Origin of the sequence: Micromonospora costi (assembly GCF_003626655.1) — a bacterium.
GTDB lineage: Bacteria > Actinomycetota > Actinomycetes > Mycobacteriales > Micromonosporaceae > Micromonospora > Micromonospora costi.
In genome coordinates this window covers 56,401-114,071 of the sequence record NZ_RBAN01000007.1, presented here as the reverse complement: position 1 = coordinate 114,071, position 57,671 = coordinate 56,401, and the positions used below count along the sequence as shown (strand labels likewise).

General features: G+C 72.1%; 53 protein-coding genes (2 of these 53 only partly in view). 28 read left to right on the top strand and 25 right to left on the bottom strand.

Annotation, left to right across the window (positions count from 1 at the left end):
* The 4 genes from D7193_RS29310 to D7193_RS29295 form a co-directional block, all read left to right on the top strand.
* On the top strand, positions 1 to 565 hold the 3' portion of the coding sequence (locus tag D7193_RS29310) for a glycosyltransferase family 87 protein (RefSeq protein ID WP_120782888.1). 779 nt of this gene lie to the left of the window's left edge; the window shows 565 of its 1,344 coding nt (coding positions 780-1,344); its start codon lies off the left edge, out of view; the stop codon is at positions 563 to 565.
* 9 nt (positions 566 to 574) lie between these two features.
* Entirely contained in the window at positions 575 to 1,207 is a 633-nt protein-coding gene (locus D7193_RS29305; RefSeq protein ID WP_120782887.1) for a phosphoribosyltransferase, read from the top strand.
* 19 nt (positions 1,208 to 1,226) lie between these two features.
* The gene (locus tag D7193_RS29300; protein WP_120782886.1) at positions 1,227 to 1,622 is read left to right on the top strand and encodes a TFIIB-type zinc ribbon-containing protein; all 396 of its coding nucleotides are present in this window, start codon (positions 1,227 to 1,229) and stop codon (positions 1,620 to 1,622) included.
* Positions 1,623 to 1,877: 255 nt separating this feature from the next.
* Entirely contained in the window at positions 1,878 to 2,558 is a 681-nt protein-coding gene (locus D7193_RS29295) for a maleylpyruvate isomerase N-terminal domain-containing protein (RefSeq protein ID WP_120782885.1), read from the top strand.
* 37 nt (positions 2,559 to 2,595) lie between these two features.
* On the opposite strand, the gene dnaB is transcribed toward D7193_RS29295, so the two are convergent.
* The gene (dnaB, locus tag D7193_RS29290; RefSeq protein ID WP_120782884.1) at positions 2,596 to 4,002 is read right to left on the bottom strand and encodes a replicative DNA helicase; all 1,407 of its coding nucleotides are present in this window, start codon (positions 4,000 to 4,002) and stop codon (positions 2,596 to 2,598) included.
* 400 nt (positions 4,003 to 4,402) lie between these two features.
* On the opposite strand from dnaB, the gene D7193_RS29285 reads away from it, so the two are divergent.
* Positions 4,403 to 6,094, top strand: coding sequence for a hypothetical protein (locus D7193_RS29285; RefSeq protein WP_120782883.1), 1,692 nt, complete (start codon positions 4,403 to 4,405; stop codon positions 6,092 to 6,094).
* Positions 6,095 to 6,283: 189 nt separating this feature from the next.
* Here D7193_RS29285 and rplI read toward each other — a convergent pair whose 3' ends face one another.
* The 4 genes from rplI to rpsF all read right to left on the bottom strand — a co-directional run bounded on the left by rplI (position 6,284) and on the right by rpsF (position 7,928).
* Positions 6,284 to 6,730 (bottom strand): 50S ribosomal protein L9, encoded by a 447-nt coding sequence (gene rplI, locus D7193_RS29280; protein ID WP_120782882.1) that lies wholly within the window; start codon positions 6,728 to 6,730, stop codon positions 6,284 to 6,286.
* A gap of 14 nt (positions 6,731 to 6,744) precedes the next feature.
* Entirely contained in the window at positions 6,745 to 6,984 is a 240-nt protein-coding gene (gene rpsR / locus D7193_RS29275; protein WP_013289355.1) for a 30S ribosomal protein S18, read from the bottom strand.
* A 41-nt stretch (positions 6,985 to 7,025) separates the two neighbouring features.
* Positions 7,026 to 7,559: a single-stranded DNA-binding protein gene (locus D7193_RS29270; protein WP_174242768.1), complete on the bottom strand. Its 534-nt coding sequence runs from the start codon at positions 7,557 to 7,559 to the stop codon at positions 7,026 to 7,028.
* A gap of 78 nt (positions 7,560 to 7,637) precedes the next feature.
* Positions 7,638 to 7,928 (bottom strand): 30S ribosomal protein S6, encoded by a 291-nt coding sequence (rpsF, locus tag D7193_RS29265; protein ID WP_076468436.1) that lies wholly within the window; start codon positions 7,926 to 7,928, stop codon positions 7,638 to 7,640.
* Positions 7,929 to 8,518: 590 nt separating this feature from the next.
* On the opposite strand from rpsF, the gene D7193_RS29260 reads away from it, so the two are divergent.
* Together D7193_RS29260 and D7193_RS29255 are read left to right on the top strand one after the other, a co-directional pair.
* Positions 8,519 to 9,310, top strand: a complete 792-nt coding sequence (locus tag D7193_RS29260) for a deoxyribonuclease IV (protein ID WP_120782881.1) — start codon at positions 8,519 to 8,521, stop codon at positions 9,308 to 9,310.
* Entirely contained in the window at positions 9,307 to 11,907 is a 2,601-nt protein-coding gene (locus D7193_RS29255) for a hypothetical protein (protein WP_241563608.1), read from the top strand. Before D7193_RS29260 ends, D7193_RS29255 begins: the two co-directional genes overlap by 4 nt.
* A gap of 73 nt (positions 11,908 to 11,980) precedes the next feature.
* Here D7193_RS29255 and D7193_RS29250 read toward each other — a convergent pair whose 3' ends face one another.
* The 4 genes from D7193_RS29250 to D7193_RS29240 form a co-directional block, all read right to left on the bottom strand.
* Positions 11,981 to 13,480, bottom strand: a complete 1,500-nt coding sequence (locus D7193_RS29250; RefSeq protein WP_120782880.1) for a glycosyltransferase family 87 protein — start codon at positions 13,478 to 13,480, stop codon at positions 11,981 to 11,983.
* A 120-nt stretch (positions 13,481 to 13,600) separates the two neighbouring features.
* The gene (locus D7193_RS29245; protein ID WP_120782879.1) at positions 13,601 to 16,456 is read right to left on the bottom strand and encodes a transglycosylase domain-containing protein; all 2,856 of its coding nucleotides are present in this window, start codon (positions 16,454 to 16,456) and stop codon (positions 13,601 to 13,603) included.
* 3 nt (positions 16,457 to 16,459) lie between these two features.
* Positions 16,460 to 16,657: a hypothetical protein gene (locus D7193_RS33310; RefSeq protein WP_147434472.1), complete on the bottom strand. Its 198-nt coding sequence runs from the start codon at positions 16,655 to 16,657 to the stop codon at positions 16,460 to 16,462.
* Entirely contained in the window at positions 16,654 to 17,115 is a 462-nt protein-coding gene (locus D7193_RS29240) for a DUF5318 domain-containing protein (protein WP_120782878.1), read from the bottom strand. Before D7193_RS29240 ends, D7193_RS33310 begins: the two co-directional genes overlap by 4 nt.
* Positions 17,116 to 17,289: 174 nt before the next feature.
* Between D7193_RS29240 and D7193_RS29235 the strand changes: the two genes are divergently transcribed.
* Together D7193_RS29235 and D7193_RS29230 are read left to right on the top strand one after the other, a co-directional pair.
* Positions 17,290 to 17,928, top strand: coding sequence for a PadR family transcriptional regulator (locus tag D7193_RS29235; protein WP_120782877.1), 639 nt, complete (start codon positions 17,290 to 17,292; stop codon positions 17,926 to 17,928).
* A 23-nt stretch (positions 17,929 to 17,951) separates the two neighbouring features.
* On the top strand, positions 17,952 to 19,031 hold the full coding sequence (locus D7193_RS29230; RefSeq protein WP_120782876.1) for an inositol-3-phosphate synthase: 1,080 nt from the start codon (positions 17,952 to 17,954) through the stop codon (positions 19,029 to 19,031).
* Positions 19,032 to 19,110: 79 nt separating this feature from the next.
* Here the strand turns inward: D7193_RS29230 and D7193_RS29225 are convergent, their stop codons facing one another.
* From D7193_RS29225 to D7193_RS29215, 3 genes are all read right to left on the bottom strand, one after another.
* Positions 19,111 to 20,028, bottom strand: a complete 918-nt coding sequence (locus tag D7193_RS29225) for a hypothetical protein (RefSeq protein ID WP_158674883.1) — start codon at positions 20,026 to 20,028, stop codon at positions 19,111 to 19,113.
* 119 nt (positions 20,029 to 20,147) lie between these two features.
* A complete protein-coding gene (locus tag D7193_RS29220) occupies positions 20,148 to 20,627 on the bottom strand; it encodes a methylated-DNA--[protein]-cysteine S-methyltransferase (protein ID WP_120782874.1) in 480 nt (159 codons plus the stop codon).
* 78 nt (positions 20,628 to 20,705) lie between these two features.
* A complete protein-coding gene (locus D7193_RS29215; RefSeq protein WP_120782873.1) occupies positions 20,706 to 21,110 on the bottom strand; it encodes a hypothetical protein in 405 nt (134 codons plus the stop codon).
* Between the two features lie 120 nt (positions 21,111 to 21,230).
* Between D7193_RS29215 and D7193_RS29210 the strand changes: the two genes are divergently transcribed.
* Both D7193_RS29210 and D7193_RS29205 read left to right on the top strand, forming a co-directional pair.
* The gene (locus D7193_RS29210) at positions 21,231 to 21,746 is read left to right on the top strand and encodes a SigE family RNA polymerase sigma factor (RefSeq protein ID WP_120782872.1); all 516 of its coding nucleotides are present in this window, start codon (positions 21,231 to 21,233) and stop codon (positions 21,744 to 21,746) included.
* On the top strand, positions 21,743 to 22,891 hold the full coding sequence (locus D7193_RS29205; RefSeq protein ID WP_120782871.1) for a TolB family protein: 1,149 nt from the start codon (positions 21,743 to 21,745) through the stop codon (positions 22,889 to 22,891). The genes D7193_RS29210 and D7193_RS29205 overlap by 4 nt, the downstream gene beginning before the upstream one ends.
* A 73-nt stretch (positions 22,892 to 22,964) precedes the next feature.
* Here D7193_RS29205 and D7193_RS29200 read toward each other — a convergent pair whose 3' ends face one another.
* Positions 22,965 to 24,425, bottom strand: coding sequence for a CCA tRNA nucleotidyltransferase (locus D7193_RS29200; RefSeq protein ID WP_120782870.1), 1,461 nt, complete (start codon positions 24,423 to 24,425; stop codon positions 22,965 to 22,967).
* 126 nt (positions 24,426 to 24,551) lie between these two features.
* Here D7193_RS29200 and murJ point away from each other — a divergent pair, with 126 nt between their 5' ends.
* The 7 genes from murJ (at position 24,552) to D7193_RS29165 (ending at position 32,998) form a co-directional block, all read left to right on the top strand.
* Positions 24,552 to 26,312: a murein biosynthesis integral membrane protein MurJ gene (murJ, locus tag D7193_RS29195; protein ID WP_120782869.1), complete on the top strand. Its 1,761-nt coding sequence runs from the start codon at positions 24,552 to 24,554 to the stop codon at positions 26,310 to 26,312.
* A 433-nt stretch (positions 26,313 to 26,745) separates the two neighbouring features.
* Positions 26,746 to 28,350: a protein kinase family protein gene (locus tag D7193_RS29190; protein WP_120782868.1), complete on the top strand. Its 1,605-nt coding sequence runs from the start codon at positions 26,746 to 26,748 to the stop codon at positions 28,348 to 28,350.
* Positions 28,351 to 28,390: 40 nt separating this feature from the next.
* On the top strand, positions 28,391 to 29,158 hold the full coding sequence (sigM, locus tag D7193_RS29185) for an RNA polymerase sigma factor SigM (protein ID WP_120782867.1): 768 nt from the start codon (positions 28,391 to 28,393) through the stop codon (positions 29,156 to 29,158).
* Positions 29,155 to 30,195 (top strand): hypothetical protein, encoded by a 1,041-nt coding sequence (locus D7193_RS29180; protein WP_120782866.1) that lies wholly within the window; start codon positions 29,155 to 29,157, stop codon positions 30,193 to 30,195. Before sigM ends, D7193_RS29180 begins: the two co-directional genes overlap by 4 nt.
* Before the next feature lie 179 nt (positions 30,196 to 30,374).
* On the top strand, positions 30,375 to 31,328 hold the full coding sequence (trxB, locus tag D7193_RS29175) for a thioredoxin-disulfide reductase (protein WP_120782865.1): 954 nt from the start codon (positions 30,375 to 30,377) through the stop codon (positions 31,326 to 31,328).
* Positions 31,329 to 31,363: 35 nt separating this feature from the next.
* On the top strand, positions 31,364 to 31,687 hold the full coding sequence (gene trxA, locus D7193_RS29170; RefSeq protein ID WP_120782864.1) for a thioredoxin: 324 nt from the start codon (positions 31,364 to 31,366) through the stop codon (positions 31,685 to 31,687).
* A 147-nt stretch (positions 31,688 to 31,834) separates the two neighbouring features.
* Entirely contained in the window at positions 31,835 to 32,998 is a 1,164-nt protein-coding gene (locus D7193_RS29165) for an N-acetylmuramoyl-L-alanine amidase (protein ID WP_120782863.1), read from the top strand.
* Between the two features lie 29 nt (positions 32,999 to 33,027).
* On the opposite strand, the gene D7193_RS29160 is transcribed toward D7193_RS29165, so the two are convergent.
* A complete protein-coding gene (locus D7193_RS29160) occupies positions 33,028 to 33,693 on the bottom strand; it encodes a GNAT family N-acetyltransferase (RefSeq protein WP_120782862.1) in 666 nt (221 codons plus the stop codon).
* A 290-nt stretch (positions 33,694 to 33,983) separates the two neighbouring features.
* On the opposite strand from D7193_RS29160, the gene D7193_RS29155 reads away from it, so the two are divergent.
* Positions 33,984 to 35,294: an aminotransferase-like domain-containing protein gene (locus tag D7193_RS29155; protein WP_120782861.1), complete on the top strand. Its 1,311-nt coding sequence runs from the start codon at positions 33,984 to 33,986 to the stop codon at positions 35,292 to 35,294.
* 7 nt (positions 35,295 to 35,301) lie between these two features.
* On the top strand, positions 35,302 to 36,300 hold the full coding sequence (locus D7193_RS29150) for a D-alanine--D-alanine ligase family protein (RefSeq protein ID WP_120782860.1): 999 nt from the start codon (positions 35,302 to 35,304) through the stop codon (positions 36,298 to 36,300).
* Between the two features lie 557 nt (positions 36,301 to 36,857).
* Here the strand turns inward: D7193_RS29150 and D7193_RS34405 are convergent.
* The 9 genes from D7193_RS34405 to rpmH form a co-directional block, all read right to left on the bottom strand.
* Positions 36,858 to 37,895, bottom strand: coding sequence for a hypothetical protein (locus D7193_RS34405; RefSeq protein WP_241563606.1), 1,038 nt, complete (start codon positions 37,893 to 37,895; stop codon positions 36,858 to 36,860).
* A 2,177-nt stretch (positions 37,896 to 40,072) separates the two neighbouring features.
* Positions 40,073 to 41,092: a ParB/RepB/Spo0J family partition protein gene (locus D7193_RS29140; protein ID WP_120782859.1), complete on the bottom strand. Its 1,020-nt coding sequence runs from the start codon at positions 41,090 to 41,092 to the stop codon at positions 40,073 to 40,075.
* Between the two features lie 27 nt (positions 41,093 to 41,119).
* The gene (locus D7193_RS34670; RefSeq protein ID WP_120782858.1) at positions 41,120 to 42,400 is read right to left on the bottom strand and encodes a ParA family protein; all 1,281 of its coding nucleotides are present in this window, start codon (positions 42,398 to 42,400) and stop codon (positions 41,120 to 41,122) included.
* A 412-nt stretch (positions 42,401 to 42,812) separates the two neighbouring features.
* Positions 42,813 to 43,514, bottom strand: a complete 702-nt coding sequence (gene rsmG / locus D7193_RS29130; protein ID WP_241563628.1) for a 16S rRNA (guanine(527)-N(7))-methyltransferase RsmG — start codon at positions 43,512 to 43,514, stop codon at positions 42,813 to 42,815.
* A 259-nt stretch (positions 43,515 to 43,773) separates the two neighbouring features.
* Positions 43,774 to 44,385, bottom strand: coding sequence for a Jag family protein (locus tag D7193_RS29125; RefSeq protein WP_120782857.1), 612 nt, complete (start codon positions 44,383 to 44,385; stop codon positions 43,774 to 43,776).
* A 219-nt stretch (positions 44,386 to 44,604) separates the two neighbouring features.
* Positions 44,605 to 45,588, bottom strand: coding sequence for a membrane protein insertase YidC (gene yidC, locus D7193_RS29120; RefSeq protein WP_120782856.1), 984 nt, complete (start codon positions 45,586 to 45,588; stop codon positions 44,605 to 44,607).
* A complete protein-coding gene (gene yidD, locus D7193_RS29115; protein ID WP_206612021.1) occupies positions 45,585 to 45,830 on the bottom strand; it encodes a membrane protein insertion efficiency factor YidD in 246 nt (81 codons plus the stop codon). Before yidD ends, yidC begins: the two co-directional genes overlap by 4 nt.
* A gap of 44 nt (positions 45,831 to 45,874) precedes the next feature.
* Positions 45,875 to 46,288: a ribonuclease P protein component gene (rnpA, locus tag D7193_RS29110; protein WP_120782854.1), complete on the bottom strand. Its 414-nt coding sequence runs from the start codon at positions 46,286 to 46,288 to the stop codon at positions 45,875 to 45,877.
* Positions 46,289 to 46,325: 37 nt separating this feature from the next.
* Entirely contained in the window at positions 46,326 to 46,463 is a 138-nt protein-coding gene (gene rpmH, locus D7193_RS29105; protein WP_007073824.1) for a 50S ribosomal protein L34, read from the bottom strand.
* Between the two features lie 624 nt (positions 46,464 to 47,087).
* Between rpmH and dnaA the strand changes: the two genes are divergently transcribed.
* The 5 genes from dnaA (at position 47,088) to D7193_RS29080 (ending at position 53,420) form a co-directional block, all read left to right on the top strand.
* Positions 47,088 to 48,875: a chromosomal replication initiator protein DnaA gene (dnaA, locus tag D7193_RS29100; RefSeq protein WP_120782853.1), complete on the top strand. Its 1,788-nt coding sequence runs from the start codon at positions 47,088 to 47,090 to the stop codon at positions 48,873 to 48,875.
* Between the two features lie 773 nt (positions 48,876 to 49,648).
* Positions 49,649 to 50,782, top strand: coding sequence for a DNA polymerase III subunit beta (dnaN, locus tag D7193_RS29095; RefSeq protein ID WP_120782852.1), 1,134 nt, complete (start codon positions 49,649 to 49,651; stop codon positions 50,780 to 50,782).
* 38 nt (positions 50,783 to 50,820) lie between these two features.
* Positions 50,821 to 51,693 carry a phosphogluconate dehydrogenase (NAD(+)-dependent, decarboxylating) gene (gene gnd / locus D7193_RS29090; RefSeq protein WP_120782851.1) on the top strand — a complete coding sequence of 291 codons (873 nt, stop codon included), beginning with the start codon at positions 50,821 to 50,823 and terminating at the stop codon, positions 51,691 to 51,693.
* Between the two features lie 16 nt (positions 51,694 to 51,709).
* Entirely contained in the window at positions 51,710 to 52,843 is a 1,134-nt protein-coding gene (recF, locus tag D7193_RS29085; RefSeq protein WP_120782850.1) for a DNA replication/repair protein RecF, read from the top strand.
* Positions 52,833 to 53,420 (top strand): DciA family protein, encoded by a 588-nt coding sequence (locus D7193_RS29080; protein ID WP_120782849.1) that lies wholly within the window; start codon positions 52,833 to 52,835, stop codon positions 53,418 to 53,420. Before recF ends, D7193_RS29080 begins: the two co-directional genes overlap by 11 nt.
* A gap of 15 nt (positions 53,421 to 53,435) precedes the next feature.
* Here the strand turns inward: D7193_RS29080 and D7193_RS29075 are convergent, their stop codons facing one another.
* Positions 53,436 to 53,660 carry a hypothetical protein gene (locus tag D7193_RS29075; protein WP_120782848.1) on the bottom strand — a complete coding sequence of 75 codons (225 nt, stop codon included), beginning with the start codon at positions 53,658 to 53,660 and terminating at the stop codon, positions 53,436 to 53,438.
* 101 nt (positions 53,661 to 53,761) lie between these two features.
* Between D7193_RS29075 and D7193_RS29070 the strand changes: the two genes are divergently transcribed.
* Positions 53,762 to 54,232: a MarR family winged helix-turn-helix transcriptional regulator gene (locus D7193_RS29070; protein WP_241563604.1), complete on the top strand. Its 471-nt coding sequence runs from the start codon at positions 53,762 to 53,764 to the stop codon at positions 54,230 to 54,232.
* Between the two features lie 76 nt (positions 54,233 to 54,308).
* Here the strand turns inward: D7193_RS29070 and D7193_RS29065 are convergent, their stop codons facing one another.
* A complete protein-coding gene (locus D7193_RS29065; protein ID WP_120782847.1) occupies positions 54,309 to 54,890 on the bottom strand; it encodes a hypothetical protein in 582 nt (193 codons plus the stop codon).
* A gap of 564 nt (positions 54,891 to 55,454) precedes the next feature.
* Between D7193_RS29065 and gyrB the strand changes: the two genes are divergently transcribed.
* On the top strand, positions 55,455 to 57,398 hold the full coding sequence (gene gyrB / locus D7193_RS29060; RefSeq protein WP_120782846.1) for a DNA topoisomerase (ATP-hydrolyzing) subunit B: 1,944 nt from the start codon (positions 55,455 to 55,457) through the stop codon (positions 57,396 to 57,398).
* A 129-nt stretch (positions 57,399 to 57,527) separates the two neighbouring features.
* On the top strand, positions 57,528 to 57,671 hold the 5' portion of the coding sequence (gene gyrA, locus D7193_RS29055) for a DNA gyrase subunit A (RefSeq protein ID WP_120782845.1). The gene runs 2,376 nt beyond the window's last position; 144 of the gene's 2,520 nt are visible here — the first part of the coding sequence; its start codon is at positions 57,528 to 57,530; its stop codon lies beyond the right edge, outside the window.

The window sequence follows — 57,671 nt, the reverse complement described above, 5'->3', positions numbered from 1 at the left end:
CGGGCGCCCCGGCCGCGCCGGCGTCGCGGTCGGGCTCGCCGGCGCCCTCAAACTCCTCGCCTGGCCGGTCGCCGTGGTCCTCGTCGTCTGGGGGCTCACCCGCCGGTCCGGCATCCGGGTCGCCGCCGGCGCCGTCGGGCTTCCCCTTGCGGCGCTGGTGCCCGCCCTCCTCGTCGACCGCGACGCGCTCGTCGAGAACGTGCTCCGCTTCCCGCTCGGCCACGGCCTGGTGACCAGCCCCGCACAGTCCCCGTTCCCCGGGCACCTCATCGCCACCGGGCTGCCCGGTGGCCGGCTGATCGCCGCCGCACTGCTGGTCGCCACGGGCGCCGCCATCGCCGTCCGGCTCGTCCGCCACCCGCCACGCACCGCCACCGCCACCGCGCTGATCTGCGGGTACGGGCTGCTCGCCGCGATCCTGCTGATGCCCTCGACCCGGTTCGGGTACCTCCTCTACCCGCTCGCCCTGCTCGTCTGGACGCCCGCCCTGCGCGACCCGGCCGAGGCCACCGCCGAGCCGGCCCATTCCGGCAACTGGCGGGCGGTGGCGCGCGGCAGGGCGTAGACCTGAGGCATGACGACCTACCGCGACCGCGCCGAGGCGGGCCGGGTGCTCGCCGACCGGCTCAAGGGACTGATCGGCGAACCGGACGTCATCGTGCTCGGCCTCGTACGCGGCGGCGTACCGGTGGCGCAGGTGGTCGCCGAACGCCTCGGAGCGCCACTGGACGTCCTGGTGATCCGGAAACTCGGCATGCCGTGGGCCCGCGAGGTCGCCTTCGGCGCGCTCGGGCCCGGAGGCGTGCAGGTGCTCAACGAACAGGTCGCGAGCCGGCTCAGCTCCGACGAGATCGCCGAGACCAACCGGCGCGAACAGGCCGAACTGGAGCGCCGCGAACAGCTCTACCGGGCCGGCCGGCCGCCGCTGGACCTCAACGGGCGGACGGCGGTGATCGTCGACGACGGCCTGGCCACCGGCGCCACCGCCCGCGCGTCCGTCGAGGTCGCCCGCCGGCTCGGCGCCCGGCGCGTGATCGTCGCCGTGCCGGTGGGTTCGCAGGAGGCGTACGAGATGCTGTCCGCCGAGGCGGACCAGGTGATCTGCGCCCAGCACCCACCGGAGTTCATGGCCGTAAGCACGTACTACGACGACTTCCACGAGGTGAGTGACGACGAGGTCACGGAGACGTTGACGGCAACCGCGTGACACGACCGGGTACCGTCGGGTGATGAGCCTCACCTGTCCCAAATGTCATGGAGAAATGCGCCAGTACGAGCGCAGCGGCGTCGTCATCGACCAGTGCGGCGAGTGCCGGGGGATCTTCCTCGACCGCGGCGAGCTGGAGAAGTTGTTCGAGGCGGAGGCCAACTGGAGCCGCCAGCAGGCCGCCGCCGCACCGGCCGGCCAGCCGGCACACCAGCCCGGCGGGTTCCCGCCGCCGCCCCCCGCGCCCGCCCCGCACCAGCCGGGCTACGGGGCGGTGCCGCCGCCCCCGCCGCCACCGCCCGCGCACGGCTACCCGCCGGCTCCGGCGTACGGCCACGCGCAGCAGCACCACGGCTACCACGGGCACTACCGGCGCAAGAAGCACAAGAGCTTCCTCGACGACTTCTTCGGCTGAGCCCGGCCGCGCGAGCGTCAGACGGCCGGTCCGGTGTCCGCCGGGCCGGCCGTACCGGGGTGCCGGGTTGGCGCGGCGTGGCGCGGAACGTGACCTCGTGCCGCGCCCGGCGTGCCGTCTGACCGGGCGGTACCGGCGCGCCACGTTGCCGGCCGGCGTCGCTGCCGGCCGTGGCCGCGTGCCGCGCACCCGGCGTGCCGTCCGGCCGGCCGCGCCGTCGTGCCGGTCGGCCCGGGTCGTGCGAAGCTGCATCCCATGACCGCCGTCCGGCAGCACGACGCGTTGGCCGAGGCGTACCAGGGGGTCACGGCCGTGGTCGCCGACCTCACGGACGCCGACCTCCAACGACCGACCCGGTGCCGGGGTTGGCTCGTGTACGACCTGCTGTTCCACGTGCTCTGCGACGCGCAGCGGGCACTGGTGGCGCTGGCCACCCCGGTCGACGGCCCGGCCGACGTCGACGACGTCGGCTACTGGCGGGCAGCGCCGTACGGTGCCGGCGAGGCCGGGGCGCCTCACGCCCGCTGGGTCCGCCGGGTCGCCGCCGCTTTCGACCGCCCGTCGGGCGTGGTGCGGTACTGGTGCGACACCGCCCCCGCCGCCGTACGCGCGGCCGCCGCGGCCGACCCCGCCGGATTCGTGGCCACCCAGGGTCACGTGCTGCGGGTGCCGGACTTCCTCGCCACCCTCACCACCGAGGCGGTCGTTCACCACCTCGACCTGGTGCTGGACCTTCCGGACGCGCCAGCCCCCGGGCCACTCGCCACGCGGGTCGCCACAGCCACCATGGACGGCCTGCTCAGCGACGATGCCGTCCGGCCGGCGAGCTGGGACGACCCGGAGTTCCTGCTGAAGGCGACCGGCCGGATCCCGCTCACCGACCGCGACCGCCGGGATCTTGGCGAGGTCGCGGGCTGGTTCCCGCTGCTCAGCTGAGCCCCGGCGGGCTGGCCGGGACTCTGGCCACCGGCTCTCAGACGATGGCCATGTCCACGAAGCGGGAGAGGTGCAGCTGTGCCGCGACGGTCACGGTGTCCGTGGGGCCATTCCTGTGCTTGGCAACAATGAAGTCCGCCTCTCCGGCGCGCGGCGACTCCTTGTCGTAGTAGTCGTCACGGTGCAGCAGGATGACAACGTCGGCATCTTGCTCAATCGAACCGGATTCGCGCAAATCGGACAATTGCGGTCGCTTGTCGGTACGCTGCTCGGGGCCACGGTTCAGCTGGCTCACCGCGATGACCGGGCACTCGACCTCCTTGGCCAGCAGCTTCAGCCCTCGGGAGAGGTCAGCTACCTCCTGCTGCCGGCTCTCGGTGCGCTTGGGCGAGGTCATCAGCTGGAGGTAGTCGACCACGATCATCTTGAGGTCGTGCCGCTGCTTGAGCCGGCGGGCTTTCGCCCGGATCTCCATGAGGTTCATGCTCGGCGTGTCGTCCACGAAGAGCGGCGCCTCACTGATCTCGCCCATGCAGCGGGCCAGCTTCGTCCAGTCGTCGTCGGAGAGCTGGCCGCTGCGCAGCACGTGCAGCGGCACTCGCGCCTCGGCCGAGAGCAGTCGCATGACGATCTCGACCTTGCTCATTTCCAGCGAGAAGATCGCGGCCGCCTGGTTGGCGCGAATAGCCGCATTTCGGGCAAAGTCCATGCTTGCCGTAGACTTGCCGAGACCCGGCCTCCCTGCAACGATCACCAATTGGCCCGGGTGGAGGCCGTTCAGGAGACGGTCCAGGTCGGTGAAGCCGGTCGGCACACCGGTCATCACACCGCCCTGGGCGCCCACCGCCTCGATCTCGTCGAGGGTCGGTTGGAGCATGTCGGCCAGGACGGCGAAGTCCTCGCTGACGCGGCGCTCGGTCACGTCGTAGACGGCCTGCTGGGCGAGGTCGACGATGTCGTCCACGTCGCGGCTGCCGCCGTTGGTGGTGCCGTAGCCGAGCTGCACGATCTTCGTGCCGGCCTCGACGAGCCGGCGGAGGATGGCGCGCTCGCTGACGATCCGCGCGTAGTAGGCGGCGTTGGCGGCCGTCGGGACGCTCGCGATCAGGGTGTGCAGGTAGGGCGCGCCGCCGACGCGGACCAGCTCGCCCGCGTCGGCCAGCGCGGCGGCCACCGTGATCGAGTCGGCCGGCTCGCCCCGGCCGTAGATCTCGAGGATGGTGTCGAAGATGGTGGCGTGGATCGGCCGGTAGAAGTCGGTGCTCTTGAGGATCTCGACGACGTCGGCGATAGCGTCCTTGGAGAGCAGCATGCCGCCGAGGACGCACTGCTCGGCCGCCACGTCCTGTGGTGGGGTCCGGTCGAACTGGCCGTCCCGCTGCGCGGGCGCGGGCTGTTGCCCGCCGGCGCGCGGCTCCGCCCGCATGTCATCGGTGACCGACACCGGTCCCCCCTCCGCTGCGTCGGTTCCTCGCCCCAGCTCTACCGTCCGGGTGCGACACTTCTGCCGACCGGGCCGGTCGATCGGGGGTCATCGCGCCGGCGGTCGGGGGGCCAACCATACGGAGTCCGAGGTCAGCCACTCAACACCGGCGGTGGACGAGCCTCGGGACAACCTGTGGACGTCGGTGGACGAGCATGTGCGCAGCGTGTGCACAGCCTGTGGACAACCGTTGGGGAATTCACGGCCACACGCCTCTGAGCAGGGGAGACGCGATCCCCAGGCTGTGGAGGGAAAGTTTTCGGTCGGGTCGCTGACTCGTTCGTCCCGTACTATCTCCAGCGAAACGGCTACACCTGGACAGCGGATTGCGCCATCGGTTGAGAAGGGTCACGCTCCGGCCGTGAGTTACCGGGACTGGGGACGCGGGGAGGGCGACCCGCGTGCGCGTCAGCCGATCTCATCGTGGGACGAGCGTGCCGCCGCAGCTCCGGTCGACGCGTACCTCCCCGGGGAGCGGGAACGCACGGCGGGTCGGCGCCGGTCTCGGGCGCCCGAGCAGGAGGAGCCGGTCGACGCCTACCTTCCGCGGTGGGCGCTGGAATCCGGGGTCCGCCGGGCCGACGGTGGTGGACGGCACGCCGCGCCGGACGACGAGGATGACGAGCCCGACCGGGTGGCCTCCGGCGGTTGGCGCACCACCGAGACGACCAGCAGTTGGCACCGGGTCCGCGAGACCCGGTGGCAGGAGCCCCCGGCGATCACGTCGGGCGCGGATTCGGACCACACCGGTGAGTGGACCTTCGACCGTCCACAGGGTCGGGGGTACGTGGGCAGCCGGCGCGCCGACGCGGCGGACGAGGAGCCGGTGTCCGGTTCGTTCGCCGAACGTCGCCCCCGCCGGGCAACCACCCGCCGCCCGCAGGTGACCTGGTCGGGTGGCGAGGAGCCCTCGACCGGGAAGCCCGCCGAACGGCGGGAGGCCGAGCGGGACCGGCCGACCCGGCGGGCGCGGCGTGCCGCCGAGGAGTCGTGGTCCCGGCCCGAGGAGCCACGGTCCCGGCCCGCCGCAGACCCGTGGGATCGGGCGTCGCGGCGCGACGATCCGGACCCGGCGTACCAGCCGGCGGTGGATCCCTGGGACGCCTCGGGCGTGCACACCTGGCCGGCGTCCGGTGAGGTGGACCGGTGGGACGCCTCGGGTGTGAACGCGCTGCCCACGGCGGGTACGGCCGACCGCTGGGACGCCTCCGGCGTCAATGCGCTGCCCGCGCAGGGTACGGCCGACCGCTGGGACGCCCCGCGCGGCGGCGGTGCGGCGGACCGGTGGGACAGCACCGGCCAGTGGGAGCAGCCGGGGGTTCCCGGCCGCTGGGACCAGCCGGACAGCACGGGCCAGTGGGAGCGGGTGGCGGGCGCCGGCCCGTGGGACCGCACCGAGCCGCCGCGCTCCCGGCGGGCCGACGAGGAGGGCTGGCCCGCGCAGGACGAGGGATTCTGGTCGGGCACCCGGCTGGCCGGCGACGATCCGCGGTGGATGGATCCGTCGGCGTCGGCTCCCCGTTCGCCGGCGGTGTCGTACACGGCGCCGCGGCCGCGCAGCGCGCCCGGGGCGTACGGGTCGGGCCGGCGGCCCGACCCGATCGGCGCGCCCCGGGGCAGCGGCCGCCCGACCGTACGCCGGCGGGTCGACGTGGGGACGGGTCCCTGGCAGCGGCGCCTGGAGGACGACCTGCTCGACCCGGACCCGGGTGGGCCGTTCCGGCCGCTGCTCTACACGGCCGCCTGCTACCTGATCCCCGCCGTACTGATCTTCGCGTGGCTGCTGACCCTCGACGCGAATCCGCCGGCGGGCTGCGTCACGGACATCACCGGCGGTGGCTGCGACTCCGCGCGGGCGCACGCGCTCGACTCGCTCGTCGCGGGGGCGCCCCGGTTCGGGTTGGCGCTGGTCAGCAGCCTCGTGGTGGCGGCGCTGTTGCGTCGCGTGGGCACCACCTGGCGGGCCACGACCGTCGCGCTCGCCTCGGCGGTGGTGGGCGGAGGTCTCTCCACCGTGATGATCAGCGCGGTGACCGGCCAACCCATCGGCTGACCTCCGCGCGTACTGCCGCGTGCCCGGCCGATGATCGACACCGGTGTCGACGAGGTGTCGGCGAGGTGCCGGCGTCCGGACCACGGCGGATCCGCGACACGGCGTGGATCGCGGTCGTGCCGGTGGTCATGCGAAAGGGCCCGCACCGACTGCTCGGTGCGGGCCCTTTCGGCTGTGGTGCGTGGAGGATCAGGACCCGACGACGTTCAGGTTGAACGAGGCCGTCACCTCGGGGTGCAGCTTGATCCGCACCGGGTAGGCGCCGGTCGACTTGATGTGACCGGGCAGCTCCAGCCGGCGCCGGTCGAGGACCGGGCCACCGGCGGCCTTGACGGCGTCGACGATCTCGGCCGGGGTGACCGAGCCGAAGAGCCGGCCACCGTCACCGGCGCGGGCCTTGAGGCTGACCTTCAGGCCCTCGAGCTGGCCCTTCACCTCGTTGGCGTGGCCGAGGTCGCGGATCTCCCGGGCCGAGCGGGCCCGCTTGATCAGGGTGACCTGCTTCTCCGCACCCTTGGTCCAGGCGATCGCGAAGCCCTGCGGCAGCAGGTAGTTACGGCCGTAGCCGTCCTTCACCTCGACGATGTCGCCGGGGGCACCGAGGCCGGAAACCTCCTGGGTCAGGATGATCTTCATTTCGGCGCCTCCTCTCAGCGGGTCGTGGCCGTGTACGGCAGGAGCGCCATCTCACGGGCGTTCTTGACCGCACGGGCGATCTGCCGCTGCTGCTGCGAGGTCACGCCGGTCACCCGCCGAGCGCGGATCTTGCCGCGGTCGGAGATGAACTTGCGCAGCAGCGCGGTGTCCTTGTAGTCGATGTAGGTGATCCCGTCCTTGTCGAGCGGGTTCACCTTCTTCTTCGGCTTGCGAAGTGCCGCAGCCTTGGCCATTGCTCTTGCTCCTGGTTTGCGATCGCGGGCGCTCGGCGCCATTAGAACGGGGGCTCCTCGTCGAAGTTTCCGCCGCCCGAGCCGGAACGCGAGGGTGCGGGCGCGGCCGAGGCCCACGGGTCGTCGAAGTTGCCTCCGCCGCCCTGGCCACCACCGCCACCGCCGCCGAAGCCGCCGCCACCGCCGCCGGAGCGGGACATCTTCTGCACCTTCGCCGTGGCGTAGCGCAGCGACGGGCCGATCTCGTCGACCTCGAGCTCGATGACGGTGCGCTTCTCGCCCTCACGGGTCTCGTAGGACCGCTGCCGCAGCCGGCCCGACACGATCACCCGGGCGCCCCGCTGGAGCGACTCGGCGACGTGCTCGGCGGCCTGGCGCCAGACGGTGCACGAGAGGAACAACGGCTCGCCGTCCTTCCACTCGCCGGACGCCCGATCCATGAAACGGGGCGTCGAGGCGACCCGGAACTTGGCGACCGCCGCCCCGGAGGGGGTGAACCGCAACTCGGGGTCATCGGTCAGGTTGCCGATGACCGTGATGGTGGTGTCTCCTGCCATGACCATCTCCTCGCGCACTCATCGTCTCGTCGTACAGGCTCCCAGAGCCCTACGACAGGGTCGATGAGGTTGATCCGGGCGAGCCGGGTTGAATGCTTAGCGCATCTCCGGCCGGATGACCTTGGTGCGCAGCACGGACTCGTTGAGCCGGAGCTGACGGTCCAGCTCGGCCACCGCCGCGGGCGTCGCCTGCAGGTCGATGACGGCGTAGATGCCTTCGGCCTTCTTGTTGATCTCGTACGCGAGGCGCCGGCGGCCCCACACGTCGGTCTTCTCCACCGAGCCACCCGCGGTCCGGATCACGTTCAGGTACGTGTCGAGCGACGGGGCGACGGTGCGCTCCTCGAGGCTGGGGTCGAGGATCACCATGATCTCGTAATGACGCAAGACGTGCTCACCTCCTGTGGGCTAAGCGGCCACGGTCCTTCCGTGGCAGGAGGTCGTGCGTCGTGGCCCGCTCCGGGACCGGGGGGACCCGTCCGGACGCGGACAACCGGACCAGGATACCCGGTCCGGACGATCATGCCCGGGGTGCCCGCGCGGGCGACCCCGCACGCGGCGACGGGGGCCCGCAGCGACCATCAGGCCGGCTTGCGGGCCCCCGTCCACGGGGCCGCGGGGCGTCCCGTCCGCATTCCTTGGGTGGGACCTGGGGAGGAACGACCACACCGATGAGGTTGGACCGAAGACGCCCCGCGGAGCTTTATCGTGTTGTTACCTGACGATACAACGGGTCTCGTCACCTGTTGGGGGAAATGGTCGAAATTTCCAGGAATCTCGCCAGCCTTCCCGCTCGCCGGGCTGGCCCCCGTCGCGTCGGGCCACGCGCCGGCGGAGCCCCGCTTCGCGGAGGGACGGCCGGAAAGCCTTCCCTCCCACCTCATCAACGAGCGTCGGTCCGTCCGGTGACGTTCCGGAGCGCCGACTCGGTCCCGCCGTCATTCCGTGCGTCGGGGGCTCGACGTAGGCTCGCCTGCATGCGTATCGGAGCCCACGTCGATTCGACCGACCCGCTCGCGGAGGCGGCCGCGCGAGCCGCCGACGCCGTGCAGTTCTTCCTCTCCGACCCGCAGGGGTGGAAGGCCCCCAAGCCCAGGGAGGACGCGGAACGCCTGCGCGCCGCCGGGGTCGACATCTACGTGCACGCGCCGTACGTCATCAACGTGGCGACGCTCAACAACCGGATCCGCATCCCCAGCCGCAAGCTCCTGCTCGGGCACGCCGACGCGGCCGCCACGGTGGGGGCGAAGGGCCTGATCGTCCACGGTGGGCACGTCAACGCCGGTGACGACCTGGCCGTCGGCTTCGACAACTGGCGCAAAACCTTCGCGTACGCGGCCGAGTCCGGCGGCTTCCGGGTTCCGGTCCTCATCGAGAACACCGCCGGCGGCGAGAACGCCTGCGCCCGGCGGCTGGACGCGCTCGCCCGGCTCTGGGACGCCGTGGGCGAGTTCGAGGTGGGCTTCTGCCTGGACACCTGTCACGCGCACGCCGGCGGCGAGGAGCTGCTCGGGCTGGTCGACCGCGTCAAGGCGATCACCGGGCGCATCGACCTGGTGCACGCCAACAACTCCAAGGGAGCGTTCGGCTCCGGCCAGGACCGGCACGACAACCTCGACGGCGGCACGATCGACCCCGACCTGGTGGTCGCGCTGATCCGGGCCGCCGGCGCGCCGGTCGTCGTCGAGACCCCGGGCGGCGCGACGGGCCAGGCGGCCGACATCGCGTTCCTCCGCGAGCAGCTGGGTGTGGAGCAGCGGCCGGCATGACCACCGGACAGTCCGAGACCGGCGGCGCGGCCGCCGGCGACACGAAGGCGGCAGACGACGTGCGGGACGCCACCCGGGGCAGCGGCACGGACGACCCGCCGCGGCCGGGCATCACCGGCGAGGGCGCGGACACCGGTGCCGGCGGCAAGCCCGCGACGACCGGAACGGCCACCGAGCCCCTCGACGACGAGGCCAGCCGCGGTAGCGAACCCGCGGACGGCGACGCCGGCCGCAGCGGCGACCGCGCCGGCACCGCACCGTCGACCGACGGCGACCGGGCCACCGGCAGCGACCGGGGCACGGCCGGTGCCGACGCCGTGTCGCCGCCGCTTCCGGCCACCGCCGCTACCGCCCCCGCCGCTACCGACGCCACCGCTGCCTCCGGCACCTCCGCCGCTACCGACGCCACCGCTGCCTCCGGTAACGGAGGCGCCGCGGGTGCCACCGGCGGCCCGGCGACGAAGGACGCGGCCAGCACGACGACCGAGGGCGGGACCGCCACGAAGGCGGACGACCTGGCCGCCACGAAGACGGACGTTCCTGTCGTGGCGGGCAAACCCGAACCGGACCGGTGGGCCGCGTTCGCGCCCGCTCCCGAGCCGGTGCTGACCCGTCCCCGCCGGGCCGTCCGGGCCGTCGGCCGTTCCCTCATCCACGAGTGGACGCTCGCGGCGCTGGGCTCGCTCGCCCTCGCCGTGCTGATGACCTGGCCGACGCTGCGCTACCCGCTCTACACGCTTCCGCAGGACACCTGGGACCCGAGCCTCCAGGCCTGGCAGATGGCCTGGTCCGGCCATGTGCTGGTGACGAACCCGGCGCAGCTCTGGCAGTCCAACACGTTCTTTCCCGAGGTGTGGAGTTTCGCGTTCTCCGACACCCTGCTCGGCTACGCGCCGGCGGGGATGCTCGGCACCGGGCCCGAGGCCGCCGTGCTCCGCTACAACATCATGTTCGTGCTGGCGCACGCGCTCGCCACGTTCGGCGCGTACGCGCTGGCGCGGCAGCTCGGCTCGGCGCGCATGGGCGCCGCCGTGGCCGGTGTGAGCTACGCGTACGCGCCGTGGCTGCTGGCGCAGGCCGGCCACCTTCACGTGCTCTCCAACGGCGGTATCCCGCTGGCGCTGGCCATGCTGGCCCGCGGCCACGGCTGGTCGCTGCGCCACGGCTACCGCCCCGAGCGCCGCCACGACGGCTGGGTCTACGCCGGCTGGCTCGTGGCGGCGTGGCAGCTCAGCCTCGGCTTCGGCATCGGCCTGCCGTTCGCGTACCTGCTCGGCGTCACGGTGGTCGTGGCCGCCGCCATCTGGTACGCGCGCAGCTTGTTCTGGCGGGTACGGCGGCCGTTCGGCCGGCGGCTGGTCGTCGCGAACGTGGTCGGCGGCATTCTCTTCGCCGGCGTCGGCCTGCTGATGGCGATCCCCTACTTCAGGGTCACCGAGCTGCACCCGTACGCCGAGCGCACCATCGGCGACATCGCGCTCTTCTCGCCGCCCGCATCGGGTTTCGTCACCGCGCCCGCCGAGTCACGGGTGTGGGGCGGGCTGCACGAGGGCGCGCGGGCGGCGCTGCCCTGGCACCCCGAGATGACGCTGCTCCCCGGCTTCGTGCTCTACGCGCTGGCCGCCGGCGGTCTGTTCTTCTCGGTCTGGCGGCTGCGCCACCGCCTGTTCCTGCTCGCCGGGGTGCTGGGCACGATGGTGCTGGCCATGGGCACCCGGTTCTTCGGCGGCACCTGGACCTACGGGCTGCTCTTCGAGCACCTGCCCGGCTGGAACGGCCTGCGCACGCCGGGCCGGCTGATGCTCTGGGCCACCCTGCTGCTCGGCCTGCTCGCCGCGGGCGCGGTCACCGCGCTCACCGACCGGGTACGCGAGCTGGCCGCACAGCGGATCCCCTCCTGGCCCGGCCCGTGGCTGCGGCTGGCCACCCTGCTGCCGCTGCTGCTGGTGACCGTGGAGGGGTTGAACGCCACCCCGCACCCGGTGGCGCCGGCACAGCCGGCCGCCATGCGCCTGGTGGACGGGCCGATGCTGGTCCTGCCGAGCAACCAGAGCCTCGACCAGCACGTGATGCTCTGGTCCACCACACACTTCCAGGACGTGGTGAACGGTGGCAGTGGCTTCACCCCTCGCCAGCTGGACGACGTCCGCCGCGTGACGCAGACGTTCCCGGACAAGACCAGCGTCGACTACCTGCGTGTCCTGGGCGTGCGCAACGTGGTGCTGCTGCGGGACCAGTTGCCCGGCACGCCGTGGGAGATCACCGTCGACCAGCCGGTGGACTCGCTCGGCATCACCCGCGAGGAGATGGGCAACGCCGTGGTCTACCGGCTCTTCGCCGGTGATCCGTCGGCCGATCCCCAACCTCAGCCCGCCCCGACCGGCCAGCCCGGCCTGCCGGGCAACCTGCCGAGCGGTCTGCCCACCAGCCTGCCCAGCGGCTTCCCGACCAGCCTGCCGAGCGGCTTCCCGACGAACCTGCCGAGCGGGCTACCGACCAGCCTGCCCAGCGGCTTTCCGACGAACCTGCCCGGCGGCCTGCCGACCGGACTGCCGACCCAGGCGGCGGCCGGGCAGAACCCGGCCGCCGGCCGATAGCGGCTCAACCGCCGAAGTCAACCGTCGTACCCGCGCCACGCCGGCACGGGCGTGGCGCGGCGCGCTCAGCGGCTCAGCCAGCGGCCGGTAACGGCTCGGCCGTCGACGGGCGCCGTCGTCGCCACGGCAGCCACGGGGCGTCCGGCGCGCCGTCGAACACTCCTCCGTCCGGGTCGTCTGCGTAGGTGGCCCGGACCGGATCCCGTTCGGGCTGCAGGATGTCACGCACGACCAGGCCGCAGAGCACCACGACGGTGATCAGGCGCAGCGCGGCAGCCAGCACGAACACGCCCTCCGGGAAGACCGGACGCCCGGTCGCCGCGCCGAGCAGCTCGCCGTAGAAGGCCGCGAAGTAGCAGACCTCGGCCACCTGCCAGGCGAGGAACGCTCCCCAGCGCGGGCGTGCCAACACGGCCAGTGGCAGCAGCCAGAGCACGAACTGCTGGGACCACACCTTGCTGAAGATCAGGAACGCGGCGACCACCAGGAACGCGAGCGGGGCGAGCCGGGGCCGGCGGGGCGCCAGGAACGCGAGCGCGGCCACGCCGAGGCAGGCCAGCCCGAAGAGGGCGTACGAGAGCAGGTTGAGCGCCGGGATGTGGGCGTTCAGCCACTCGAACGGGCCGAGCTGGGCGGGGTCGTTGCCCACCTTGCCGTCGAGGTAGCGGCCGATGTACCAGACCGTGCCCCAGTCGATGGGGCGTGTATCGCTCAGCTCGAAGAAGCGGTCCCAGTTCTCCCGGTAGGGCACGGCGGCCGGCAGGTTCGCCACGACCACCGCCACCGCGGCCGCGCCGACGGCGGTGAACGCGGCGCGCAGCCGGTTCGCGCGCAGGCCGAGCACCAGCAGGGGGCCGAGCAGGAAGAGCGGCCACAGCTTCGCGGCGCCGGCCAGCCCGAGCAGCACACCGGCCACCACGGGTCGCCGCTTCGCCCAGGCCAGCAGGCCGAACGCGGCCAACCCGACCGCGAGCAGGTCCCAGTTGACGGTGGCGGTGAGCAGCAGCGCCGGCGCCAGCGCGAAGAGCGCGGCGTCCCAGGGTCGTCGTCGCCGCAGCGCGAGGATCACGGCCACCGTGGCCACCGCGAGCGCGCCGAGCACCAGGGCGTTCAGGTTGTAGAACCACTGGCCCTGGTTGATGCTCGGGTCGTCGCTACCGAGGGCGTGCACGGGCAGGCCGAGCGCGCCCATGAAGTACCCGGTGAGCACCGGGTACTCGACCGGGTGGTCACGGTAGGGCACCTTGCCCTCGTTGAGGCCCTCCGCGTAGTACAGGGCGAGCACGTCCGTGTAGCAGAAGCGCGTGTACTGGACGTTGTTCTGCCAGGCGCCGTCCTGGCAGGGCGACTTCTGCACCCAGTGCAAGGCGAGCGTGAGGCAGGCGAGCGCCAGGACGATCCGGGCGGCCGTCCAGAAGCGCCGCTCCCGGCCGGCCGGCCGGTCGAGGGCCGTGGCGTGGTCGCCCAGCGGCCCGCCGATCAGCCCGGACATTCCCCGGACGAACCCGTCCGAGCGGGACGGGTGATCGCTGGTGCCGGCGTCGTCGAGGTCGGGCGTCGACTGGGTGCTCATGAAGAGGCATCCTGCCGTACGTTCCGGGTCGGCGTCCCGTCCCGGCCCCCAGATGTCGGACGCGAAGACGCCGCCGGCGGCCGGATGGTGGTCCGGCCGCCGGCGGCGTCGATGGTCGCGTCAGTACCTGGTCGGTGCTGTACTCGGTAGCAGCCCGCCGCCGGTGCCGCCGGGCAGCAGCGGCCCGCCGGGCCGGCCGCCGCCGTTGTTGTTGCCGCCGTCGTTTCCACCCCCGGTGTTCCCGCCGCCGTTGTTGGGCGGGCACAGGAGGCCGAACGGGTCGGCGCACGGAGGCGGCTGCGTCGGGGGCGGCGGGGGCGCCTCGCCGTTGCCGGAGTTCGGGTCACCGATGTTGGCGGCCGGCGGGAAGTCCATCTTCTTCTCGCCCTTGAGCGCCTGGTCCATGAACCGTTCCCAGATGGCGCCAGGCAGGTTACCGCCGCTGACCTTCGTCCCGCCCTTGAGCCGCAGCGGCTTCCGGTCCTTGACGTTGCCGACCCACACGGCGGTGGCGATCTGCGGCGTGTAGCCGATCATCCAGGCGTCGCCGTTCTCCGGGCTGTTCTCCTTCTGCTCCCAGGTACCGGTCTTGGAGGCCGCCTTGCGGCCACCCTCCAGCTCGTGGTGGACCTGCGCCGGGTAGTCCTCCAGCACCGACGTCACGTCGGCCACGACGTCCTTGTTGATCCGCCGCTCCGGCTTGAGCTTCTCGCTGCTGATCTTCTTCCACTTGCCGGTCGCGTCCTGCTTCTCGACCGAGTAGAGGAAGTGCGCCTTGTTGTAGACGCCGCCGTTGGCGAAGGTGGCGACACCGTTGGCGTGGTCCAGCACCGTGATCGGGTACTGGCCGTAGCCGACCACGTGGAAGAACGGCCCGTTCGGGTGGGCGATGTCCGCCGGCTTGGACTTCGTCAGGTCGTACGGCTTCTGCGGGTTGGTGTCGGTCCGCCACATGGTGGTGACCCCGGCCTTCTTGGCCATGTCGATGACCTTGTCCGGCCCGATCTCCTCGGTCACGTGGTAGAACGGCACGTTCAGCGACTTCAGCGTCGAGACCCGCAGCGTGCAGGAGTTGCCGCAGGAGGGGTTGTCGTCACCCGCGTTGCTGACGTGGAACTCGACGCCGTCCGGGGTGAAGCCCTTGCCCTTCCACCGCGACTCGAGTGCCTTGCCGGCCTCGAGCGCCGCCGCCAACGTGTAGATCTTGAAGCTCGAGCCCGGGGAGTGGCCACCGGTCACGTTCCCGCTGCTGTCGACGTTCTTGCCGGCGTAGTCGGTGCCGACGCCGGTGTCACCGCCGTAGTAGGCGAGCACCCGGCCGTTCTCCGGGTCGACCGACACCACGGCGGCCATCAGGTTGCTGGGCTGCCCGTCGAGTTCCGAGCCCTTCGACTTGCGCTGGGCGGTCTTGACGGCCGCCTCCTGGATCTTCGTGTCGATGGTGGTGCGGATCCGGTAGCCGCCGGACATCAGCGCCTGCGAGCAGAGCGGCTTGTCGTCGGTCACCTCCGCCTCGTTCTCGACGCAGAGCCCCTTCTCCTGCATCTCCTGGCGAACGTAGTTGATCACGTTGCCGTACGGCGTGTTCACGCCGTAGTCGACGCCGATGCCGCCCTTCTTCGGGGCCTTCAGCGTCTTGCTCGGGTACTCCGTGGGCGCCTGCGGCTTGCCCGGGGCGTTCAGCCAGCCCTCCTGGATCATGCCGCCGATGACGTAGTCCCACCGGCTCTTGGCGTCCGTCGGGTTGATCGCCGGGTCGTAGCCCTTGTGGCTGGCGCTCGGCTCCGGCTGCTTGATGAGGGCGGCCAGCACGGCGCCCTCGGCCGGGTTGAGCTTGTCGACGTCCTTGCCGAAGTAGGTCTGCGCCGCCGCCTGGATGCCGTACGCGCCCCGGCCGAAGTAGATCACGTTGAGGTAGTGCTGCATGATCTGCGGCTTGGTGTACTCGTCGTTCAGCTTGGAGGCGAAGATCGCCTCCTTCACCTTCCGGGCGTACGTGTCGTCCTTCAGGTTGTCGTACGCGTTGCGCGCGTACTGCTGCGTGATCGTCGAGGCACCCTGCTTGTCGCCGCCCGTGAAGTTGTTCCAGGCGGCCCGGACGATGCCCTTGTAGTCCACGCCGGAGTGCCGGTAGAAGTTGCGGTCCTCGGCCGCCGCCACCGCGTCCTGCACGAACTGGGGGATCTTGTCGATGGTGACCAGGGTGCGGTTCTCCTGGCCCACCTTCGCGATGATCGTCTTGTTGTCGAACGCGTAGAGCGTGGTCGCCTGCGGCGGGGTGATCTCCTCGGGCAGCACCACGTTGGTCGAGTAGTAGGTGAACCCGACAACGCCGAGGCCGGCGAGCATGATGAAGACCGCGAAGCCGGCGATCAGCATGTTGATCCGCTTGCGCTTCTTGGCCCGGGCCACCGCGTCGGGGTCGCCGGCGCCGCGGGCGGCCCGGCGCGGCCCGGTCGGGCCACCGGGGCCACCCGGCCCGCCCGAGCCGGGCGAGACACTCGCCCGCGCCACGGCGGCGCGACCGCCCACGGACGCCGAACCGACACTGGCCCGCCCGGCCGAGGCCGCACCGACGGAGGCTGCGCCCACGGAGGCGGCGCCCACGGAGGCCCGCCCGGCCGGACCGGCCGGGGAGACCGGGACGGAGGCACGCCCCGCTCCGGCACGACCGGTCGCGCCGCCGGCCGCCGGGGACACCGGCACCGAGGCGCGTCCGGGGCCGGCGCGTCCGGCGGAGGCCGAACCGGATGCTCCGCCCGGTGGCGGGACCGAGGCCCGACCGCCCGAGGCGCTGCCGCGGGGCGCCACCGAGGCGCGTCCGGCGGAGGCCGAGCCCTCCTGAGCCGACCAGCCGTTCCCCGCCGGGTTACCGCCGGGCCGGCGGAACGCGTCGTCCGCCCCCCGTCCGGGGTCACCACTCGGGTTCGGGATCTGGGCCCGCCCACGCGAACTGGGATCGCCGTACGAGTTCATTCCTCACACCCTGCCGGTCGCGGTGGAGCGCCACTGCGCGTCCACCGGGTTGCCGTGAGCTGTTTCACGATTCATCGCGGCACGAGTCTGCCGGATGCGTGAAGCCGTATCCGAATCAATCGGGCCAATCAGGCCAATCACCCGTCGTTCGTCCCGGCGGTCCTGCGCGGCGCCGCGGCCGATCGATCGGGATTGGCTCACCGTTGCGCCTCTCGCCTTCGCCGGACCGAGCCGGAAGTGGAACCATCGCCGTCCGCCGCGCCCGGCTCCGGCCCGCCATCGGTGCCGCCGGCCAGCCCGTCACGGCCGAGCAGGTACTGCTCGACGAGATGGTTCCAGTCACAACCGAGGCACACCTCCACCACGAAGACCTGGAACTCACGTAGCGTCATCGCCAGCACGGGCAACTCCGCCAGCGTCCGCGCCTGGCCGGCGGACTGCTTGAGTTCGTCTCCGTAAATGTAGTGGACGTGGATCAGGTTCTCGCTCCGGCAGATCGGGCAACGCTCGTCGGTCGGCTCGCCATGGAACCGAGCAGCGTTCTTCAGGTACGGCGAGGCGTCGCAGACGTCGTAGGTGCCGACCCGACCGGCCAGGAGCTCACGCAGCACCGCTCGCTTCCGGAGCGAGTAGTCGACGACCTGGCGCTGCGTACGCATGCGGAGAAGGGTACGCGGTCCGGCCGGACGAGGCGACCGCGGTGACGATGCGTGACGGCAGAACCTCGGAATGGGGGTTTGCCCTGGCCATGGCGATCCGCTAGCGTGCGATGTATCGGTCCGATACATCGCCGCGGTTACCACTCCGCGCACAGGGTAAAGGAAGGGTGGCCGGTGCTGGAACTCGCCATCCTCGGCCTGTTGCAGGAGTCTCCGATGCACGGCTACGAGCTGCGCAAGGAGTTGACCGCCAAGCTCGGCGCGATCCGGGCGGCGATCAGCTACGGCTCGCTCTACCCGACCCTGCGGCGGTTGCAGGCGTCGGGCTGGATCACCGAGGCTGCCGAGACACCCGCCACCGCCGAGGAGGTTCCCGCGCTGACCAGCCGACGTGGTCGGGTGGTCTACAAAATCACCGCGGAGGGCAAGGAACGCTTCGCCCAGCTCATCGCGCAGGCGGGGCCCGAGACGTACGACGACACGGGCTTCGGTGTGCACTTCGCGTTCTTCGCCCGGACCGACCAGGCGACCCGACTGCGCATCCTGGAGGGTCGCCGCCGCAAGATCGAGGAACGTCGCGAAGGGCTACGCGACGTGCTGGCCCGGGCGGCCGAACGCCTCGATGCGTACACCCTGGAACTGCAGCGCCACGGCCTCGATGCCTGTGAGCGCGAGGTCCGCTGGCTGGAGGAGCTCATCGCCAACGAGCGCTCCGGCCGAGCCCCGACGGTCCCGGAACCCGGGACGGCCGGCGGTCGACGAGAAGACACCAGCCCGCCCCCGCCTGGAGAGTCCAGGACAGAGCGGCCGTGATGAAGAAGAAGGAGGCAGACGCTATGGGCTCCGTCCGCGTCGCCATCGTCGGTGTGGGTAACTGCGCCTCGTCCCTCGTGCAGGGCGTCGAGTACTACCGGAACGCCGACCCCAACGATCGCGTCCCGGGTCTCATGCACGTCACCTTCGGCGACTACCACGTCTCCGACGTGCAGTTCGTCGCGGCGTTCGACGTGGACGCCAAGAAGGTGGGCATGGACCTCGCCGAGGCCATCGTCGCCAGCGAGAACAACACCATCAAGCTCTGCGACGTACCGCCCACCGGCGTGACCGTGCAGCGGGGCCCGACCTTCGACGGCCTGGGCCTGTACTACCGGGAGATCATCGAGGAGTCGGACGTCGAGCCGGTAGACGTCGCCCAGGCGCTGCGCGACGCGCAGGTCGACGTGGTCGTCTCCTACCTGCCGGTGGGCTCCGAGGAGGCCGACAAGTTCTACGCGCAGGCCGCGATCGACGCCGGCTGCGCGTTCGTGAACGCCCTGCCGGTGTTCATCGCCTCCGACCCGGTGTGGGCGCAGAAGTTCACCGACGCCGGCCTGCCGATCGTCGGCGACGACATCAAGAGCCAGGTGGGCGCCACCATCGTGCACCGCGCCCTCGCGAAGCTCTTCGAGGACCGCGGCGTCGAGCTGCTGCGCACGTACCAGCTCAACTTCGGCGGCAACATGGACTTCATGAACATGCTGGAGCGCAACCGCCTGGTCTCGAAGAAGATCTCGAAGACCCAGTCGGTGACGTCCCAGATCCCGCACGAGATGCAGAAGAGCGACGTGCACATCGGCCCGTCGGACCACGTGCCGTGGCTGGACGACCGCAAGTGGGCGTACATCCGCCTGGAGGGCCGCTCGTTCGGCGACGCCCCGCTCAACGCCGAGCTGAAGCTCGAGGTGTGGGACTCCCCGAACTCGGCCGGCGTCATCATCGACGCCGTCCGGGCCGCGAAGATCGCGCTGGACCGGAAGATCGGTGGCCCGATCCTGTCGGCCTCGTCGTACTTCATGAAGTCCCCGCCGGTGCAGTACGCCGACCACGACGCGCACGCCGCCGTGGAGGCGTTCATCGCCGGCGAGGTCGAGCGCTGACGCGCTGACCCCCGCAACGGCCGAGGGCCGGGTCCGTACGGACCCGGCCCTCGCCGCGTTCAGACCCTCGTCGCCGGGGTCACTTCCAGCTCGGCGTGCCCTGCTTGGCCCGCTCGGCCCGGCTCTGGCCGGCCGACTCGGCGCTACGCGCGGAGGCGGAGGCCGAGAAGGGCAGGATGGCCGGGTTGACCTGGCCGACGCTCAGCACGAACGCCACGATGTCGATGATGATGTGGGTCGTCCGGTGGGCGTACACCGAGATGTAGTCGTAGTTGTACCCGATGCCCGACATGAACGAGTTCGAGAGAATCTGGTTCGCCGAGTAGTTGATCGTCGAGAAGTCCGCCGGGCGCGTGATGCCGTGCGGGTAGACCTGCACGAAGCCCGAGGCGACGGCGGTGGTCACGGTGAGGTTGCCGAAGAGGGCGTCACCGACGAACACGAAGTCGGTCAGGTCGAGGTGGATGACCTGGCGGTCCCGGAGGCGACCGGAGCTGTCCAGGGTCGTCGACGACGCGTTCACGATCCGGGCGCGCCCCGCGGCCGTACGGGTGTCGACCAGCCGCTGCGGCGCGATCGGCACGATCCGGTTGGAGTTGCCCGTGGTGTGCACGTAGTCGACCCAGCCAGGCGCGGAGATGACCTGGAAGTTGCCGTCCTTGTCCACGCCGATAGAGCCGACCGGCGCCTGGTCGCTCAGGAAGTCGCCGCTGGGCACCAGGTGCAGCGCGGGGCCGGAGATGTCGAAGCCGTTCTGGTCGGTGATGTTCGTGTTCGCGAGTCGCAGCGTGGGCCCGGCCGCGGTGCTGGTCAGTGCCGTGGTGGTCCCGAGGGCGAGGTTGTTCGCTCCCTGGATCACCGGCTGACCCGGGTCGGCCTGGGCCGGGGCGGCCGCCGCGGCGCCGACCACGGTGGTGCCGGCGACGCCGGCCGCCACGGTGCCGGCCCGGCGCAGCAACCGGCGGCGGTCGACCGTCTTGTCCTCGATCTCGCTCATCTGTCCCCCGTGAGGAATCGGAATACATTGACGCCGTAGATCATGGCTTGGATGACCCCGGTCCACATCGACCGATCGGACGGTAACGCCCGTTTCGCTCTCGGGAAGCGGCGCGCCGGTCAGGACCAGGCGCTCTGCAGGGCGACACGGGCCTCCAGCTCCAACAGGTGCACCTTCCGGTCGAGCCCGCCGCCGAAGCCGACCAGCTTGCCGCCCGCACCCACGATGCGGTGGCACGGCACGATGACCGGGACCGGGTTGCGGTTGCAGGCCACCCCGACCGCCCGGGCGGCGCCCGGATCCCCCAGGCGGCGCGCCACGTCGCCGTAGGTGAGCGTCTCCCCGTACGGGATGCCGGTCATCTCGCGCCACACCGCCCGCTCGAAGTCGGAGCCCCGCGGAATCGTCACCGGCACGGTGAAGTCGGTGAGGTCACCGGCGAAGTAGGCCCGCAGCTGCGCGACGGCCTCCCGAGCCGGCGCGTCGGCCGGCTCGTCGAGGGCCGTCGCGACGCGGCCGAAGTGCGTTCCGCAGACGCTCGTGCCGTCGGTGGCCACGGAGAACTCGCCGATCGGCGAGTCGAGCACGGTCCAGCGCATCCACCCATTGTCCGCACCCGGGCGACATCCTCGTCCACCCCGCCGGGGCGGTGCGGACGCCGCCGGGCGCGTCACGGGTCAGAGCAGGCTGACGCCGAGCAGCAGCGCCCCGACGACCAGGCAGGCGCCGCCGGCCACGGTGAGCCAGATGAGCTTGTTGGGCCGGGTGTCCCGCGGTCGCACCACGGAGAGGAAGAACCCCAGCGGCATCAGGACCGGCGCCGCCACGAACAGGGACCGGATGAGGGTGCGGACACCGTCCGACGCGTCGGCGTGGTCGACGTACGGCAGGACGACGAGCGCGAACAGCACGAGGACGCCGGCGTGCGCGTGGCCGGCGGTCCACAGCCCGCGGCGTACCGGGTTGTCGAGGTAGCCGGCCTTGCGCCGGGCGAGGTGCATGAGCAGGGTCAGGCCGCCGTACGCCACGGCGACCACGGTGATGAGCAGGATGCCGGCGGTGGTCAGGGTTGCCGAGGACATGGGACACCTCCGTCTTGTCGCTGTCAAGATTGACGCCACCGGCGCATCTTGTCAACAGCAAGATTGAGGATCGGGGCAACATCCCGGGCGCGGCCGGCGTCTGTGCAACGGAGGTGGACGGTGGCTCAGAGAACCGACGGCGAGTTCACCGCTTTCGTGAACGAGCGTGGAGACGTCCTGCTGCGCGTCGCGTACGCCCTCGCCGGCAACCAGCACGCCGCCGAGGACCTGCTGCAGAACGCGCTGGCGAAGGCGTACGCCCGGTGGCCGCGCATCCGCGGCGACGCCGAGCCGTACGTACGGCGGATCCTCTACCACGACCAGATCTCCGGCTGGCGACGCCGCGCCCGCCGCCCGGAGGTGCCGGTCGCGGTGCTGCCCGAACGCGCGGTGGACCGGGACAGCGGCGACGACGCCGACCTGCGGCTGCTGCTGCGCGAGGCGCTGCTGGCCCTCCCGCCGCGGCAGCGGGCGGTGCTGACCCTGCGCTACCTCGAGGACCTGAGCGTCGAGGAGACCGCCAACGTGCTCGGCTGCCGGGTCGGCACGGTGGCCAGCCAGGCCTCCAAGGCCCTGGCCAAACTACGGCGGCTCGTGCCCGCCCTCGACGGCGTCGTCGCGGAGGTGAACCGGTGAGCAGAGACCTGGAAGACGCCGTGCGGACGGCGGTCCGCGATCTCGCGGGCGAGGCGCGACTGCCCCTCGACCTCGCCGGCGAGGCGTCCCGCCGGGGCCGCCGCCTGCGCCGCCGGCGCCGGGCCGCCGCCTCGGCCGGCGCGTTCGCCGCCGTCCTCGTCCTGGCGGTGCCGTACCTCTGGCTTCGGCCCGACCCTCCCGCCGGGGACGGCGCCGCCTGGCAGCCCGCCCCCGAGGCGTCGGCGACCGCCACGACCCCGGGAACCCCGGAGGCCACCCCGGTCCCCTCCACCGGCCCCACACCCGGCAAGGACTGGATACGTCGGCCCCTCACCCTCCCCGGCGGCTGGGTCCTGACCGGCGCCGGCTCGACCGGTGCCCCCGCCACCACCGGCTGGGCGCTGGACCGCGACGCCGGCCGCTATGTCGCCGTCGACCGGTACGAGGTGCTCCTCGCGCCACCGCGGGGCGACGTCGCGGCGGTCGTCGACTACGAGCGGACCGGCGAGATCGGCCTCCTCGACCTGCGCACCAAGGCGGTGCACTGGGTGCCCACGGGTCCGCACATCATGACCCCGCAGTGGTCGCCGGACGGCCGGCGGCTCGCGCTGACCCTCATGGACAAGGCGACCGGCGGCCTCGCGCTCGGCGTCCTCACCGTGGGCGGTGGCTACCGCACCTACCCGGTGGACACCAAGCGGTACCTCTGCACCGACCGGTGCTCCTTCACCTGGTCCCGGGACGGCCGGAACGTGGTGCTCCAGCAGACCGACCCGGACGCGCCCCGGTCGGAGTCCGCGCCGCACGTACGCCGCGGCGTGCAGCTCTTCTCACCCGACGACGGCCGCGCCACCCGGTTCGTGCCCGTCCCCGGGGACCCGGCCGGGCCGTGGTCGTGGTCGCCGGACGGCCGGCTCGTGGTGATCAAGGGACCGGACGGTCCGCGGATCGCCGAGGCCGCCACCGGGCGGATCGTCGCCACGGCGCCCGGTGAGGACGCCGCCTGGGTGACCGGGGACCGGCTGCTGTACCGGGACGTGCCGGCGAACGCCCTCGTGCTGGTGGACGTGGACGGCCGCGAGCTGGCCCGGCAACCGCTGCCTCCGGCGCTGGACAACCTGACGCTGGTCATCGCGCCGGAGTGACAAGTGACCCACGGCGCCGGACTGACCCACGGCGCCGGATCCCGGCCGTCGGCGGCCGGGACCGCCCCGGCCGTCAGTCGACGATGCCCTCGTCGCGGGCCCAGCGGAGCAGTTCCGCCTCGGCGGCGTCCCGGTCCAGCGGGCCGCGCTCCAACCGCAGGTCCTTGAGGTACTTCCACGCCCGGCCCACGACCGGCCCGGGCGGCACGCCGAGCAGCTCCATGATCGCGTTGCCGTCCAGGTCGGGGCGGACCCGGGCCAGGTCCTCCTCGGCCGCGATCAGGGCGATCCGCTCCTCCAGCGCGTCGTAGTCCGCGGCGAGCTGCGCGGCCTTGCGCCGGTTGCGGGTCGTGCAGTCCGAGCGGGTCAGCTTGTGCAGCCGGGGAAGCAGGTCACCGGCGTCGGTCACGTACCGGCGGACCGCCGAGTCGGTCCACTCGCCCCGCCCGTACCCGTAGAAGCGCAGGTGCAGCGCCACCAGCGCGGTGACCTTCCCGGTGACGTCCTTCGGGTACCTCAGCGCCTTCATCCGGGCCTTGGTGAGCCGGGCGCCGACCACCTCGTGGTGGTGGAAGCTCACCCGGCCGTCGGACCCGACCGACTTCGTGGCCGGCTTGCCCACGTCGTGCATGAGCGCGGCCATCCGGAGGATGAAGTCGCAGCCCTCCTCCTCGAACCCGACGGCGTTGCTGACCACGGTGAGGGTGTGCTCGTAGACGTCCTTGTGCTGGGCGTGCTCGTCGATCTCCAGCTTCAGCCCGGTCAGCTCCGGCAGGAAGCGCTCGGCCAGCCCCGTGTCGACGAGCAGCCGGAGACCGGTGATCGGGTCGGCGCCGCAGAGCAGCTTGGTGAACTCGTCGCGGATCCGCTCGGCCGTGATCCGGTCCAGGTCGGCGGCCATGGCCGTCATGGCCGCCCGTACGTCGGGGTGCACCGTGAAGCGCAGCTGGGCGGCGAACCGGGCGGCGCGCAGCATCCGCAGCGGGTCGTCCCGGAACGACTCCTGCGGCGAGGCGGGCGTACGGATCACCTTGGCCGCGAGGTCGTCGAGCCCGCCGTGCGGGTCGGTGAAGCGGTGGTCGGGCAGGCTTACGGCCATCGCGTTGATCGTGAAGTCCCGCCGCTTCAGGTCCTCGGTGAGGTTGGTGCCGTACACCACCACGGGGTTCCGGCTGACCTGGTCGTACGACTCGGCACGGAACGTGGTGATCTCCAGCCGCAACCCGCCGTGCTGCGCGCCGATGGTGCCGAACTCACGGCCGGTCTCCCAGACCGCCTCCGCCCAGCCCTTGATGATCTGGAGGGTCTGGTCGGGGTGCGCGTCGGTGCAGAAGTCCAGGTCCTCACCGAGGCGGCCCAGCAGGGCATCACGCACCGAACCGCCCACCAGGTGCAGCTCGTGGCCGGCCCGCGCGAAGCGCCGGCCCAACTCGTCGGCGACCGGGGAGACGCGGAGCAGTTCGGCGACGGCGTTGCGCTGCGCGGCGGTGAGGTCGCGGCGGTCGACGGCGTGCGGTGCGGAGGCTTCGGACATGGGATCGCCAGCCTATCGGGCCGGATCGGGATCTCGTCCGCCGGGCGCGGGTAACGGGCTCGCGTTGACTAAGGTCTGTGACGTGCGGGCGGGCGCCCGGCGCGAGGTACCCGGGGAGGCTGGAACATGAGCGGCGGGCTCTACCGCAGCGCGAACGCCGCACAGGGCGGCGGCCCCGGGGGGTACGACGGTGGCCCGACGCCGGACGGCGCCACGTTCATCTCGGCCGAGCCGCTCAACCAGCCGTCGATCGAGTCGACGGCGCCCCCGCAGGAGCAGGTGGCCGAGGCGAGCGCCGCCACCAACAGCGCGGTGATGGCGATCGGCAGCCTCGTGAGCCGGGGCACCGGCTTCCTGCGGACGCTCGCGCTGACCGCCGCGCTGGGCGGCGCGCTGGTGGGCGACGCGTACACCACGGCGCAGATCCTGCCCGGGATGGTCTACGAGTTCCTGCTGGGCGGCATCCTCACCAGCGTGCTGATCCCGGTGCTCGTACGCCGGCGCAAGGCCGACACCGACGGCGGCCAGGCGTACGCCCAGCGGCTGCTCACCCTCGCGGTGGTGACGCTGGCGGCGGCCGCGCTGATCGCGGTGGCCGTGGCGCCGCTGCTGACCAGTCTCTACACGAGCGACAACCGCGGCGACGACTACCGCAGCCTCGTCACCGCCCTGTCGTACCTCATGCTGCCGATGATCTTCTTCACCGGCCTTAGCGCGTTGATCAGCGCGGTGCTCAACACCCGGGGGCACTTCGCGGCGCCCATGTGGGCGCCGATCCTGAACAACATCGTGGTGATCGCGACCGCCGGCCTCTACATCGGCATCTTCGGCGCGGAGATCATCCGCCCGGACCAGATGACCCCCGGCCGGATCATCCTCATCAGCGGCGGCACCCTGCTCGGCGTCGCGATCCAGGCGGCCGGCCTGCTGCCGGCCCTGCGCAAGGTCGGGTTCCGGTGGAAGCTGCGGTTCGACTTCCGCGCGCTCGGCCTCCGCGAGCTGGGCCGGCTCGGCGGCTGGATGTTCTGCTACGTCGCGGTCAGCCAGGTCGGTCTCATCGTCCTGTTCAACCTGTTGAACCGGGCGGGCGACGGTGACGCCGGCGCGCTGATCTACAACAACGTGTTCCTGCTGCTGATGATGGCGCACGGCATCATCGCCGTCTCGATCATCACGGCACTGATGCCCCGGATGAGCGCCGCCGCCGCCGACGGCCGGTACGCCGACTTCGCGGCCGACCTGTCCCGGGGCACCCGCACGGTCTCCGCGGTGCTCGCCCCGATCGCGGTCTGCTACGCGGTGCTGGCCGGCCCGCTGGCCGTCGTGCTCTTCCGCTACGGCGCCTTCAGCGACGAGAACGCCGCCGACACCTCGCTGGTGCTCCTGCTCGCGGCGCTCGCCCTCGTGCCGTTCGCGATCAGCCAGCTCTTCACCTTCGCCTTCTACGCGCTGCCGGACACCCGCACCCCGGCGCTGATCAACATCCCGGTGGTGGCCCTGCGGATCGGCGTGCAGATCGTGCTGTTCGCCGCGTTCGCTGCCCACTTCGCCGCGGCCGGCATGATGGTCGGCAACGCGGTGTCCTACCTGGCCGCGGCGATCGGGTCCGCGTGGCTGCTGCGGCCCCGGGTCGGGCGGATCGGCCTGGGGGACATCATGCGCACCCTGGGCCGGGTGCTGGTCGCCGCGCTCGGCGCCGCGCTGGTCGGCCTGCTGGTGGTGGCCGTGCTGCCCGGTGACGACACGCCGAGCTGGGGCCAGGCCCTCTTCCAGCTCGTGATCGGCGGTGCGGCGATCGGCGGCACCTACCTCGGGCTCGCCATGCTGCTGAAGATCGGCGAGATCACCGAGGTGGTCGGCATGGTCCGCCGTCGGCTGGGCCGCTGACGGTCCCTACCGGACGGTACCGTCCGTGACGGTGGATCACCAGCCTGGGGATGCGCCTGTGGATAACTCCGCGATTCACCGGTCAGCTGCCGGTTCGGCCTGTGGATAACCAGCCGTACGGCTGAGCCTGGACGGCCGTACGGGGGGAACCCCGTCCGCGTGGGCGCCGGCCGCCACACCGGCCCGGGCCCCTCCGCCGGCCTCTTGCGGTGAACCCGTAGATTGGCTAGTACATGTGCCAGCAACGTGGCTGACAACGGGCGTAACCGGACGACCCGCCCAACCCCCGGCACCTTGGCGGGTACGGCGGGAAGATGACATGTCGGGGAGGCGGGCAACCCGGGTAAGGTCGCTCTCGACGGGTACGGCAGTCGTCGGCGCTCCGCGCCGGCACCGGTCGGCCGGTTCCTTCGAAGGCAGAGCGGGAAGCCACATGCCCAGCAGCGCGGGTCCATCGATCGACACGATCACCGAGGGAGGACGGGTGACCCAGGTCGGCGAGGGTCAGGACGCGGACGAGAGCGCTCCGCCGGTCATGACCTTCGGTGCTCCCACGGCCGGTGAGATCCTCGCCGAGCGCTACGAGCTGGTCGAGCACATCAACAACGACAGCGCCGGGCGGCTGGTCTGGCGCGGCGTCGACGTCGTGCTGCGCCGTCCCGTCGCGGTCGTCCTGCGCTACCCGGGCGGCGACTCCGCCACCGAGATGCTCCAGGCCGCCGTCGCGGCGAGCCGGGTCATCCACCCCAACCTGGTCGGCGTCTACGACGCGATCGACGAGGGCGAGCGCGCGTACGTGGTGCGCGAGTGGGTCGACGGGCAGTCGCTGCGCGAGACCGTCACCGAGGACCCGCTCGACCCGGCCCGCGCCACCGCGATCGGCGCCGCCGTGGCGAGCGCCCTCGCCGCGGTGCACGCCACGGGCATGGTGCACGGGAACGTCCACCCCGGCACCGTCATGATCTCCGACGACGGCCGCGTGGTGCTGGCCGACGCCCGCACCGACGGTGACGACAGCCAGGAGAGCGACGTCCGGGCGGTCGGCGGCATCCTCTACTTCGCGCTGACCGGCCACTGGCCGCACACCGAGGCCCCGCTGCGTGGCGCCACCGCCGGGCACGGCCGCGCCGCCATCCCCGACGGGGTCCGGGACGCGAACGGCGTCCTCGCCGCCCCGCGACAGGTCCGCGCGGGCGTCCCGGCGTACCTGGACGACCTCACGATGGACCTGCTCGACGCGGAGATCGCGCCGCCGTCGTCCGACGTGCTCGCCGCCGAGCTGGCCCGCCTCGACGTGCCGGCCGACGAGCACTTCCTGGACAACACCGGGCCGCTGCGCTTCGCCGCCGAGACCGGCGAGGAGCCGTCCCCGCTGGCCGCGGCCGGCGGCCGCAAGGTCGCCGTCGGCATCGCGGGCCTGCTCGCGGTCGCCCTGGTCGGTCTCCTGATCGGCATCAGCGTGCTGGGTGGCGGTGACGACAAGGACCCGCAGACCAATCCGGTCGCGGCGCCCACCTCCAGCGCGCCGGCCGGCGACGCCGCCGAGCCCGCCGCCGTGGGCCCGATCAAGATCAGCCGGGCGCAGATCATCGACCCGGAGGGCGACCGGACCGAGGTCAAGAACGCCGACAAGGTGTTCGACGGCGACGAGAACGAGGGCTGGGAGACGCAGACCTACCGGCGGGCCGCCAACTTCGGCAACCTCAAGAAGGGCATGGGGATCTGGATCGACCTCGGCGCCGAGCGCAACGTGAAGTCGGTGCAGGTCATCCTCTCCGCCCAGGGAGCGTCCGCCCAGATCTTCTCCGGCACCAAGGAGTACCCGTCCACCCGCGCGGGGGACGCCCAACTCGTCGCGGATTACCAGAAGCGGCCCGTCGGGCCGGCGTTCGAGGAACACGACGGCACCACCATGACCTTCCCCGGCTTCGACGCCGAGCAGAAGTACCGCTACCTGCTCTTCTGGATCACGGAGCTGCCCGCGAGCGACGGTGGCTACAAGCTCGGCGTGCAGGAGATCAAGGTCCAGGGTTCGTGAGCCGGTCGCCGCACCCCGTTCATCTCCGCCGGACGCGGTGATGAACGGGTACGGCGAGCGGGCGGACGCATCGGCGGGCGCGACAGGCGGCCCGCCGCTCGCGTCGGCACTGACCGAAGCGACCGACCTGGCTCTGCTGCGCGCCCACGTCGCCGGTGACCGGGACGCCTTCACCGAGCTCTTCCAGCGGCACCGGGATCGCCTGTGGGCGGTGGCGCTGCGCACCATGGGCGATCGGGAGGAGGCCGCCGACGCGCTCCAGGACGCGATGCTCTCCGCGCACCGCGCCGCGAGCCGGTTCCGCGGTGACTCGGCGGTCACCACCTGGCTGCACCGGATCGTGGTGAACGCCTGCCTCGACCGGATCCGCCGGCGGCAGGCGCACCGGACCGTGCCGCTGCCCGACGGCTCACGCACCGACAGCGGGCCGAGCACCGGCGGTGTCGAGCCGGCCGCGCCGGCGCACGACCACGACACGGTCCTGGTCGTCCGGGACGCCCTCGCCGCGCTGCCGGTGGAGCAGCGCGCCGCGCTCGTCCTCGTGGACGTCCAGGGTTACCCGGTCGCCGAGGTGGCCCGGATGCTCGGCGTGGCCGAGGGGACGGTGAAGAGCCGGTGCGCCCGGGGCCGGGCCCGGCTGGCGGTCCTGCTCGGCCATCTGCGCCCCACGGTCGCCGCCCCGGCCGAGCGCCGGCCCGTGGCCACCGGCGACGTGCCGGCCGTCACCTCCGGGAACCCGCGCCCGCCGGAGGGCGTCGGATCAGGGTCGGGGCGATCCCGGCGGGACGCCAATCAGGAGGACACGTGACGGTCGGTCGGTTCCGGGAGGTCGACCACGACCTGCTCGCCGACTTCGTCGGCGGTGCGCTGGACGGCACGCCGGAGGAGGCGGACGTCGCCCGGCTGGTCGCCGAGGACGACGCGTGGGCCGAGGCGTACGCCCGGCTCGCACCGGCCGTGGCCGCCGTCGAGGCCGACCTGGCCCGCTGGGGCGAGCCCAGCGCCGAGATCCCGCCGGCCGTGGCGGACCGGATCACCGCGGCCCTGGCGGCGCTGCCGCCCCTGGACGGCGGCGTGACCGGGCCGGTGCCGGCCGGCGCGGTCGACCCGTCGAGCGCGGAGACGGCGGACGGCGCGGAGTCGCCGGACCGCCCGGACGCGGACGCGGCCGGCAGCGGCACGCCCCGGCTACCCGCGCAGGGCGGTCCGGGCCGGCGACGGCCGGGCGACGGCGTACCCCGGTCGGAGCCGGGCGCGCCCACCGGGCCGGGCCGGCGGCGGCGACGCGTGACCCGCATCGCCGGTCCCGTCGCGCTGGCCGCGGTGTCCGTGGCGGCCGTCGGGCTCGGCGTCAACTACCTGGTCGGCGGGCGGCACAATGGCGAGAGCACCACGGCGATGGACCGGCCGGTGAACGCGCCCGAGGCCGCGGGAGCCGCCGGCCCGGTGCGGACGGTCGGGCCGCCGGCGCACAGCGGCACGAACTACACCCCCCAGTCCCTGGCCGTCACCACGATGGCGGACCGGAACGACAGCGCGGCCCCCGCCGCGGGAGACGGCGTCGACACCCAGGACAGCCGGCTTCCGGCACCCGGCGGGCGGGACCGCCTCGCCCGGTTGACCGACCGGGCGGCGCTCACCACGTGCCTGGACGAGATCGCGACCGAGCACCACGCCGGCCCGCTGGTCGTCGAACTGGTCGACTACGCCGCGTTCCAGGGCGAGCAGGCGCTGGTGATCCGGTTCACCGACGGGACGGGCGCCCGGTGGGCATGGGTGAGCGGCCCGGAGTGCGGCGTGCCAGGCTCCGGCGCGGACACCCGCTACCGCACGCGGGTAGGGTGAAACCGCGGTCGTCGGGCGTTTGAGCGCACGCGTGACGTGACCCACCGGACGCCCGGCTCGGGAATTCCCGGTTCGTACGATGACGTTCTGGAAGTAGCTGCCGGCACCCCTCCAGGCGTCGGCACGGGATCGGCCTCGGTGCGCGCCGACGCCGAACACACACAACTCGGGAGACGGCAGTGGACGAGGTCCGCAACCTGATCATCATCGGCTCCGGCCCGGCCGGCTACACCGCCGCGGTCTACGCCGCACGCGCCAACCTGAAGCCGCTCATCATCGAGGGTGTCCAGTCCGGCGGCGCGCTGATGACGACGACCGAGGTGGAGAACTTCCCCGGTTTCGCCGACGGCATCCTCGGCCCCGAGCTGATGGACAACATGCGCAAGCAGGCCGAACGGTTCGGCGCAGAGTTCCTGACCGACGACGTGACCCGGGTCGAGCTGGTGGACACCGGCGATGCCGGCACGCACGCCACCAGCACCGTATGGGTCGGCGAGACCGCCTACCGGGCCCGCGCCGTGATCCTCGCCACCGGTTCCGCCTGGCGGCCGCTGGGCGTCCCGGGCGAGCAGGAGTACCTCGGCCACGGCGTCTCGTCCTGTGCGACCTGTGACGGCTTCTTCTTCCGCAACCAGCACATCGTGGTGGTTGGCGGTGGCGACTCGGCGATGGAGGAGGCCAGCTTCCTCACGCGCTTCGCCGACTCGGTGACCATCGTCCACCGGCGCGACTCGTTCCGGGCCAGCAAGATCATGGCCGACCGGGCGCTCAACAACGACAAGATCAAGGTCGAGTGGAACACCGTGGTCGAGGAGATCCTCGGCGCCGACGGCAAGGTCTCCGGCGTCCGCCTCCGCAACGTCCACACCGGCGAGACCAAGGTGCTCGACGTGACCGGCGTCTTCGTCGCGATCGGTCACGACCCCCGCAGCGAGCTGTTCCGCGGGCAGGTGGACCTCGACGGCGAGGGGTACGTGAAGGTCGAGGCGCCGAGCACCCGCACCAGCGTCCCCGGTGTGTTCGCCGCCGGTGACCTGGTCGACCACACCTATCGTCAGGCGATCACCGCCGCCGGCACGGGCTGCGCCGCGGCCCTCGACGCCGAGCGCTTCATCGCCACGATCCAGGGCTGAACAACGAGGAAATACACCCGGAGGAGGGGCCAATAGTGGGAACGACCAAGGCGGTCACCGACGCGAGCTTCGCGGTCGATGTGCTCAAGTCCGACAAGCCGGTGCTGGTGGACTTCTGGGCCGAGTGGTGCGGGCCGTGCCGCAAGGTATCGCCGCTGCTCGAGGAGATCGCCGGCGAGATGGGTGACCGGGTCACCATCGTCAAGCTCAACATCGACGAGAACCCGGAGACCGCCCGCGCCTACCGGGTGATGTCCGTGCCGACCCTGACCGTGTTCAAGAACGGCGAGCCGGTGCAGTCCATCGCCGGCGCCAAGCCGAAGGGCGAGCTGGTCAAGCTCATCGAGTCGGCGCTCTGACCTGCACCGACCTACGCAGCCCCGTATCCGGTCCCACCGGGTGCGGGGCTGCGTTTTTCGGCGGCCGAGCCACCTGGTGCGGCCGGAGCGCATAACCTCAAGCACGGGCCGCCCGGCCAGCCAGCATCCGTGCAGAGGGGGTCGTGCGTGCGTCCGATCCGTCCTGGTGACCGCGGACCCGCGGTCACCGAGATCCGTACGGTCCTGGCCGGGCTGGAGCTGCTCGCGCCCGCGGACCCCCAGGCCGACGAGTTCGACACCGCCACCGAGCGGGCCGTGCGGGCGTTCCAGCAATCACGCGGGCTCAGCGTGGACGGCCGGGTCGGCGCCGAGACCTGGCGGGCCCTGGAGGCCGCCCGCTGGCGGCTCGGGGCCCGCACCCTCTACCACGCGGTGCCCGAGCCGATAACCGGCGAGGACGTCCGGTCCCTGCAGGAGCGCCTGCTGGAGATGGGGTACGACGTGGGCCGCGCCGACGCCATCTACGGCATCCGGACGTCCCGCGCCGTGGCGCAGTTCCAGCGGGAGGTCGGGCTGACCCCCGACGGCGCGTGCGGGCCGCACACCATGAACGCGCTGCGCCGGCTGGGCCGGAAGGTCGTCGGCGGCCGCCCACAGTGGCTGCGCGAGTCCGACGCGATCCGGCAGTCGGGCCCGACCCTCGTCGGTCGGACCGTGGTCATCGATCCCGGCCACGGCGGCACCGACTCCGGCGTGGTGGTGCCCGACGGGCCGTTGCGCTGGACCGAGGCGGACCTGGCGCACGACCTGGCCAGCCGGCTGGAGGGGCGGCTGGCGGCGTCCGGCGTGCGCGTCCAGCTCACCCGTGGGCCCGCCCCCGGGGAATGTCTGCCGGACACCGACCGGGCGCAGCTCGCCAACGCGCTCGGCGCGGACGTCTTCATCTCCCTGCACGTGGACGGGCACGCCAATCCCGAGGCTGATGGCGTGGCGACGTACCACTACGGCACCGACAACGGTGTCACCTCGGCGACCGGCGAACGGCTGGCCGGGTTGGTGCAGCGGGAGATCGTGGCCCGTACCGGGCTGCGGGACTGCCGTACGCACGCCAAGGCGTGGGACCTGCTCCGGCTGACCCGCATGCCGGCCGTACGGGTCGAGGTCGGCTACCTCACCTCACCGGACGACCGTGGCCGGCTCGTCGACCCCCGCTTCCGGGACCGCGTGGCCGAGGCGATCGTGGCCGCCGTGCAGCGGATGTACTTCCCCATCGAGCGGGACGTGCCGACCGGCTCGCTCGACGTCAGCGAGCTGCGCGCCGTGGTGGCCGCCGGCACGGTGGTCGACTGATCCGGCGCCCTCGGGCCGCCGCTTTCGGCTCAGCGGCTGGTGGAGCGTGTCGCCGGTGCCGGCCGGACGGGACGGAGCAGGCTCTCCGGGCTCATCGAGCCGAGCAGCTTCTCCAGCGCGTACTCGACGTCGGACTTCCAGCTCAACGCCGTACGCAGTTCGAGCCGCAGCCGGGGGAAGCGGGGATGGGGACGGACCGTCTTGAAGCCGACGGAGAGGAAGAAATCGGCCGGCGCGACGCAGCCGCGGGAGGTTTCGTCGGTGTCGCCGAACTTGGCGTCCCCGAACGCCTCGATCGCCTTGATGCCACGCTTCGTGAGATCCCGGGCGACGCCCTGCACGAGCATCCGCCCCAACCCGCCGCCTGCGAAGGCCGGCACCACGTTCGCGGTCATGAGCAGCGCCGCGTCCGCGGAGACCGGTGAGGTGGGGAAGGCCATCGAGCGGGGCACGTAGGCCGGCGGGGCGTACATGACGAAGCCGGCCGGCATGCCGTCCACGTAGGCGAGCTTGCCGCAGGAACCCCACTCCAGCAGCGTCTGGGAGACCCACGCCTCCTTCTCGAGCCCGGGGTCGCCCGCCGCGCAGGCGCGGTCCGCGGAGACCGGATCCAGCTCCCAGTAGACGCACTGCCGGCAGGGACGGGGCAGGTCCTCCAGGGTGTCCAGGGTCAGGCTGACCAGACGTCGCGACATTGGCGCATCCCCACAATAGGCTCGGTGGTGAAACCGGCACGGAACGACAGCGCCGCCTTCCTGCCCCCGACGAGCGATCGTACGCCGCAAACCGACCGTACGGGAGGGGACGCGCAAACGGCCACCAGGCGGCCGACGGTCCGCCATCTGGACGCCCCTCACGTCCGGCCACCAGGCATTGAACAGGCGGCTAGGATCGAGAATCGGCGTCCCCTGCCGCCATGGTCGCCGGTGTCCGGGGTACGCCCCGGAACGGGAGCCCGCCCCCCTCCAGCGATCGAGGTGATGTCATGACCGGCACGACGCTCGACGACTACACCGACCGGTACGCCCGCCGTGTCCGCGGTATGACGGCCTCCGAGATCCGGGCCCTCTTCGCGGTCGCGAGCCGGCCGGAGGTCGTCTCGCTTGCCGGCGGGGCTCCCTACATCGCCGCGTTGCCGCTCGACGCGGTCGGCGAGATGCTCGGGCGCCTCGGTTCCGAGCAGGGCGCCACCACCCTCCAGTACGGCATCGGTCAGGGCACCCTGGAGCTGCGCGAGCGGATCTGCGAGGTGATGTCGCTCTCCGGGATTGACGCCGCCTGCGGTGCCTCGCCGGAGGACGTGGTGGTCACCGTGGGCGGCCAGCAGGCGCTCGACCTGGTGGCCCGGCTCTTCCTCGACCCGGGAGACGTGGTGCTCGCCGAGGGGCCGACGTACGTCGGCGCACTCGGGGTGTTCCAGGCCGCCCAGGCGCAGGTGGTGCACGTGCCGATGGACGAGGACGGGCTGGTCCCCGAGGCGCTCGAGGCGGCCATCGCCGAACTGACCCGGGCGGGACGGCGGGTCAAGTTCCTCTACACGATCCCCACCTACCAGAACCCGACCGGCGTGACGCTGACCGAGGCGCGGCGGGAGCGCGTCCTCGACATCTGCGAGCGGGCCGGGCTGCTGGTCGTCGAGGACGACCCGTACGGCCAGCTGGGGTTCGAGGGCGACGCGCCGGCGCCGCTGCGCGCCCGCCGGCGGGACGGCGTCTTCTACCTCAGCACGTTCTCCAAGACCTTCGCGCCGGGGCTGCGGGTGGGTTGGATCCTGGCGCCGCACGCCGTACGCGACAAGCTGGTGATCGCCAGCGAGGCGCAGATCCTCTGCCCGAGCGCCTACGCGCAGTCGGCCGTCGCGACGTACCTGGGCACCATGCCGTGGCGTCAGCAGCTCAAGGTCTACCGGGAGGTCTACCGGGAACGCCGCGACGCGCTGCTCGACGCGCTCGCCGACCTGATGCCCGAGGGCACCAGCTGGACGAGCCCCGGCGGCGGTCTGTTCGTCTGGGCCACCCTGCCCGACGGCCTCGACTCGAAGGCGATGATGCCGCGCGCGGTCGCCGCCCGGGTCGCCTACGTCCCGGGCACCGGGTTCTTCGCCGACGGCACCGGCGGCGGGCACATGCGGCTCAACTTCAGCTTCCCGCCCCCGGAGCGCATCCGGGAGGGCGTCCGGCGGCTGGCCGGGGTGATGGAGCAGGAGATCGCCACGCGGCGCGTGTTCGGCGCGGTCCGCGGGGAGGGTCCGCGCCGCGGGGCCGGCTCGGACACGCCAGGCCCCGCCTTGGCATGATTCCGGCATGGCTACGACCGCTGCCGGCCTCCCCGAGGTGACCGACCCCGCCGTCACCGACGACCTGCACGTGCTGGTTCTCGCCGGCGGGCTCTCCTACGAACGCGACGTCTCGCTGCGTTCCGGCCGCCGCGTGCTCGACGCGCTCCGGGCCGTCGGCATGGACGCCGAACTCCGCGACGCCGACGTCGCCCTGCTGCCGGCGCTCGCCGCCGACCCACCGGACGCCGTCGTCATCGCCCTGCACGGCGCGACCGGTGAGGACGGCTCGCTGCGCGGTGTTCTCGACCTCTGCGACGTCCCGTACGTCGGATGCGACGCGCGGGCATCCCGCCTCGCGTGGGACAAGCCCTCGGCCAAGGCGGTGCTCCGCGAGGCGGGCATTCCGACGCCGGACTGGGTGGCGCTGCCGCACGACCGCTTCTCCGAGCTGGGGGCGGTCGCCGTCCTCGACCGCATCGTCGACCGCCTTGGGTTGCCGCTCATGGTGAAGCCCGCGCAGGGCGGTTCGGGCCTGGGCGCCGCCGTGGTCCGGGACAGCGCGTCGCTACCGGCCGCCATGGTGGGCTGCTTCGCGTACCACCCGACGGCGCTCGTCGAACGGTACGTGCCGGGGATGGACGTGGCGGTCTCCGTGGTCGACCTCGGTGACGGCCCCGAGGCGCTACCCGCCGTGGAGATCGTGCCGCGCAACGGCGTGTACGACTACGCGGCCCGCTACACCGCCGGCCGGACCACCTGGCACACACCGGCCCGGCTCGACCCCGGGGCGGCCGAGAGCGTCGCCGACGTGGCGCTGGCCGCGCACAACGCCCTCGGCCTGCGCGACCTGTCGCGGGTCGACATGATCGTCGACACCGACGGTCGGCCGCACGTCCTGGAGGTCAACGTCTCGCCGGGGATGACCGAGACGTCGCTGCTGCCGCTCGCCGTCTCGGCCGCCGGCCTGGACTTCGGACAGGTCCTCAGCACGCTGGTGACCCGCGCCGCCGCACGTCGCCCCTGAGCGTCGTCGGCGGCGCCGTGTCCTGGCGTCGTCTCGCGGTGTTGTCTCGGTGGCGTCTCGCGGTGTTGATTCGGTGGCGTCTCGCGGCGTCGTCTGGCGGCCTCGTCTCGCGGCGTTGTCTCGCGGTGCCGTCTCGCGATGGCGTCTGGTGGCGTCGTCGGGTTGAGGACCGCTCCACATCCGCCCTGGGGTTGCCTGTCGGGGCCCGGACCCGGCCGTCGGGCACTGGGATCTGCCTGTCGCCTCTGGCGACTGCCTGCCGGCCCTCGGGCCTACCTCTCGCCTCTGGGGACTGCCTGTCGGCCCTATGAATTGCCTGTCGCCTCTGGCGACACCCTGCGGCCCTGAGGCCTACCTCTCGCCTCTGGGGACTGCCTGCGGACCCTCTGGACTGCATGTGGGCCCTTGCGTCTCCGCCTGTCGGCCCTGACGTCTGCGTGTCGGCCCTGGTGTCTGCCCGTCGCGCTGAGCCGGGGTGGACGCGTCCTGGGCCGGCCGGCCCCGTCGGTACCCGGTGTCCCTGAGTGGCCGGCCGTCCCGGGAGCGCGCCGGGCCGCCTATCCCGCGGGCCGGCTTGCGCCGGCGGCGGACGCGCCAGGGTCGGTACCTCCGGTCGTCGCCGGCTCCAGGGACTCGACCGGGTCCTGGCGCTCGATGCTCCCGAGACGAGCGTGAGCATCCGCCTCCGGAGCCTGTTTCCCGCTGCCGCCGGCCGTCTGCCCGCCTTCCCCGTCCGCCCCGACCGTCTCGGCGGCCGCCGTGTCGTCGGCTGCCGCCGGGCCTCCGGATGCCTCCCCATCGCTGGATGCGGCCGTGCCCGTGGACGTCAGCGTGACGACGGATGCCGGCGTGGCGGGCGATGCTGGTGTGCTGGTGGCTGTCGGCGTGCTGCCGGATTCCGTGTCGCTTGGTGCCTCCGGGGTTTCCTCAGCGGCCTCAATCACCGAGACCGTCTCCTGCACGGCCACCTCGTCGCCGCTCGTGGCCGGCACGGACGCGGCGAAACTCGACGGCGCCTGCCACTGGATCCGGGGCGGCTCCGCGAGTGGACGGCCTCCGAACTCGGCGAGCCAGGCCGCGACGAGCGCGAGATTCTCTCGCCACTGCGCCTCGGGGATCGGCGGCAGGATCGAATCCCACAGTGAGAGGAATGTGCCGCGCAGCTGGAGGTGCCCGTACGGCCTCGCGAGGAACCACAGGTGCAGGTGCGCGGAGCCGTCGCCCCACCGGTTCACGTGCACCCGGGCCACGCCGTCCAGCGAACGGATCGCCCGCTCAAGGCGAACGGTCATCACGCCGAGTTCGGCGGCGAGCAGGTTCGGCAGGTCGCCGAGATCGAGGTGTGAACGGGATTCGAGGATGAGGACCATGGGCAGGCCCGTCGGACGGTCCATGGCGCGTACCCGCCACCGCTCACCGACCCAGATGTAGGCCTCGTCAGGAGCGCCGCAGGCGGTGCATTCCCGGTTTCCCTCGCCCTTGCGAGGCGGCTCGACCGGGACCGGATCATCGAGTTGCTTGACGCGGAGGTCGCCCTCGAAGGGGAACGAGGGCCACTGGGTGAAGTCCGGAACTCCGGGAGGGGTGTCGTGCACGAGGCTGACCCTAACGGAGTCCGGCACCGCTGTCCCTACCCTGAATCATCGGTTCTCATGGACCCGCTCGGCGCCCCCGAACGACGACTCGACGTCGATATCCACAGGCACATGACGACCTGAACACACGCCGTCATCCACAGGTCCGCACCCGGTTCCACGCGCTGTTTCACGTGAAACGAGGGCCGCCTGTGGAAAACCGGTGTGGATAACTCCGGTGGCCCTCGGCGACGGCCCGGGGGCGATGATCGAGGGAAGCCTGCGCGAGCCGTTTCACGTGAAACGGCGGCCTACTGACGGTCGCGTCGGACGGTCTCCCGCCCTTAAGTCGACCGGCCCAGCCCACGACCGGCCCAGCCCACGACGGGCGCGGGGGCGGCGACCGCCAGCGCCCAACGGCCCGGCGCGGGGACGGCGACCTGGTGCCCTGACGAGAGGGCGCGCGCGGGCGGCGACGAAGTCAACGCCGCCGACCCACCGGTCGGCGCGGTCCGTCGCGGTCGTCCGCCCGCCGCTCGGCTCCACCGTCGTCGCACGTTCGCTGGGTCCGGAGCAGAAGCGGTAGCGCGCCGCGCGGCGGCGGTTCCCTCACGGGTGCCCGATTTCCGGGCGCCGTCGGCACCCGTCCACGGTGCCCGTGCCCGCTGCATGGGCCGCCCGGGCCGCCCTGAAGGGGCGGGATACCCCGGCAACCGCCGTGTGGCGGACGACACTCACCGGCACGGAAGAGTGGGCCAAGGCGCGTGGTTGAGTCGAGTGTCGGTGTGCCCAGTGTCCCCGGGCCTCACCTAATTGCCTTCGCGGAATACCGTCCGGCTGGAGCCGCGTCGAGCCACTCGCCGAGAGGCGACCTGCACACCGACGCCCAGCGGCGCCCCGGCCATCCGGTCGGGGCGCCGCTGTCGTATGCCCCGCGTGCCGCACCCGCTCGGCCCGGTAGCGCCACGGACGTCGAGAGTCGTGGCCGACCGGGCGACGGGGCGACGGGCCGAGTGCCCAGGCGTTGCGTCGCCTTGGCGTTGCGTCGCCCGGAGCGTCTCGCCGCCCGGAGCGTCTCGCTGCCGTCACGGATCGGCGGGCAGCCGGCCGCCTCCGGCCCGCGGTCCCGTTTCACGTGAAACTGGCAGCCCCTCAGGACAGCAGCCCCTCAGGCCGGCCTAAGGGCAGTTCTGATCCGACCATAGGTGGCAGGGTCACTTGGATCGACTGGCCGGCTCGGCCGGGCTAGCGGATGGTGTCTGCCCGTGCGCCCCCGGAGTGCCGGCGGACGAAAGGCTCGCACCTGTGCCTCGCGGTGCTGGATCGTGTGGGACTGGCCGGCCGGCTGAAGTACTCGCGGAATCGACGAGGAGTCCGGCGGCGTGTCCCTCCTGGGGGACCAGCCGGGGCGATTCCGTATCGGGCACCGGGCACCGGGCACCGGGCACCGGGCACCGGGCAGATTCGACGACCCAGGGGTGGTGGCGAGACAGGACCGGCAAAGCAGCGTGGGTCGCCTCGTCGCGCCTGTTGTTTCACGTGGAACCAGCGATCCAGCTCGCCTCGACTCGCCACGATTCAAGCGAACGCCGACGGCGCCCGCTCGCGATACGCGCCCTTACCAACCGCCAACCCGCTCCCGAGTTCGCCTCCCTCCAGCGGCCATGAGGGTGGAGGGGGTAGGCCGCTCACCCAAGGGTGCATACGGCCCGTCAGCAAAGAGATCCCCTTCCGGGCGACGCCAGGCGAGGGCGCGTGATCGGCACCAGATCGCCGATGTGACGGTGTCCGGTGCGCGGGGAACCCGCCATATCGGCGAGGTGGAGTCGATCTTGTTCCGGATGGATGGCGAGCAGGCGACCGCGCCGGTCGACGCCGGGCAGCCGGTTGGATGGACGGCAGGGTGATGGGAGCGAAAAGAAGCGAGGCGACGCGTGCAGCCTGCTCACGACCGGGCAGCGTGGTGGACACGTGGCGGTTCCCGCAGCGGACGGCGCTCGCTGGCGCGACAGCAAAGGCACCAGGAATCGCCGACACCACGGCACGGCACGGCCCCGCGAGAGGGCCCCTGACTCCACGTTGACCGGCCGTCGCCCACGTCGCTCACCCGGACACGTCACTCACCCGGACACGTCGCCCATCCGGAACACAGACGGCCGCACACCCTCAGGGGCATGCGGCCGTCTGCGGCGTCCGGGTCAGCCGGCGGAGTCTTCTTTCTCGACACCGATGATGCCGACGATCCGCTCGAGGTCGTCAACCGTGGCGAACTCGATCGTGATCTTGCCCTTGTTCCGACCGATGTCCACCTTCACCCGCGTGTCGAAGCGGTCGGACAGGCGGTCCGCCAGGTCGTTGAGCGCCGGCGCGTGGGGCTTCGTACGTCGCTTCGCGGCCGGCGTCTTCGCCGGGCCGTCGGTGAGCGCCAGGGCCACGATCTCCTCGGTGGCCCGTACGGAGAGGCCCTCGGCGACGATGCGCAGGGCCAGCTGCTCCTGGGCTTCCGCGTCGTCGAGGCTCAGCAGCGCGCGGGCGTGCCCGGCGGACAGGACGCCAGCGGCGACGCGGAGCTGCACCTGGGCCGGGAGGTTCAGCAGCCGGATCGTGTTCGAGATCTGCGGCCGGCTGCGCCCGATCCGGCGGGCCAGCTCCTCGTGGGTGGCGCCGAATTCCTCAAGGAGTTGCTGGTACGCCGCCGCCTCTTCCAGCGGGTTGAGGTTCGCCCGGTGGATGTTCTCCAGGAGCGCGTCCCGGAGCATCGCGTCGTCCCGGGTGTCCCGCACGATCGCCGGGATGTTCTCCTTGCCGACTGCCTGCGCGGCCCGCCACCGGCGCTCGCCCATGACGAGTTCGTACTTCTCGTCGTCGAGCTGGCGTACGACGATGGGCTGGAGGAAGCCGACCTCCTGGATCGAGGTCTTCAGTTCCTCGAGGGCGTCCTCGTCGAAGACCTGCCGGGGCTGCTTCGGGTTGGGCACGATGGCGTCGACCGGGATCTCGGCGAAGCGTGCTCCGGGCACCGGGCTCAGCGCCGACTCGGACGGTGCCGGAGGCAGCGGAGCCGGCGACGTCGGCGGGACGATCGCCCCGGTAGCCACCGCGGCCGCGGGCGTGGCGCCCGCCGCCTCGGTCACATCCGCCTCGGCCCCAGGTGCCGGCCCGGTCGGAATGAGCGCCCCCAGGCCTCGACCCAGACCGCCCCGTGGACGGTTCTTCATGCCATGCCTCCCGACGACTGTTCCGCGCTACGCATTCCGGCCCACCGGCTCCTTGACCCCGCGGTCCGCGATCTCCTGGGCCGCCTCGAAGTAACTCGTGGCACCCCGCGAACCGGGATCGTAGGTCATGACCGACTGCCCGTAGCTCGGTGCCTCGGAGACGCGGACGTTCCGCGGGATGACCGCCCGGAGGACCTTGTCGCCGAAGTGGTTCCGGACGTCCTGCTCGACGGCGTCGGCCAGCCGGGTGCGCCGGTCGTACATGGTGAGCAGGATCGTGGACACCTCGAGCTTCGGGTTGAGGTGCTGACGGACCAGGTTGATGTTGTTGATCAGCTGGTTCAGCCCCTCCAGCGCGTAGTACTCGCACTGGATCGGGATCAGCACCTCCTCGGCCGCCACCAGAGCGTTCACGGTGAGCAGGCCCAGCGAGGGCGGGCAGTCGATGAAGACGTAGTCGAAGTGGCCCGGGTAGGCGTTGATGGCGCGCGCCAGGCGGGACTCGCGAGCCACTACGGAGACAAGCTCGATCTCCGCGCCCGCGAGGTCGATGGTGGCCGGGACGCACCAGAGGTTCGGGATGCCCTCGACCGTCTGGGCGACCTCCTCCAGCGGCAGGCTGTTGATGAGGCAGTCGTAGACGTCCGGCACGCCGGTGTGGTGCGGAACGTTGAGCCCGGTGGAGGCGTTCCCCTGCGGGTCGAGGTCGATCACCAGCACGCGGTTGCCGTGCAGGGCGAGTGCCACGGCCAGGTTGACGGTGGTGGTCGTCTTACCCACGCCGCCCTTCTGGTTCGCGACGCACATGACCCGGGTCCGCTCCGGCCGAGGCATCGTCACCTCGCCACTGGGATTCAGGATCTGCACGGCGCGCATCGCCTCCATAGCCAACGGTGGATCATCGTCTTCGGCCGTTTCACGTGGAACGAACGAGGGGTCAACGGACACGTCCGCGTACGGCTCGACCGCCCCGGCCACGGGCGGATGCGGAGCCGCGTCGCGCACCGCATCGGGGGTCGGTTGCTGCGGCACCGCCGGCTCGAACCGCGCCGAGGCGGTCGCGTTCCGTCGGGTCCCGTCCGACCGGCCGTCCGCGGGTGCGTTGGCTGGGCGCGACACGGCCTCCGCCGACCGCCGGACCGGCGTGGGCTCGGGCGCTTCCGACCCCGGGGTCACGCCGTCCGCCGACGGGCCGGCGCCTGAGGTCCCCGACGACCCGCCGGGAGACCAACCGGGGTAGCTGGTTTCACGTGAAACATGGTCGCTGGCCGACCCGCGTGGGTCGTCGTACCTGCCGTCGTCATGCACCTGTCATCCCTGCCCGCTTCGGATGGTCGGTCGGCACCCGTCAACTGGCCACGCCGCGCACGCATCCCGCGGTGCCTGCGGCCGGCGAGAGCGGCCGGCACCGTCAACGCCGCCGCCCGCCCCACACTATCGACGCGCGGCCAGCCTACGGTGGACGGGCGCGGCCGGTCCACGTCGGGTTCTCATCCTTTCCCTTCCACCCGCACCGGTTCAACGACCTAACCGCCGGTCGGGAAAGGCGCCGAGGCGGCCGAGACGCTGGTCAGCGCCGGGAACCGGCCACGACGACCCGACAGCGGCGATCCGCAGGGCGATCGGCGTCACAGACAAACGGCAGACGCGTCGCCGCAACGAGCGACGCGGGCGGCCCGCCAACCCCGGCCGCCCACCCCAGCCGCCAGCAACGGGCCGGTCAGCGCCGGCGGGCCCTGCCGCCCCGGGACTTCCGAGCGGTCGCCGCGCGCGCCGGCGCCACCACACGCTCCCGGACCACCTCGACGACCGTCGTCGGCGGATCGATCACGCCGACACCGCACCGCTGGACGGCTGGCTCTCCACCGCCGAGTGCGGCCACGGCGGCGGCGTGCTCGGCGACCTCCTCGGCGGCCGTGGCGCCCTTGAGCGCGACCAGGCGCCCACCCGGCACGGCCAGGGGCAGGCACCACGCAGCGAGCCGGTCGAGCGGTGCCACCGCGCGGGCGGTCACCACGTCGGCATGCAGCGGAGCTGAGCCGCTGGCGGCCTCCTCGGCCCGCCCGCGGAAGACCCGGACGGTCCCACCGAGGCCGAGTTCGTCGACCGCCTCGGTCAGGAAGGAGGTACGGCGGGCCAGCGGCTCGACGAGCGTGACCGTCAGGTCGGGCCGGGCGATCGCCAGGACCAGGCCGGGCAGACCCGCGCCGGAACCGACGTCCAGCACCTCGGCGCCCTCCGGAATCCGTTCGGCCACCGCGGCGCAGTTCAACAGGTGCCGGTCCCAGAGCCGCGGCGTCTCGCGGGGGCCGATGAGGCCGCGGACCACGCCGTCGGTCGCCAGCAGTTCGGCGTACGCGGCAGCGAGGTCGAGCCGATCGCCGAAGAGGGTACGGGCCGCGGCGGCCAGCTCCGGTGGCAACGTGGCGCCCGCCGGGTCCGGGGCGTCGACCGTCGAGGCCGGTACCCGGTCCCCACCGGCCGGGCCGCCGGCACGTGCCGACGACGGACCACCGGCGCGAGCCGACGACGAACCACCGGCGCGTGCCGACGACGGGCCGCCGGCACGTGCCGACGACGAACCACCGGCGCGCGAGCCGGGCCGGACAGCCGACGGCCCGGGTGAGGTGTCACCCGGGCCGGCCGCGGCTCGGGCCGCGCTGTCGTCGTGGGTCACGCGGTCAGTCCACCGGCCGGACGACGATGCGCCGGTTCGGCTCGACACCCTCGGACTCGCTCTCCACGCCGGCCATCGCGTTGACCACGTCGTGCACGCACTTGCGCTCGAACGCGGACATCGGCTCCAGGCGGACCGGCTCGCCGTACTCCTTGACCTTCTCCACCGCGTTGCGGGCCACCGCGGCGAGTTCCTTGCGGCGGGTGGCGCGGTAGCCACCGACGTCGAGCAGCAGCCGGCTCGGCGAGCCGGTCTGCCGGAAGACGGCGAGGCGGGCCAGCTCCTGGAGCGCCTCCAGGGTGGCGCCGCGCTGACCGACGAGGCTCTGCAGCCGGCCGCCCACGACCTCGACGACCGGGCGGCCACCGGACACCAGCTCGTCGATGTCGCCGTCGTAGTCGAGGATGTCGAGCAGGCCCTCGACGTAGTCGGCCGCGATCTCGCTCTGCCGGAACAGCTCGCTGTCGGCCGGGGCCTTCTTCTCCCTCCCCGCCTCGGCGCCGGCCTCCTCGGCCTCGTCGGCCTCGATGTCGGTGTCGGTGTCGTCGCTCGCCTCGATCGGGGCGGTCCCCTCGTCCAGAGACTCGTCGGCGCGGGGGATGCTGGTGTCGGTCACGGTCTCATCTCCGTACTCGCTCGGCCGGACCGTCGGGGGTCCGCTGGTCTCCCGCAGGGCCCGGCGGGAGGTCGCCGGCGCCCGCAGGCACGTCTGTACGGGCAGTGTCGCCCGTGCCCGCGCCGTGCGCGGTGCATTCCGCCCGGCGCCGGCCGTACGGCGGCTGCACGGTGCGGAACGGGCCACCGGCGGTCTCCCGCACGGTGGCCCGGAGTCACGCTAGCCCTGCCGCTTGGCGGGGCGTCCCTTCTTCGGGTTGACCGGCTTGGCACCCGGCTTCGGGGCGGCGACCTTCGGAGCCGCGGCCTTGGCGGGCGGCTGCGGGGCCGGCTTGCTCCGGCCGAACAACCCGCCCTGCCGGGCCGGCTGCACCGGGTTGCGGGCCGCCGGGGTGGCCTTCTTGGTGGCGGTGACCGGCGGCGGGTACTTGCGCAGCACCCACTGCTGCTGGCCAAGCGTGAACAGGTTGTTGGTCACCCAGTAGATGATCACGCCGATCGGGAAGATCGCGCCGGAGACGAGCAGCGAGAGCGGGATGCCGTAGAGCATCAGCCGCTGGATCATCCGCTGCTGCGGGTCCTCGGCCCAGCCGGTCTTGAGGATCATCTGACGGCTGGTGAGGTAGGTCGTGCCCATCATGACCAGGACCAGGACACCAGCGATGATCTTCACGGTGGTGCCGTTGGCGCCGAGCCGCGCCAGCTCGTCGGTGGTCGACTGGAACTTGCCGGCGATCGGGGCGGTGAACAGCTTCGCGTTGGAGGCGCTGTCGAACTGCTCGACCGACCAGCCGTACAGCGTCTTGGCCTGCTTGGCCGGGTCGAGCCGCCGCAGCACGTGGAAGAGGCCCAGGAAGACCGGGATCTGGAGGAACATCGGAAGGCAGCCCATGAGCGGGTTGGCCTTTTCCTTCCGGTAGAGCTCCATCATCTCCTTCTGGAGCGTCTCCCGGTCACCCTTGTGCTTCTCCTGCAGCGCCTTGACCTGGGGCTGCAGCGCCTGCATGGCGCGCTGCGACTTGATCTGCTTGACGAAGACCGGGAACAGGATCACCCGGACGGTGACCACCAGGAAGATGATGGCCAGGATCCAGGCGAAGTTCGTCCCGATGACGGCGTCGACGGGCACTCCGATGGCGTCCCACGCGGAATGCCAGGTCAGCAGGATCCACGAAATCGCGTAGTAGATCCAGTCAAGACTCAATTCGGAGCTCCAGTCACATCGGCACGTCGGCGACCGCCCGGCTCCGGCACCGGGTCATGTCCACCTGGGTGGAAGGGGTGGCAGCGCAACAACCGCCGGACCGCGAGGCCGGCTCCTCGGACCGCGCCGTGCCGGGCCACCGCCTCGAGGGCGTACGCACTGCACGACGGGTAGAACCGACAGCGGGCCGGCAGTGCCGGACTTATCCACCGACGGTACGCGATGATGGGCCAGATCAGCACACGGGCGGCCGCGCTGGTGGGCCGGTCGACGGTCGGGTCGGTGCTCACCGCCGCCGCCCCCGGGGTGCGCGCGCCGCGGCGATCGCGGCGTCCAGGTCGGTGCCGAGCCGGGCGTACGACGCGTCGGCGGCCGCCGGCAGCGCCCGGACGACCAGGGTGCTGCCCGACGGCAGCCCGGCCAGCCGCTCGCGGACCAGGTGCCGCAGGCGACGGCGGACCCGGTTACGGACGACGGCGGGCCCCACGGCCTTGGATACGACGAAGCCGGCGCGGGTCGGTGTGGAGGTGGTCTCCGCACCGGCGATCCGCGCCGGCTCCGGCGATGTCGGTGTCGCGGGGTCTGGCGTGGCCGGCAGGGTCAGGTGCACCACGACGGCGCCACGGCCGGCGCGCCGGCCAGCCCGGACCGCTGCGGCGAAGTCAGTGCTGCGCCGCAGTCGCTGTGCGGCCGCCAGCACGACTGCCCACGTCCCCCCGGACCTGCCCAGATCGGCCTCAGGCCGACAGGCGGGCGCGGCCCTTGGCGCGACGGGTCGAAAGGATGGCGCGACCGGCCCGGGTGCGCATGCGCAGCCGGAAGCCGTGGGTCTTCGCGCGCCGGCGGTTGTTCGGCTGATAGGTGCGCTTGCTCACGTCAGGCTCTCCGTTGTCGTACGCCGGGGTGGTGAGGACCCGGAGTCGTGTGGTGGTCCAGGCCACTCGCGGTGGCCTCCGATCAACGCTGCCCGGCGATGCGGACCCCGGCGGGAACCGGAGGCGTTTCGCGGACAGCAAGCACTCATCACCCTAGCAGAGGGCGTGAGAGCAGCCGCTCCAGCCTACGCAGGGGGGCAATGACCGTCAAACGGCACAGTACGGATCCAGCCGGACGCGCCGACGACCGAAGCGGCGGTTTTCACTCATACCGACAACGCCCGGGCCGCGTCGGCGGTTGATGGCTCAGGGACAACGCTGTTACCGTGCCCGATTGCGGTCGGCGTCGGGGGGTCAGGTCGTCGCTGGCCGGCAAGACCGGACAAGGTAGTGAATCGTTCGGCACGGTGTACCCGCTTCAGCGCCCGTTCAGGCAGGGGCAGGTCCCACCCGCGTCCGACGAACGGCCACAATCGGTCGGTACACAGGCTGTGGATAACTTGTGGACGACGACTGGTCGGCCGTTCGGGTGGTGAGGAACCGCCCAGGTGAACGCGGCGGGCCCGGGACGGCCGGCTGGCAGACAGCGGCGGCCGGGAGCAGAGGCGAGGGGGTGGCACGACGGTGGCCGGTACGACCGACCTTGCCGCGGTGTGGACGGCGACGACCGACGAGCTCGCCGACGAGATCATCTCCGCGCAGCAGCGGGCGTACCTGCGGCTGACCCGGCTGCGGGCGATCGTCGAGGACACCGCGCTGCTCTCCGTGCCGGACGCCTTCACCCGGGACGTGATCGAGTCACGGCTGCGGCCGGCCATCACCGAGGCGCTCACCCGCCGGTTGGGCCGGCCGATCCAGGTCGCCGTCACCGTCCGGGTCGCCGAGGACGGCGCAGGCCGGCCGGCCGGCACGGTGTACCGCAGCAGCCCGGAACCGGGACCGGCCGACTTCGAGGTCCGTCCGCCCGCCCTGATCGACGAGCCCGCCGCGGCCGAGCTGCCGATCCCGCAACAGCCGCAGCCCGAGCGTGCGCCGGAGCCGGCGCCGCTCGCCGAGCCCCACCCAGGTCTCGCCGACACCGACCGGAACGCGCAGGAGACCCTTTTCAGCGCCGCCTTCGTCGAGTCGGCTCCCGCGCCGGCGCCCCGGCCGGCGCCCGAGCGGCGCGGTTTCGACGAGCAGGCCGCCCGGCTGGACCCGCCGGGGCCCGACCCGCGCGCGTACGACGTCCGGTACCGCGACGACACGGCCTCCCCCCGCGACCAGCACGTGATCCGGCCGCTGCCCCGCGACGGCGGGACCGACAGCGGGCCGGGTCGTGGTGGCCCCGACCACCGGCCGGGCCTGCGCGACGACCGCCGGCTGCCCGGCGCCGACACCGGCGGCAACCGGCTCAACCCGAAGTACATGTTCGAGACGTTCGTCATCGGCTCGTCCAACCGCTTCGCGCACGCCGCGTCGGTGGCCGTGGCCGAGTCGCCGGCGAAGGCGTACAACCCGCTCTTCATCTACGGCAGCTCCGGTCTGGGCAAGACCCACCTGCTGCACGCCATCGGGCACTACGCCACGACGCTGGGCAACGCCCGCTCGGTCCGGTACGTCTCGACCGAGGAGTTCACCAACGACTTCATCAACTCGCTGCGGGACGACAAGACCAGCGCGTTCCAGCGGCGCTACCGGGACGTGGACATCCTCCTGATCGACGACATCCAGTTCCTGGAAAACCGGGAACGGACGCAGGAGGAGTTCTTCCACACCTTCAACACCCTGCACAACGCCAACAAACAGATCGTGATCACCTCCGACCGGTCGCCCAAACAGCTGGCGACGCTGGAGGACCGGCTGCGGACCAGGTTCGAGTGGGGCCTGCTCGCCGACATCCAGCCGCCGGACCTGGAGACGCGGATCGCGATCCTGCAGAAGAAGGCGGCGCAGGAGCGGCTGTTCGCGCCGCCGGACGTGCTGGAGTTCATCGCGTCCCGGGTGTCGAACTCGATCCGGGAACTCGAGGGCGCCCTGATCCGGGTGACCGCGTTCGCGAGCCTCACCCGGTCCACCGTCGAGCTGTCGCTGGCCGAGGAGGTGCTGCGGGACTTCATCCCGGACGGCGCCGGGCCGGAGATCACCGCCGACCAGATCATGGTCTCCACCGCCGACTACTTCGGGGTGAGCCTGGAGGACCTGCGGGGGCACTCCCGCTCCCGGGTGCTGGTGAACGCGCGTCAGGTGGCCATGTACCTGTGCCGGGAGCTGACCGACCTCTCCCTGCCCCGGATCGGGCAGGCGTTCGGCGGCCGGGACCACACCACCGTCATGCACGCCGACCGCAAGATCCGCCAGCAGATGGCCGAGCGCCGCTCGCTCTACAACCAGATCGCCGAGCTGACCAACCGGATCAAGCAGAACACCTGAGGCGTACGCGGTCCTCCGGGGCCCGCGACGACCGCCCGGCCGTGTCCACGGCCGGGCCTTTTTCTGTCCACACCCCGACGGAGCTTGACCCTCGACCCGGTCGAGCCCACACGATCGGGCCGTGTCCATCCACCGCGCCCTCTCGTTGTCCACAGCTCGTTGTCCACCGTCGGTGGATAACTACGCTCGGTCCGTCCCCGGTTACCCACAGCCTGTGGACTACCCCTGGGGACAGCGTGTGGACGGGTGGGGACAACCGTCTCCGTCATCCACCGATGGCGGTCGACCTGTGGGCAGCCTGTTGAAGGTTCTGGGGATGACGACGGTCGGGACCGTCCGGGCGGTCCACAGGCCTGGGGAGAAAGTCCGTGGACAAGCGGTGGACAACCGGTGGACAACGGTGGACAACTCGCGCCGCGACGCCGGCTGTGGACCACCACACGGGTTTACACCCGGGTTCTCCACAGCGAGAACACCGGTGGATAACGTGTCTCACCTGCGCGAACGCGGGTTCTCCACAGTTTGCACAGGTGCGATGAAGACGATGAGTTATCTCTTCTAAAAGAACAAAAACCAATCATCACCGTTGGACTTTCTGTGGATCGGGCCGGACGCTGCCGGGCCAGTGGTGAGCACCGACTCCCTGGACGGGGTCGGGCGCACAGCCGATGCCATCGCGCCCTAAGGTGCGATAGGTACCCGCACCGTCAGGCGGGTCGGCAGGCAGCGGCCGGCATGAGAGAGTTGTCGCTGACGTCGACGCGGAGGCATTGATGAAGTTCCGAGTGGAGCGCGACGCGCTCGCCGAGGCCGTGGCCTGGACCGCGAAGAGCCTGCCCAACCGGCCGTCCGTTCCGGTGTTGGCCGGCGTGATGCTCCGGGTCACCGACGGCAGCCTGCAGGTCTCCGGGTTCGACTACGAGGTCTCCAGTCAGGTGACCGTGGAGGTCCAGGGCGACGCCGACGGGGCCGCGCTGGTCTCCGGCCGGCTGCTGGCCGAGATCACCAAGGCGCTGCCCGCCAAGCCGGTGGACATCGCCGCGGTCGGCGCCCACCTCGAACTGGTCTGCGGGAGCGCCCGGTTCACCCTGCCCACCATGCCGGTGGAGGACTACCCGTCGTTGCCGGAGATGCCGCAGAGCGCCGGCACCATCGACGCGGCCACCTTCGCCTCCGCGGTCGCCCAGGTGGCCGTCGCCGCCGGGCGGGACGAGACGCTGCCGATGATGACCGGCGTACGGATCGAGCTGTCCGGCAGCACGCTGGCGATGCTCGCCACCGACCGCTACCGGCTGGCGCTGCGCGAGATCCAGTGGAACCCGGACGACCCCGAGGTGAGCATCAACGCCCTGGTGCCCGCGCGCACCCTGCACGACACCGCCAAGGCCCTCGGCCCGCTCGGCGGCGAGGTCACCCTGGCGCTGGCCACCGGTGGCGCGGGCGAGGGCATGATCGGCTTCGCCGGTGGGACCCGCCGCACCACGAGCCGGCTGCTCGACGGCGCCAACTACCCGCCGGTCCGCTCGCTGTTCCCGGCGAGCCACAACGCCGAGGCCCGGGTGCCGGTCAGCACCCTCATCGAGGTCGTCAAGCGCGTCGCGCTGGTCGCCGAGCGCACCACGCCGGTGCTGCTCAGCTTCAGCGCCGACGGCCTCGTGGTCGAGGCCGGCGGCTCGGAGGAGGCCCGGGCGAGCGAGGCGATGGAGGCCACCTTCACCGGTGACCCGCTGACCATCGGTTTCAACCCGCAGTACCTGATCGACGGGCTGGCCAACCTCGGCGCGCAGACCGCCGTGCTGTCGTTCGTCGACGCGTTCAAGCCTGCGGTGATTTCGCCCGCCGGCGAGGATGGCGAGGTCGTGCCCGGGTACCGGTACCTCATCATGCCGATCCGCGTGTCCCGCTGATCGCACCCGCAACACCCACGCACCGGAGGTAAGTACACATGCAGCTCGGCCTGGTAGGTCTCGGCCGGATGGGCGGCAACATGCGCGAGCGGTTGCGCGCCGCCGGGCACGAGGTGGTCGGTTTCGACCACAACGCGGAGCTGAGCGACGTTGCCTCCCTCGCGGAGCTGGCGGAGAAGCTCGAGTCGCCGCGTGCCGTCTGGGTCATGGTCCCGGCCGGCGTCACCGACGCGACCATCGACGAGCTCGCCGACGCGCTCGGCGAGGGCGACATCATCATCGACGGCGGCAACTCGCGGTTCAGCGACGACGCGCCCCGGGCCGAGCGGCTCAACGACCGCGGCATCGGCTACATCGACGTCGGCGTCTCGGGTGGCGTCTGGGGCCGGCAGAACGGGTACGCGCTGATGGTCGGCGGCTCCGAGGAGCACGTCGGGCGGCTCATGCCGATCTTCGAGTCGCTCAAGCCGGCCGGCGAGTTCGGCTTCGTGCACGCCGGCCCGGTCGGCGCCGGTCACTACGCCAAGATGGTGCACAACGGCATCGAGTACGGCCTCATGCACGCGTACGCCGAGGGCTACGAGCTGCTCGCCGCGTCCGAGCTGGTCACCAACGTGCCCGGGGTGTTCAAGTCGTGGCGCGAGGGCACGGTGGTGCGCTCGTGGCTGCTCGACCTGCTCGACCGCGCCCTCGACGAGGACCCGGAGCTGTCGGAGCTGAGCGGCTACACCGAGGACACCGGCGAGGGCCGCTGGACGGTGGACGAGGCGGTCCGGCTCGCCGTGCCGCTGAACGTCATCACCGCCTCGCTGTTCGCGCGCTTCGCCTCCCGGCAGGACGACTCGCCCGCGATGAAGGCGGTGGCTGCGCTGCGCCAGCAGTTCGGCGGGCACGCCGTCCGCAAGCGCTGACGGCAGCCGCACCCCCGTGTACGTCCGCCGGCTCGAACTGGTCGACTTCCGCTCGTACGAGCGGGTCGGCGTGGACCTCGAGCCGGGGGCGAACGTCCTGATCGGCGCCAACGGCGTCGGCAAGACCAACCTGGTCGAGGCGTTGGGCTACGTGGCGACCCTGGACAGCCACCGGGTCGCCACGGACGCGCCGCTGGTGCGGATGGGCGCGGCGTCGGCGGTGATCCGCTGCGCGATCGTGCACGAGGGCCGGGAGCTGCTGGTCGAGCTGGAGATCGTCCCGGGTAAGGCGAACCGGGCCCGGCTCGGCCGCTCCCCGGCCCGCCGTGCCCGCGACGTTCTCGGCGCGCTGCGGCTGGTGCTCTTCGCTCCGGAGGACCTGGAACTCGTCCGCGGCGACCCGGCCGAACGCCGGCGCTACCTGGACGACCTGCTGGTCAGCCGGCAGCCACGGTTCGCCGGGGTACGCGCCGACTACGAGCGGGTGGTCAAGCAGCGCAACGCGCTGCTGCGTACGTCGTACCTGGCCCGCAAGACCGGCGGGGCCCGCGGCGGTGACCTCTCCACGCTCGCCGTCTGGGACACCCACCTGGCCCAGCACGGCGCGGACCTGCTCGCCGGTCGGCTCGAACTGGTCGCCGCTCTGGCGCCGCACGTGGCGAAGGCGTACGACGCGGTCGCCGCCGGACGCGGCGCCGCGGGGATCGCGTACCGGCCGTCGGTGGAGCTTCCCGAGCCGACAACCGACCGGGCGGCGCTCGCCGAGGCGCTGACCGCGGCCCTCGCCGAGTCCCGCACCGCGGAGATTGAGCGGGGCACCACCCTCGTCGGCCCGCACCGTGACGAGCTGGCGCTCACCCTCGGTCCGCTCCCCGCCAAGGGGTACGCGAGCCACGGCGAGTCGTGGTCGTTCGCGCTGGCCCTCCGCCTCGCGGGCTACGACCTGCTGCGCGCCGACGGGATCGAGCCGGTGCTGGTGCTCGACGATGTCTTCGCCGAGCTGGACGCCGGTCGGCGGGAGCGGCTGGCCGAGCTGGTCGGCGGGGCGAGCCAGCTTCTGGTGACCTGTGCCGTGGACGACGACGTGCCCGCGGCCCTGCGGGGCACCCGGTTCGAGGTCGGTGAGGGGACGGTGCGTCGTGTCGGATGAACCGGGGCGCCGGGACGCCGCTTCCGAGGCCGCCACGCCGGCGAATGGAGACGGCGCCGCGACGGCGGACGGGCCCTCGGGGCCGGAGTTGGCGCGCGCGGTGCTGGACGCCGCGAAGGCGCGGCGGGAGGCCGCCGGGAAGACCCGCCGGCGCGGCCCGTCCGCCGGATCCGGCGGCGGCGAGCGGCGGCTGCGCGGCTACTCCGGGCCGGGACCGGATCCCCGCGACCCCCAGCCGCTCGGTGCCGTGCTGGACCGGCTCGTGAAGGCACGCGGCTGGCAGCAGCCGGCGGCCGAGGCGACCGTCTTCGGCGCGTGGGAACGTGTTGTCGGGCCCGAGGTGGCGCAGCACAGCCGCCCGGTGAAGCTGGAGAACGGCGAACTCACCGTGGAGGCCCGGTCGACCGCCTGGGCGACCCAGCTGCGCCTGCTCGCCGGCTCGCTGCTCAAGCAGATCGCCCGCGAGGTCGGCCACAACGTCGTACGCAAATTGCACATCCACGGCCCGGCGGCGCCGTCGTGGTCCCGCGGCCCCCGCCGGGTGCGCGGCCGCGGCCCCCGCGACACGTACGGCTGACGGCCGGGCCGGGGATCAGCCCTCGCCGCGCCGGGCCTCCCGGGCGGCCCGCTTACGCTCCCGCTGCTCGCGGCTGTAGCGCTTGCGGTTCTCCAGGTCGCGTTTCCACCCCTCACGGGCCTCGGTCGAGCCGCCGTACACGGCGCCCTGCACCTCGGCGGGGCCGGCCAGGTACCGGTACGCCCACCTCCAGAAACGGCCGCCCTCACCCGGCGCCCGGACCGGCTTCTCGTCGCCCATGCCACCGCCTCCCGTCTCGTCAGGCCGCAACAATTGGTGTACCAATCATTGGGGCACCAAACATCGGTACCATAGCAGCCGGTCGAGGAGGGGGTCGAGCAGTGGATCACGAGCTGGGCGGCGCGGACCCGCTGGCGCTGGAAGAGCAGGTGTGCTTCGCGCTGTCGGTCGCCGCGCGCAGCGTCGTGGCGGTCTACCGCCCCCTGCTGGAGCCGATGGGCCTGACCCATCCGCAGTACCTGGTGATGCTCGCCCTCTGGCAACACGCCCCGCTGTCGGTACGCGACCTCAGCCGCCTGCTCCAGCTCGACCCGGGCACCCTCTCACCGCTGCTGAAGCGGCTGGAGGCGAACGGCTACGTACGCCGCGAGCGCGACCCCGCCGACGAGCGGAGCCTCGCGGTCACGCTCACGGCGAGCGGGCAGGCGCTGCGGGCCCGGGCCGAGGAGATCCCGCCCGCGATCGTGGCGCGGCTCGGTCTGCCGCTCGCGGAGCTGCGGCAACTGCACGGCGCGCTCACCGAGGTCATCGCGGCGGCGAACCGGGCCGCCGGTGCCGGGCCGGTCGGCTGACCCGGCGGCATCAGGAGCGGGTCGACGCGGCCTCACCACGAGCGGCGACCGTCACGCGCGGGCCGGCCCGGTCGTGTCAGGAGGGGGTGGCCCGGCGGGGCGCCTCCGACTCGGCGTAGACGGCGAAGCCGCGGTCGGCGCAGCGCCGGTAGAAGGCGGCCAGCACGCCCAGTTCGGCGCAGGTGAACTCCCACTGCGGCGGGTTGCCGCTCTCGTCGCGCAGCGCGTCGAGCCGACCGTCCAGCCAGCGCAGCTGCTGCTCGGCCAGGCGCCCGTCGGCGAGCAACGCGCGCAGCACCGCGCTCACCGAGTCGAACGTCACCGCCTCGCCGTACTCGCGGTGCCCGGCCACGAACCGCTCGATGCCGTCGGCGATCCAGGCGCAGCCGTCCGGGTCGATCACCGGGTCCTCGTCCTCGGCGGCGGCGTCAGTGGCGTACAGCACACCGTCGAGGCCGAGCAGGAGGTCCACCAGTTCGGTGTACGCCGTGGCCCGGACAGTGCCGGTCTTGGCGATCAGTTCGGCCAGCGCGGCTGTCGGCGCGGAGATCCGTGGCATGTCGACGATCTCGCCGAAGTCGACGAACTCGGCCGGTGCGACCGGGTCGTAGAAGCGGCCGGTCCGCGGCCAGTGCACCGCGACGTTGTCCAGCCCCATCTGGGGTCACCTCTTAAGAGCACGTGTGGGGGTCGATCGGGTCGATCGTCCGGTTCCGCTCGGAAAAGATCAAGTCGGCTCCGGAACCGCCGTTCGAAAAAGATCAAGGCGGCTCCGGGACCGCCGCCAACGTACGGCACCGCCGGACCGTCCGGAACCCCCCGACCCGCCCGGCAGCGGGTGCACCCGCCGCGCGGCGCCGCACGTCGATCGGGCGTTGGCGTGTAGGGGGAGTCGCGGGCGGCAGGATTCGGCCGGCTACGGAGTTCTGAGCCCCTTTGCGAGGGTGCCGAGTGGCGGTTCCACCGCCAGCGCACAGTAAGATTGATGCAGAGACGAAGACCCGGTGCGGAGCGACGGACACGGGCCCCGAAAGGGGGGCCCGCGATCATTGTCCACGTCGGGTCGAGCCGATCGCGATCCGCGGGCAACCGCGGCGACCGGCGCGTACCGACCCGTGACCGGACTCCTCCGGCGGCGGTCCGCGCCGACGTCGCGTCCTGTCCGCCGAACCCGCGCCAGACGCGCCCAACCGGCGTCGACGGCGCGAGAAAGTGGCCGAGGGTGGCAGCGCAGGACAAGCAGCAGTACGGCGCAGAATCGATCACCGTTCTCGAGGGGCTGGAGGCCGTCCGGAAGCGGCCCGGTATGTACATCGGGTCGACCGGTGAGCGGGGCCTGCACCACCTCGTCTGGGAGGTCGTGGACAACGCGGTCGACGAGGCGCTGGCCGGCTACTGCGACACCATCGACGTGGTGCTGCTGGCCGACGGCGGGGTCCGGGTCACCGACAACGGCCGCGGCTTCCCGGTCGACCTGCACCCCAAGCTGAAGAAGCCGGGTGTCGAGGTGGCACTCACGGTGCTGCACGCGGGCGGCAAGTTCGACGGCAAGGCGTACGCCGTCTCCGGCGGTCTGCACGGCGTGGGCGTCTCCGTGGTGAACGCGCTCTCCACGCGGATGTTCGTGGAGATCCACAAGGACGGGTTCGTGTGGCGGCAGAGCTACGCCAACTCCAAGCCCAACCCGCTGGAGAAGGGCGAGACGACGGACCGCACCGGCTCGGCGGTCTCGTTCTGGCCCGACCCGACCGTCTTCGAGACGGTCGACTTCGACTTCCAGACCATCTACCGGCGGCTGCAGGAGATGGCGTTCCTGAACCGCGGCCTCACCATCCACCTGCTCGACGAGCGCGCGGAGGACGAGGACGGCAAGCCGCGCGAGGTCACCTTCCTCTACAAGGGCGGCATCGCCGACTTCGTCCGGCACCTGAACGCCTCGAAGAACCCGATCCACCGCACGGTGGTCGAGTTCGGCGCCGAGGAAGAGGGCATGTCGGTCGAGATCGCCATGCAGTGGAACGAGTCGTACGGCGAGTCGGTCTACACCTTCGCCAACACGATCAACACCCACGAGGGCGGTACGCACGAGGAGGGCTTCCGGGCAGCGCTCACGAGCGTGGTGAACCGGTACGGCACCGACCGGAAGCTGCTCAAGAGCGACGAGAAGCTCTCCGGCGAGGACATCCGCGAGGGGCTCGCCGCGATCATCTCGGTGAAGCTGGCCAACCCGCAGTTCGAGGGCCAGACGAAGACCAAGCTCGGCAACACGCCGGTCAAGAGCTTCGTGCAGCGGGTCTGCAACGAGTGGCTGGTCGACTGGTTCGACCGGAACCCGGCCGAGGCGAAGCTCATCATCCAGAAGGCGTCGCAGGCGGCACGGGCCCGGATCGCGGCCCAGCAGGCGCGCAAGCTGGCCCGGCGCAAGTCGCTGCTGGAGTCCGGCTCGATGCCGGGCAAGCTGGCCGACTGCCAGTCCACCGACCCGCGCGAGTCCGAGGTCTTCATCGTCGAGGGCGACTCGGCCGGTGGGTCGGCGAAGCAGGGGCGTGACCCGCGTACGCAGGCGATCCTCCCGATCCGCGGCAAGATCCTCAACGTGGAGAAGGCCCGGATCGACCGGGTGCTGAAGAACAACGAGGTCCAGGCGCTCATCACGGCGCTGGGCACCGGCATCCACGACGACTTCGACATCGAGAAGCTGCGCTACCACAAGATCGTGCTGATGGCCGACGCGGACGTCGACGGTCAGCACATCCAGACGCTGCTGCTCACCCTGCTCTTCCGCTTCATGCGGCCGCTGGTCGAGCTGGGTCACGTCTACCTGGCCGCACCTCCGCTCTACAAGATCAAGTGGAACCGGAAGGGCGACGACGCGCAGTACGCGTACTCCGACCGGGAGCGCGACGGCCTGATCGCCCTGCGCCAGCAGCAGAAGCCCAATGCCAAGCCGGACGACATCCAGCGGTTCAAGGGTCTCGGCGAGATGAACTATCCCGAGCTGTGGGAGACCACCATGAACCCGGCGACCCGCACCCTGCGTCAGGTCACGCTCGACGACGCGGCAACGGCCGACGAGCTGTTCAGCGTCCTGATGGGTGAGGACGTCGAGGCACGCCGGTCGTTCATCCAGCGCAACGCGAAGGACGTGCGCTTCCTGGACATCTGACGGTCACCAGGGGGCCGGTCGACAGCCATCGGCCGGCCCACTGGTCCACAGAGTTATCCACAACTTGGCCGCTATCCACAGCGGTTATCCACAGCACGAAAACGACTCTGAGTCTGATAAGGGTAAACAGTGACCGATTCCCCCGAGTCCACACCGAACGAGCCCGAGGCCACCGAGGCCGCCGGCGCCGTGGTTGCGCACGACCGGATCGAACCGGTCGGGCTCGAGGTGGAGATGCAGCGCTCCTACCTCGACTACGCGATGAGCGTCATC

Excerpts from the sequence above, each read along its gene's own strand:
- D7193_RS29305 (WP_120782887.1), top strand. The coding sequence starts at position 575 with ATGACGACCTACCGCGACCGCGCCGAGGCGGGCCGGGTGCTCGCCGAC.
- D7193_RS29295 (WP_120782885.1), top strand. The coding sequence starts at position 1,878 with ATGACCGCCGTCCGGCAGCACGACGCGTTGGCCGAGGCGTACCAGGGG.
- rplI (WP_120782882.1), bottom strand. The coding sequence starts at position 6,730 with ATGAAGATCATCCTGACCCAGGAGGTTTCCGGCCTCGGTGCCCCCGGC.
- rpsR (WP_013289355.1), bottom strand. The coding sequence starts at position 6,984 with ATGGCCAAGGCTGCGGCACTTCGCAAGCCGAAGAAGAAGGTGAACCCG.
- D7193_RS29260 (WP_120782881.1), top strand. The coding sequence starts at position 8,519 with ATGCGTATCGGAGCCCACGTCGATTCGACCGACCCGCTCGCGGAGGCG.
- D7193_RS29255 (WP_241563608.1), top strand. The coding sequence starts at position 9,307 with ATGACCACCGGACAGTCCGAGACCGGCGGCGCGGCCGCCGGCGACACG.
- D7193_RS29250 (WP_120782880.1), bottom strand. The coding sequence starts at position 13,480 with ATGAGCACCCAGTCGACGCCCGACCTCGACGACGCCGGCACCAGCGAT.
- D7193_RS29245 (WP_120782879.1), bottom strand. The coding sequence starts at position 16,456 with ATGAACTCGTACGGCGATCCCAGTTCGCGTGGGCGGGCCCAGATCCCG.
- D7193_RS29240 (WP_120782878.1), bottom strand. The coding sequence starts at position 17,115 with ATGCGTACGCAGCGCCAGGTCGTCGACTACTCGCTCCGGAAGCGAGCG.
- D7193_RS29230 (WP_120782876.1), top strand. The coding sequence starts at position 17,952 with ATGGGCTCCGTCCGCGTCGCCATCGTCGGTGTGGGTAACTGCGCCTCG.
- D7193_RS29225 (WP_158674883.1), bottom strand. The coding sequence starts at position 20,028 with ATGAGCGAGATCGAGGACAAGACGGTCGACCGCCGCCGGTTGCTGCGC.
- D7193_RS29220 (WP_120782874.1), bottom strand. The coding sequence starts at position 20,627 with ATGCGCTGGACCGTGCTCGACTCGCCGATCGGCGAGTTCTCCGTGGCC.
- D7193_RS29215 (WP_120782873.1), bottom strand. The coding sequence starts at position 21,110 with ATGTCCTCGGCAACCCTGACCACCGCCGGCATCCTGCTCATCACCGTG.
- D7193_RS29200 (WP_120782870.1), bottom strand. The coding sequence starts at position 24,425 with ATGTCCGAAGCCTCCGCACCGCACGCCGTCGACCGCCGCGACCTCACC.
- murJ (WP_120782869.1), top strand. The coding sequence starts at position 24,552 with ATGAGCGGCGGGCTCTACCGCAGCGCGAACGCCGCACAGGGCGGCGGC.
- D7193_RS29190 (WP_120782868.1), top strand. The coding sequence starts at position 26,746 with ATGCCCAGCAGCGCGGGTCCATCGATCGACACGATCACCGAGGGAGGA.
- sigM (WP_120782867.1), top strand. The coding sequence starts at position 28,391 with ATGAACGGGTACGGCGAGCGGGCGGACGCATCGGCGGGCGCGACAGGC.
- D7193_RS29160 (WP_120782862.1), bottom strand. The coding sequence starts at position 33,693 with ATGTCGCGACGTCTGGTCAGCCTGACCCTGGACACCCTGGAGGACCTG.
- D7193_RS29155 (WP_120782861.1), top strand. The coding sequence starts at position 33,984 with ATGACCGGCACGACGCTCGACGACTACACCGACCGGTACGCCCGCCGT.
- D7193_RS29150 (WP_120782860.1), top strand. The coding sequence starts at position 35,302 with ATGGCTACGACCGCTGCCGGCCTCCCCGAGGTGACCGACCCCGCCGTC.
- D7193_RS29140 (WP_120782859.1), bottom strand. The coding sequence starts at position 41,092 with ATGAAGAACCGTCCACGGGGCGGTCTGGGTCGAGGCCTGGGGGCGCTC.
- dnaN (WP_120782852.1), top strand. The coding sequence starts at position 49,649 with ATGAAGTTCCGAGTGGAGCGCGACGCGCTCGCCGAGGCCGTGGCCTGG.
- gnd (WP_120782851.1), top strand. The coding sequence starts at position 50,821 with ATGCAGCTCGGCCTGGTAGGTCTCGGCCGGATGGGCGGCAACATGCGC.
- D7193_RS29075 (WP_120782848.1), bottom strand. The coding sequence starts at position 53,660 with ATGGGCGACGAGAAGCCGGTCCGGGCGCCGGGTGAGGGCGGCCGTTTC.
- D7193_RS29065 (WP_120782847.1), bottom strand. The coding sequence starts at position 54,890 with ATGGGGCTGGACAACGTCGCGGTGCACTGGCCGCGGACCGGCCGCTTC.